Here is a 55723-nt window from a genome sequence, read left to right on the forward strand (position 1 = left end):
CGGCGGGCATGGTCGACATCGCCCTCGGCACGCAGACGGGCGGCTCCATGATCCGGCCGGCGGCATTCTGCGGGGTCGTGGGATTCAAGCCCACGTTCGGCCGCGTCCACCGGCAGGGCATGAGCGTGCTGTGCGACTCCCTGGACACCATCGGCTGGTTCAGCCGCACGGTGTCTCAGTCCCAGGCGGTGGCATCGGTGCTGCTGCCCCGGGGCGAACCGCAGCCTGAACCGGCGCGCGCGCCGCGCGTCGCGCTGCTGGGCTGCGAAACGATCGGCCAGCTCGACGCCGCCTCGCGGCAGGCGCTGGACGATTGCGTGGCGCGGCTGCAGGAACAGGGCGCCACCGTCGCCGCGCCCGTCCTGGACGCCGATCTGCAATCCCTGCTGCACATCCACACGCAGACGATGCTCGCCGAGCTTGCGCGCGGCCTGCAGCCGCTCGCGCGCAGCGCGCAGGCCGGCCTGATGTCGCCCGTGCTGCGGGAAGCGGTCAAGCGCGGCCTGGACATCCCGCACGCCGACTACGCGCGGCTGCAGCGCGCGCGCGAACGCCTGTCGCGCGAATGGCGGCTACGCTTCGGCGAGGTCGACTTCATCGTCACTCCCAGCGCCCCCGGCCCTGCGCCCGCAGGCCTGCAGTCCACCGGCTCCTCCGTTTTCAACCGTGTCTGGTCGCTGCTGGGCTGGCCGGCGCTGCACCTGCCCACCGCCGTCACGGACATGGGTTTGCCGGTAGGCGTCCAATGGGTAGCGCTGCCGGACCAGGACCATTCCTTGCTCGGGTGGGCGGCGCGCAACGCTGGCCAGTCAATGCATACCGGTACGAATTAAGGGGGGAATCCTTTCGGATAGTGGCGGCCCGGCCTGGCTCCGCCTATATATCCCTGCAACGGCCGTTGCCCGGCACGGTTGCCGTATCGTCCTGCCGGCAGCACAGACCCCGACCCGGCCGACGACTAGGGAGGCCGCCATGGCTGCCAGGAAGCAAGCGGAACGCTCTGTCCGGAAACCGGCCGCCAAGGCCTCCGCACGCAAGACGCCGCGCGCCCGCAAGGCCCGCAAGCTTCCACCGGAGCTGCCCTTCCGCCGCGCGGCGAAGCCCGACGCCTTCGATGCGCGCGACATCGCCTTCCATCCCAACATCTCCGTCACGCCGAAGACGGAAATGATCCCCGCGATGGGGCTGACGGTAAAACACCAGGGCGACACCTCCGCCTGCACCGGATTCGCCCTGTCGACTGTCGTCGAGTATCTGCTGCGCCGCTCCGAACGCGAGCCGCGCCCCGCCATTTCCCCGTACATGCTGTACTCGATGGCCAGGCGCTACGACGAATTTCCGGGCTCGGTCGATGACAACGGGTCGAGCCTGCGCGGCGCGCTCAAGGGCTGGTTCAAGCACGGCGCCTGCGCCCAGGCCCTGTTCCCCGGCATCGAGATGCCCGCCGCGGCCAACGAAACGGAGGACGACTGGTGGCTGGACGCGGTGAAGCGGCCGTTGGGCGCCTACTACCGCGTCGATACGCGCAACATTGTCGAGATGCATGCCGCGCTCAACGAGGTCGGCATCCTCTACGCGAGCGCCGGTTGCCATGCCGGATGGGACGCCGGCCATGGCGTCACGCCGCGTGCGGCGTCGGCCACGCCGGTCGCCCAGCCCTTCTGGATCATTCCTGCGAACGACCAGGAGTCCGCGATGGACGGCCATGCCTTCGTCATCGTGGGCTATACGCAGGACGGCTTCCTGATCCAGAATTCCTGGGGCGAGGAATGGGGCACCCACGGCATGGCGGTGCTGACCTACGATGATTGGATGCGCAACGCCATGGACTGCTGGGTCGTCCAATTGGGCGTCGTCACCCATGAGCACGAAAAGATTTCCAACAGCATCAGCCTGCGCACGGACGGCAGGAAAGTCACGCTCGCGGCGGGCGCCGTCTTGCGCAACCGCGAACTCTCTCCGTTCATCGTCAACATCGGCAACAACGGCAAGCTCAGCAACAGCGGAACCTTCAGGACCACGCCGGACGACCTCCGCGCCATCGTGGACGTGCATATGAACGCCGCGCGCGACAAATGGGGGCTGAAGGACAAGCCGATGGACGTGTGCGTTTATGCCCATGGCGGACTGGTCGGGGAGGAAGATGCCGCGCAGGCCGCGGCCGAGTGGATACCCCTGCTTTACGAAAAGCAGATCTTTCCCGTCTTCCTGATGTGGGAAACCGATTTCATCACCACGGTGAAGAACATCATCCAGGACGCGGCCAACAGCGTCCCCAGGACCACGGGCGGTCTCGGCGAGCGTCTGGAACGCTGGTGGAATCAGCGCCTGGAACGCTGGCTGGCGCGACCTGGAACCGTGATCTGGGGCGAAATGAAACAGAATGCCCAGGCCATGAGCGAGCCCGTCCCCAAGGGCGGCGCCCAGGAAGAGGCGGCGATGATCATGCTGTACCGGCACTTCAAGTCGCAGGTCGGCCAAGGCCGCGTCCGCCTGCACGTCGTGGGCCATTCGGCCGGCGCCATCGTCGCCAGCCATTTCGTGCACCGGCTGGCGGCGGAAGGCGGCGAACTCGAATCCCTGAGCCTCATGGCGCCGGCGGTGACGATGGATACCTTCCGCCGGCTGGTCGTGCCGAACCTGAAGACCCGCGTGAAGCGGTACCAGCAATTCCACTTGTCGGACCGCGCCGAAGAGGACGATCCCACCTGCGGCCCGTACCGGCGGTCCCTGCTTTACCTGGTGAGCGAGTCCTTCGAGGGCGGCACCACCACGCCGCTGCTCGGCATGGAGCGGTATTTCCGCGACGCCGGCATCCCCTGCGACGCCGTGCATGTCTCGCCGGCGGGCGCCCATGCCACAGGCGGCGGGCTGCCGCCCGTCGCCTCCAGCACGCATGGCGGCTTCGATAACGACAAAGGCACCCAGCAACACGTCATCGCCTTCATCAAGCGGTGACCGGCGGGCCGATTCCGCTAGCGCAGCACCAGGGTCGCCCCGATGACGCGCATGGTCGGCATCAGCTGACGCCAGGCGTCCTTGGGGAGGGCGGCTGGCCGCCGGAGCGCCGCGGCGGCGGGGTCGTCCAGCAGGTCGCCCTTGCAGGCGAACACGATGCTGTTGGTCATGTCGTCGTCCACGACTTCGAACATCGACGCCCCGAATGCGGCGCGCACCCGGTCCATGTACTCGTGATGCTGCGGATGATTCACGTGGAAATTGATCACGAGGATGCCGTCCTCCCGCAGGGCGCGGAAGCAATCGGCGTAGAAGCCGGCCGAGCAAAGGGCATCGGGAATGCCGCCCACGCCGAAGCCGTCCAGGAAGATCACATCCGCGTGGTCTTCGGCATTGCGCAGGTATTCGGCGGCGTCCGCCTGGATGACCCGGAACCGGGCGTCGTCCGCCGGCACCATGAAGGCGTCCCGCAGGGCGATCACGTCCGGGTCGATCTCGATCACCTCGATCTCGGTCCGGGCCAGATAGCGGTGGCAGAACTTGGGCAGCGACCCGCCCCCCAGCCCGACCATCAGGATGCGGGCGGGTTCCGGCTTGAACAGCACGAAGCCCATCATCATCCGCGTGTACTCGAGGTCCAGCGCGTCCGGATTGAGCAGCGACATGCTGCTCTGGATTTCCTTCTCGGTGAAATGCAGCGTCCGCCGGGTGCCCGAATCCTGGACGAAGGGCCTCGGATTGCCGGTAGGCGCGTCAGGCGGCGGGGAATCGGCGGAAATACGGACGTCGGACATGGGGCGTAGCGGATTGCACGGAAACGTCCAGAAGATACCACTCCGCGCGGAACGGGTTCAGGCCCGTCCCGCCATGCAATCCGCCCGAGCAGGGGGCCCCATCGGCCCGCGCGGCCCTAGATCAGCAGGACCGGGCAGGGCGCGCTCGCGACGATCCGCCCGCACACCGACCGCAAAATGGCATCGACGAACTGACCCCGGTGGTGCGACCCCATCACGATCGCGGCCGCTTCGATCCTGGCCGCGTATTCGACGATTTTCTCCGCCGCGTGGCCCGTCAATTCGTGGCATTCGAACGCCACGCCGCCTTCGGTCAGTATGTCGACCACCGACTTCATCGCCCGGCCGCTCTCTTCGTGGTGCCAGGCGTCGATGCCTGCCTTGCCGATGAAGGCCTGCACATCTCCCGTCACGTCGGGCTCGCAGTGCACCACGTGCACGATGAAATCCCGGTTGAGCAGGGAACTTCCGACCAGGTAGCGCGCTGCGGCATCGCTGTAGCTCGACCCATCGGTGGCAAGAATGATCGTGTTCATGGCGGATCTCCGGTTTTTGACGCTTTGGCCTTGGGACGCGCGGCGTTTGCCGCAAGCCGCCCGGGCAGAATCAGGCTGGCGCCAACGGACGCCAACAGGATAAGGCCAACTGCCCCGAGCGACCAATGCACGGGAACGTGGAGCCATGGCGCGGCCAGCATCTTGCCGCCGATGACGATGAGCACGGCGGCAAGGCCATGCTTGAGGTAGCGGAAACGCTCCCGCATGTCGGCCAGCAGGAAGTACATCGCGCGCAGGCCCATGATGGCGAAGATATTGGAGGTAAACACCAGGAAGGGGTCGGTGGTGACCGCGAAGATCGCCGGAATGCTGTCCACCGCGAACACCGCATCGCTGGCCTCGATCATCAACAGCACGACGAACATCGGCGTGGCGTAGCGCAAGCCGCCGATACGCACGAAAAAGGACTCTCCGTGATAGTCCTTGGTGATCCGCATGGATGACCGCAGAAGGCGGACCAGCGGATTGCGGGCGATGTCCGGCGGGTGGTCCGCCTTGGCCAGCATCCTGGCCCCGGTGACGACCAGGAGCGCGCCGAATACATAGAACAACCAGGCGAACTGGGAAAGCAGCCACACGCCGGCGAGGATCATGGACACGCGCATCACGATGGCGCCCAGCACGCCGTACAGCAATACCCGGCGCTGCAGATCGAGCGGCACGGCGAAGTACCCGAAGATCAGCGAGAACACGAACATATTGTCCACCGACAGGGACAGTTCGATCAGGTAGCCGGTAAAGAACTCCAGCGCCTTCCGGTTCGCGATGGCGCGGCCCAGGTCAGCGTCCAGGAACCACCACAGCAGGGCGCCGAACAGTGTGGCGAGGACCACCCACGCGAACACCCAGCATAGCGCCTCCCGCGACGAGACGCGGTGCGCGTGCCTGCCGCCCAGCACATACAGATCCAGCGCCAGCACGACCAGCACGAACCCGACGAAGCCCGCCCACATCGGCAAGGTGGCAAAGGTCTCGACCTGGTCCATCAGGGTCTCCCGCCATCGCCGCGCCCCCCCGCTCATGATGGCCGGCGGCGCGCGGCGAATACACGAATCCAGTCTAGAGCCGGGCGATCCCCGGAACAATCCGCATATGACGAACTGATAGTCCGTAAATTCCGAAATCCGCGGGCGGGAGCCACGCCGCGGCGCTGGCGGAGTAGAATTTTTGCATCGCAGCGCGCCGCGGGCGCCGCGGCGCACCTTGCACACAATGGGAGACTGGCTCATGGCAGAGATATCCCCGGCGTCACAGCAGGTCCGGCCATTGGAGATCGGCGACATCACCGTCATCGACAACACCAAGCTCAAGAAGGCCGTCACGGCCGCCGCTCTAGGCAATGCGATGGAGTGGTTCGATTTCGGCGTCTACGGCTTCGTCGCCTTCGCGCTCGGCAAGGTGTTCTTCCCCGACGCCTCGCCCGCGGTCCAGACCATCGCCGCGCTGGGCACCTTCTCGGTTCCCTTTCTCGTGCGTCCCCTGGGCGGCGTCTTCTTCGGCGTGATGGGCGACCGCTTCGGCCGCCAGAAGGTGCTCTCGCTGACCATCATCATCATGGCGATCAGCACCTTCTGCATCGGCCTGATTCCCTCCTACGAGTCCATCGGCCTGTGGGCGCCGGTGCTGCTATTGCTGTGCAAGCTCGCCCAGGGCTTCTCGGTGGGCGGCGAGTACACGGGAGCCGCCGTGTTCGTGGCGGAGTACGCGCCCGACCGCCGGCGCGGCTTCCTCGGCAGCTGGCTGGATTTCGGCTCCATCGCGGGCTTCGTGCTGGGCGCGGGCCTGGTGGTGCTGCTGCAGGCGACGCTCGGGGAGCGGACCTTCCTGGACTGGGGATGGCGCGCGCCTTTCTTCGTCGCCGGCCCGCTAGGGCTGCTGGGCCTGTATCTGCGCCATGCCGCCGAGGAAACGCCGGCATTCACCCAGCAGCTGGAGAAAATGGAGCAGGAGGATCGCGACGCCGTGCAGGAACGGCCCGCCGTGTCCTTCCGCGAAATCTTCTCCAAGTACCGCAAGGCGCTGCTGGTCTGCATCGGCATGGTGCTGGTAACGAACATCACTTACTACATGCTGCTGACCTACATGCCCACCTACCTGTCGAGCAGCCTCGGCTATTCCGAGGAGCACGGGGTGCTCATCATCGTGGTGGTCATGATCGGCATGCTGTTCGTGCAACCGGTCGTCGGCTTCTTCAGCGACAAGATCGGCCGCAAGCCTTTTCTGCGGGTCGGCAGCATCGGCCTGCTGGTGATCGCGGTGCCGGCCTTCTCGTTCGTGGGCAGCGACAACACCGGCCTGATTTTCCTGGGGCTGCTGTTCATCGCCGTGTTCCTGAACTGCCTGACGGGCGTCATGGCGTCCACGCTGCCCGCGCTGTTTCCCACCCGGATCCGGTACAGCGCGCTGGCCAGCTCCTTCAACGTGGCGATCATCGCCGCCGGCCTCACGCCCACCGTGGCCGCGTGGCTGGTCGAGGAAACCGGCAATCTGATGATGCCCGCCTACTACCTGATGGCGGCATCGCTGATCGGCATCGTCACGTCCTTCTTCCTGCCCGAAACCGCCAACCGTCCGCTGCGAGGCGACACCCCGACCGCCTCGAACCGGCGCGAGGCGCGCGCCCTGCTGCAGCAGGCCCACGAACACATCGAGCAAAGCGTGCTCGATGTGGAGGCGGAGATCGCGGAACTGGAAGGCAAGCTGGAGGCGCTGCGGCAACGCCGCCAGCGCCTGGCGGACCGCCATCCCGATCTGGAATGAAGCGGCGCGCCGCCGCTCCTTTACAATCCGCGCGGGCCGGTGCCCCGTCGACACCCCAAAGGGCGACTTATCGAGTCGCCCTTTGTTCGTTCGGCGCATTGGCGCAATCCGCTATTCACAAGGAAATCATACTTACCATGCAGCACCCTCAGTCTTATTCCACGGGCGAACTGATCCAGACCTTTCGCCATGGCAAGTTCCTCGTCTATTTTCTTGTGATATTGGGAGTCGTGTGCCTGGGCACGGCGGGGTTCGTGCTGTACCTCAGCACCATCGCGCCGCAGAAAAATCCCGTTCTCTTCTTCGGCACCAGCGGCTTCCTGCTGTTCTGCGCGCTCTGCGCCTTCGCGGCTTCCGTGTGGCAGAAGAAGCTGCGCCGCGCCAGCTACGATGTCTACGAAAAGGGCATTGCCCAGGTCATCGGCGGGCAGGCGCAGTACACGCCCTATGCCGAAATCCAGGACCTCTACCTGTTCAGTTCCGGGCAGACCATTCTTAGCGGCATGGCGACCAACCTGGCCTATCGCCGCAATGCAAGCGAACCTTTCCGCTGGATCAGCGAGCACCTCTGGAAATTCATGGATTTCCAGCAACTGGTCCGCGAACGGTATCTGCGCGAGCGCCAGCCCGCCGTACTCGACACCCTGGCGTCCGGCGGCGCGGTCACGTTCAACTACATCAGCAGCGGCCAGGTCTGGCGCAAGCGCATCAGCGGCAAGTTCCTGAACATCTCCACCCAGCCCATCGTGCTGACCCGCGATGCGCTCGAAGTACAGGGACGGAAGATTCCGCTGTCCAGCCTGCGCAGCGTCGATCTGAACGCCTGGACCGAAAAGGTCGTCATCAAGGACGAATCCGGCAAGACGGTGCTCTCCACGATAGGCCTGGGCATCCTGAGCCTGGACCTGTTCCTGAATACGTTGAGCCTGATTCGTGAGCAGGACCACGACATGGCTGGCGCGACGCCCGCCTGACCGGGAGAAGCCGCCGCATCATTCGTGCCGCGCCCGGCGAGAACCTGGGCGCGTACCGGGCCATCAGCATGCGCCACCGCCAGTTCGGGCGTCGGCTTGCATGCCACCCGCGCGTCCCGGAGTGCCGCCGGCGCTCCACCGGCGGAGTCGCGAACTGGGGAAGGCCTTCCGCGACTTATCTCCAAGCGGCTGAAAAACCATGCCGCTTGGCATGCCAGACCACGGCCAGCATTGCTGTCAGGAGCACCAAAAGCGCTGGAGAAAATGCCGCAACACCAAAGGTGTCCAATAGCATTCCACCAATGATGCCTCCACCGGCGATTGCCATATTCCAGGCCGTCACCAGCATGGACTGAGCGACATCGGCCGCGTCCTTGGCCGTCTTGGCGAGAGCGGTCTGGAATAGCGTCGCCGCACCACCGAATGCCAATCCCCAGGCACCCACCGCCGCATAGACCACGGTAGAAGCATCGCTCGCCATGCCGAGCGCCAGGGCGGCCAGGCCGAACAAGACCGTGCTGGCGAGCGTCAACATGCGCAGATGGCGGTCGATCAGCACTCCGATGATCCAAATCCCCAGCAGCGAGGTGACGCCAAATACTAGCAGCACCAAGTCCGTCCGGTCGGACATGCGCACTGCGGCCAGGAACGGCGCGATATAGGTATAGAGGATATTGTGCGCGAGAACGAAGGCCAGCACCGCGAACAGCACCGAGCGCACACCGGGCATGGTGAACACATGGCTTGGCGGCAGCCGCTTGGCCGCGGGCTGTCCAGCATAGTCCGGCACCTTGACGCTCACCCATATCAAGAGCACCAGCGCCAGTCCGCTCATGATGCCAAAACAGATCCGCCAACCGACCAGATTCCCGAGGAACGTGCCGGCAGGCACACCCAGCGACAACGCCAAAGGCGTGCCCACCATCGCAATGGCGATGGCGCGCCCCTTCTGATGCTCGGGCACCATGCGCGCGGCATAGCCCGCGAGCAATGCCCAAAGCAGGCCGGCTGATACGCCCGCGAGGAAGCGAGCCACCATCGTCAAGACATAGTTGTCAGAAAACGTCGTGACCGTATTGGCGACCACGAAGCCCGCGATTGCTGCCAATAGCAGCGGGCGCCGCCGCACGCCCTGGGTGGCAGCAGTCAGTGGAATGGCGGCCACCATCGAACCGATGGCGTAGACGGTAACAAGCTGTCCGGCCAACGCTTCGGAAATCCTCAGGCCGGCACTGATCTGGGGGAGCAGACCCGCAGGCAAAGCTTCGGTCAGGATCGTGACGAAACCGGCCAGCGCCAAGGCCAGAAGTGATGCAATGGGAAAAGAGGCGGAGTTGGCACCGGGTCCGGGTGGCGTTGTCGAAATTTCCATGGTTCCTGCCTTTTGGGGTACCGAGGACGGGCACAAGGAACCCGGAATCGGCACGAATTGATGTAGGCAGTCATGGTGATGGCGTCTTCAATATAAGACAATAATGCTAATGTTCTGAACATTTACGACAAATTGTCTTAAATAAGGGCAGCCATGGAATCCCTGACCGGTATCGCATTCTTTGTCCAGGCCGCGGAAACAAGAAGCTTCTCTGAAGCGGGGCGTCACCTCGGTGTGTCATCGTCGGCCATCGGCAAGAGCGTGTCCCGACTTGAAGAACGGCTGGGCGTGCGCCTTTTCCACCGCAGCACGCGCAACATGACGCTGACGCCGGAAGGGGCGCTATTTCTTGAACGCTGCCGGCGCATCCTGTGCGAAGTCGAAGCGGCGGAACTAGAACTCGCTGAAACGCGGCGAGCGCCGCGCGGGCGGCTGCGTATCAGCCTGCCTCTGGTCGGAATGCTAGTTATGCCCGCTCTGACCGCTTTCATGCACCGCCATCCGGCCATTGAATTGGACGTGGATTTCTCGGATCGCCTGGTGGATGTGATCGAGGAAGGCTTTGACGTGGTCATACGTACGGGCCAACTGGCAGACTCGCGCCTCATGTCGCGCCCGCTTGGCAACTACCGGCTGCAACTTGTCGCGTCGCCCGATTACCTGGCGGGCCGCGGAATGCCCGAGACTCCCGCGGATCTTAGGCATCACGCCTGCTTGCAACACAAATTTCCCAGTACCGGCAAGCTCGAGCCGTGGCCCCTGAAACGTGCGCAAGGTTCCTCGGAATGGACGCTTCCCGCCTCGATGGTGTGCAACACATCGGCAGCGCTGATGGATGTGGCTCTAGCCGGCCTGGGCATCGCCTGCCTGCCAGACTACATGGTGCGGAAAGCCATTGGGCAGGGCGCACTGGTGACGCTTCTTGATGCATACGTCGAGCATCAAGGTACCTTCTGGCTACTGTGGCCGTCGAGCAAACACCTGGCGCCGAAGCTGCGAGCATTCATCGACTTCATGGTCGATGAATTATTGAAGAATTGACAGGGAAGAACGCCTGGGCCCCTTAAGGCCTTTGCCCTCGATTGCGCGACAAGCGCCGCTCCACCGGCTTGCCCTGCGGTCCGGGCTGAGCACACCACAGCCGACGCGATTGAACATTCGCGTGGACGCCCGGCCCTGACACAAAAGTGACGTTGAAATACATCGGCAAACGTTCGACGAGAAGCTAGGCGTTCAGGTCGCGACGGACTTTACTCCGCGCGACCGACCTTATTTCTCGTTTTCACGCGGACAGCCCGCCGCTCGCGCTTATTCCACCGTCACGCTCTTGGCGAGGTTGCGCGGCTTGTCCACGTCGGTGCCGCGGGCGCATGCCGTGTGGTACGACAGCAGCTGCAGCGGGATCGTGTGCAGGATCGGCGACAGCTTGCCGTAGTTCTCGGGCATGCGGATCACGTGCATGCCTTCGGCGCTCTGGATCTTGCTGTCGGCGTCGGCGAACACGTAGAGTTCGCCGCCGCGGGCGCGCACTTCCTGCATGTTGGACTTCAGCTTTTCCAGCAGCTCGTCCTTCGGCGCGATGGTGACGACGGGCATGTGCTCCGTCACCAGGGCCAGCGGGCCGTGCTTGAGTTCGCCGGCCGGGTAGGCTTCGGCGTGGATGTAGCTGATTTCCTTGAGCTTGAGCGCGCCTTCCAGGGCGATCGGGTAGTGCATGCCGCGGCCCAGGAACAGGGCGTTTTCCTTCGAGGCGAAGCGATCGGCCCACGCCATGATCTGGGGTTCCAGCGCCAGCACCGAGCCGATGGCGGACGGCAGGTGGCGCAGCGCCTTCAGGTGCTCGGCTTCCTGCTCTTCCGTGAGCTTGCCGCGCGTTTGCGCCAGCGCCAGGGTCAGGAGGAACAGCGCGGTGAGCTGGGTGGTGAAGGCCTTGGTCGAGGCCACGCCGATTTCGACGCCGGCGCGCGTGATGTACGACAGCTTGCACTCGCGCACCATGGCGCTGGTGGACACGTTGCAGATGGTCAGCGTGTTTTCCATGCCCAGCGAACGGGCATGCTTCAGCGCGGCCAGCGTGTCGGCGGTTTCGCCCGATTGCGAGATGGTGACCACCAGCGAGCGCGGGTTAGGCACGCTGTCGCGATAGCGGTATTCGCTGGCGATCTCCACGGCCACCGGGATCTTGGCGATCGATTCGATCCAGTACTTGGCGGTCAGACCCGCGTAGTAGCTGGTGCCGCAAGCCAGGATCAGCAGGGAATCGATGTCCTTGAAAATCCTGTAGGCGTCGTCGCCGAACAGTTCGGGCGTGATGGACTCGATGTCCTGCAGCGTATCGCCGACCGCGCGGGGTTGTTCGAAGATTTCCTTCTGCATGTAGTGGCGGTAGGGGCCGAGCTCGGCCGCGCCGGTGTGCACGTGCACGGTGTGCACTTCGCGATCCACGTTCTTGCCGCTGGCGTCGACGATCCAGACGCGCGACAGTTGCAGGTCGACGACGTCGCCGTCTTCCAGATAGATGATCTGGTCGGTCGTGCCGGCCAGGGCCAGCGCATCGGAAGCCAGGAAGTTCTCGTTCTGGCCCACGCCCACGACCAGCGGCGAACCCTGGCGCGCGCCCACGACACGGTGCGGTTCGTCGCGGCAGAACACGGCGATGGCATAGGCGCCATGCAGGCGGCGCACGGCGTTCTGCACCGCTTCGAACAGATCGCCGGCATACAGGTGGTTGACCAGGTGCGCGATCACTTCGGTGTCGGTCTGGCTTTCGAACACATAGCCGACGGCCTGGAGCTCGGCGCGCAATTCATCGTGGTTTTCGATGATGCCGTTGTGGACCAGCGCGATGCGCGGCTCGTCGTTGCCCAGGTGCGAAAAATGCGGATGGGCGTTGTGGGTGGCGGGCACGCCATGGGTGGCCCAGCGGGTGTGGGCGATGCCGGTGAAGCCCTGCAGCTTGTCTTGCGAAACCTGCTCGGCCAGTTCGGCCACGCGCTGCGTGCTGCGCGTGCGGCGCAGGTGGCCGTCGGCATAGACGGCGACGCCGCAGGAATCGTAGCCGCGGTATTCCAGGCGCTTGAGGCCTTCAACGAGAATCGGGGTGATGTCGCGCTGGGCGACGGCGCCAACAATGCCGCACATAGGGAGTGCTCCGGGAAGTTCGTGTACCGACGCATTGTGCTTGTCCCGGCAAGAAATTAGATTTCTTTATCTAGCCACTTATGTAAATTAATTCCCTTACATAATTGTGATTAAATAATCTTTCGTTAAGTACTAACTTTTGAAATTAATAATGCAGAATCCACCGATTCCATTGCCGGAACTGGATGATCTGGACCGGCGCATTCTTGAACAGTTACAAGAAGACAGTTCGCTGACCAATCAAGACCTCGCCCAGCGCGTGCATGCATCGCCCCCTACCTGCCTGCGGCGGGTCCGCCGGCTGGTGGACGAGGGCGTGATCGACCGCCAGGTGGCCATTCTGTCGGCCGGAAAACTGGGCAGCACGCTGACCGCGATCGTGGAGATCACGCTGGACGTGCAGGCCGCGGAGCGCCTGGACGAGTTCGAACGGAGCATGCTTGCCGAACGCGCGGTGCTGCAGTGCTACCGGGTGTCGCCGGGACCGGATTTCGTGGTGATCGCGCAGGTGAAGGACATGCCGGCCTATCACGCGCTGGTGCATCGGGCGTTCACCGCCCAGGCCAACGTGCGCAACGTGCGCACCTTCTTCTCGGTGCATCGCGCCAAGTTCGAGACCCGGATCGACGTACGGGCCTGAGCCCATGCGCCGGCGCAAGCTCCCGGGTTCAGCGCCGGGCGAGCAGGCGCTCGAACTGCGCCAGATAGCGGTTGCCCATTTTCTGCACGTCGTGCTCGTTGCGGACGTACTCATAGGCGCGCTCGGTGACTTCCTGGCGGAACGCCGCGTCGTCCAGGCAACGCGCCATGCCTTGCGCCATGGCCTGGAAATCGCCCACCGCGCACAGCACGCCGCGCCCGTCGGCCAGGCTTTCCTTGAGCCCGCCGGCATCGGTGGACACTACCGGCACGCGTTGCAGGAAGGCATCCAGCACGCTGCTGCCCAGGGCCTCTTCCTCGGAACTCATGACGAACACGTCGAGAACGCTGTAGAAATCTTCGACGCCCTTGCGGAAGCCGGCAAACCGGTAGACGTCCTCGATGCCGAGCCTGCGCGCCTCGTCCCTGGCCTGCGCTTCGCGGTCGCCGCCCGCGCCAAAGTGCAGGAACACGAAGTCGCGACGCGTCCTGGCCAGTTCGCCGACGGCGCGCACCAGCGTCACCGGGTCCTTGTCGCGGATCAGCGCGGCGGAGGTGGCCATGACTTTTTTGCCGGCCAGGCCGAATTCACGGACCAGATTGGCGACGTTCTCGGCGTTGATCTCGTGCGGCTCGACCGCGCTGCGGATGATGACGGGTTCGATACCCAGGCGGCGCGGCTCGCCGGCCGCCATCTCGCTGATCGCCACGAACAGGTCCGCGTGGCGCCACTTGAAGCCGGTCTTCCATTCGTCGCCCGGCTTCACGACGAAGGAGGTGCGGCGCGAGAAGACCACCGGCCGGCGGTGCAGCCATTTGGTCAGGACCGCCCACGTGATGGTGTTGGCGGTCTGCGCGTGAACGATGTCGTAGCGGCTGGCGCCGGCCAGGAAGGCCAGCTGCCCGGGCACATTGCGGCAGGTATGGGCCACGAAGCCCTCCTGGCGGGCGCGCTCGGCCAGCGGCGCTCCTTCGCGGCACATCACTTCGACGTCGTGGCCGGCCTTGCGGAACGCGCGCATGCAGTAGAGGGTCTGCCGTTCGCCCCCGCGCCAGCCTTTCTCGAAGTTCAGTTGCAGGATCTTCATGCGCGCCCGATGCCCGAATACTCGAAGCCCAGGGCGCGCACGTCGGCCGGCGTGTAGAGATTGCGGCCGTCGATGATCAGCGGCGTCTTGAGCAGGGCTTTGACGCGGTCGAAGTCGGGCGCGCGGAACACCTTCCACTCGGTTGCGATCAAGAGCGCATCCGCGCCGTCCAGCGCGTCGTACATGTCGGCGGCGAAGCTGATGCCGGGCTTGCCGGCCAGCACGCGGCCGGCCTCGTGCATGGCGACGGGGTCATAGGCGCGCACCTCTGCGCCGCGGCGCGTCAGCTCGGAGATGGCCGTCAGGCTGGGCGCTTCGCGCATATCGTCCGTGTTGGGCTTGAAGGACAGGCCCCACAGGGCGACCTTGCGGCCGTGCAGGTCTTCGCCGAAGCGCTCGACCAGTTTTTCGGACAGGCGGAATTTCTGGGCGTGGTTGGCGGCTTCCGCGGCTTCGATGACGCGCATCGGCAGGGAATTCTCCGCCGCGGTGTTGACCAGCGCCTGCACGTCCTTGGGGAAGCAGGAGCCGCCGTAACCCGCGCCGGGATACAGGAAGTGGTATCCGATGCGCGGATCGGCGCCGATGCCGCGGCGCACCTGCTCGATGTCCGCGCCCAGCGCCTCGGCCAGGTTCGCCATTTCGTTCATGAACGAAATGCGCGTGGCCAGCATGGCGTTGGCGGCGTATTTGGTCAGTTCGGCCGAGCGCACGTCCATCACCATCAGGCGGTCATGCGTGCGCTGGAAGGGTTCGTAGATGCGGCGCATGACACCGATGGTGTATTCGTCGTCGGCGCCGACCACGACCCGGTCCGGGCTCATGAAATCGTTGATCGCGGCCCCTTCCTTCAGAAACTCGGGGTTGGACGCCACGCTGAACGGAATCTCCACGCCCCGCTCGGCCAGTTCGCGAGCGACGACCTCGCGCACCTTGTCGGCCGTGCCCACCGGTACGGTGGACTTGTCCACGATCAGCTTGCGCGCCGTCATGTGGCGAGCGATGTTCCGGGCGGCGGCCAGCACGTACTTCAGGTCGGCGGAGCCATCTTCGCCGGGCGGGGTGCCCACGGCGATGAACTGCACGTCGCCGAAGGCGACGCTTTGCGCGATATCGTCGGTGAAATGCAGGCGGCCGGCCTGCACGTTGCGCCGCACCAGGTCTTCCAGGCCGGGCTCGTAGATGGGGATGCCCCCCTGGCGCAACAGGGCGATCTTCGCCGCGTCCACGTCCAGGCACATGACGTCGTTGCCCATGTCGGCCAGGCATGCCCCCGACACCAACCCCACGTAACCGGTACCCACGACCGTGATCTTCATGCCTGAACGCCTCAAAAATTGGTAAGCCTTGCCCCCGGTATCCAGAACCGGGCGCCGGCCGCCATTATAGAAGCGGCCGGAGGCCGGAACCGGCGCCGGGCTGTCCGGCCCCGCCCCGAGAGCCCGCCTCGGGCCGAAGCGCGGTTTCCAGGCCCGCCGGGCGCGCGGCCGCTAGGGCTTCAGCTTGGTGAAGCGGACGGTGTTGACCACCACGGCCAGGGCAGCGCAAACCGTCCCCAGGACCAGGGCCAGGCCAGGGCCGTGGGCCACGCTGAGACTGAACGCGATGGCGACCAGCGCCGTGCCGAAACTCTGGCCGAACACACGGGTCGTGGCCTGCAGGCCGCCCGCCGCGCCGCTGCGCGAACGGGGCGCGGCCGACAACAGGGCCCGGTTGTTCGGCGTCTGGAAGAACCCGAACCCCGTGCCCGCCACGAACATGCCCGCGAGGACGGGCCAGTTGGACACCGAGGCCGGCAGCGCCGCCAGCCACAGCATGCCGGCCACCATCGTGGCCGCCCCGGCCCCGCTCAGGGTTGCGGCCGAATAGCGGTCGGACAGCCTTCCCGCCAGCGGGGCGATGATCGCGGTGCCCACGGGCCAGGCGCCCATCAGCATGCCCACCTCGAGATAGGGCCGGCCGAGGACCTGCTGGAAGTAGAACGGCAGGGACACATAGGACGCCATCTGCGCGGCGAACGTGCAGGCCGAGGCGCCCACGGCGAAGGCCAGCGGACGGATGCGCAACAGGTCGACGGGCACCAGCGGCATCGGCTGCCGGCTGGCCCGGCGCACAAGCACCAGGCCGACCATCGTCGCGATCGCGACCAGGCCGATGCCGCGCAGCAGGTCCATGCCCATCATGTCCACGCCGGAGATGAACACGCCCAGGGTGATCATGCACAGCAGGGCGCTGATCCAATCGAGCTTCACGTTGTTGCGCGGCACCTCCGGCAGGTGGCGCAGGCCCAGCATCGCCAGCATGCAGATGGGAAGGTTGACCGCGAAGATCCAGGGCCAGGGCGCCACCGACAGGATGGCGGACCCGATGGTCGGCCCCAGCACCGACATGACGGCCACCGTGGTGGCGTTGATGCTGATCCCGCGGCCCAGCAGTTTCAGCGGGTAGATATTGCGCACCAGCCCGCCGAACATGCACATCAGCGTGGCGGCGCCGATGCCCTGGAACACCCGCGCCGCCGTCAGCTGCCAGAGCGTGGCGGCCAGGGCGCACCCCAGCGAAGCCAGCGTGAACAGCATCAGACCGAAGGTGAACATGCGGCGAAAGCCGATGCGTTCCGCCAGCGCGGACAGCGGCAGCAGCATCGTCACCACCGCCAGGTTGTAGGCGTTGACGATCCAGACCGCCTGGGCCGGCGAAGCGTTGAGGTCGACCGCGATGGTGGGCAGCGCGACGTTGGCGATGGTGGTGTCCAGCACCGACAGGCTGATGCCCGTCATCACGGTTGCCGCCGCCCAATAGCGCCGGGGCGTCGGCAGGCCGTCGGGCGGGGCGGGCTTGGGCGTCCCGCCTGGGGCCGGGTCTTTCTCGACGGTCACGATTTCTTGACCGGGCGTTGCCAACCCTCGACGGTGAGTTGCTTGGGGCGCGATACGGTCAGCTTCTCGGCGGGCGCGTCCCGGGTCAGGGTGGTGCCGGCGCCCAGCGTGGCGCCGCGGCCCACGCGCACCGGCGCGACCAGCTGCGTGTCGGAACCGATGAAGGCATCGTCCTCGATGACGGTGCGGTGCTTGTTCACGCCGTCGTAGTTGCAGGTGATGGTGCCCGCCCCCACGTTCACGCGCGCGCCGATGTCGGCATCGCCGATGTAGGCCAGATGATTGGCCTTGCTGTCCTCGCCCAGCACGCTCTTCTTGATCTCGACGAAGTTGCCCACATGGCTGCGGTCGCCGAGCTCGGCGCCCGGACGCAGCCGCGCATACGGACCCACGCGCGCGTCGCGCCCGACCTGGGCCTGCTGCAGATGGCTGAATGCCTCGATGTGAGTGCCCGGGCCGACGCTGACGTCGCGCAACACGCAATGCGGGCCCACGCGCACCCCGTCGGCCAGCGTCACCTTGCCTTCGAACACGCAACCCACGTCGATGAAGACGTCGCGTCCGCAGGTGAGCGAACCGCGCACATCGAAGCGCGCCGGGTCGGCCAGCGTCACGCCGGCTTCCAGCTGGCGACGGGCCTGCTCGCTCTGCCAGCGGCGCTCCAGTTCGGCCTGCTGCACGCGGCTGTTCACGCCCAGCGTTTCCCAATTGGCGCCGGGCTGCGCCGCGCCCACCGGCACGCCGTCGGCCACGGCGAGGCCGACGGTGTCGGTCAGGTAGTACTCGCCCTGGGCGTTGTTGTTGTCGATGCGGGACAGCCAGTCCTTCAGCTTCGCCGTGGGCGCGCTGAGGATGCCGGTGTTCACTTCCTTGATGCCGCGCTCGGCGTCCGAGGCGTCCTTGTGTTCGACGATGCGGCAGACGTTGCCGCGCTCGTCGCGCACGATGCGGCCGTAACCGGTGGAATCGTCCAGCACCTCGGTCAGCACGGCGGCGCCGGCGCCGCGGGCCTCCAGCAGGCGCTTGAGCGTTTCGGGCTGCACCAGCGGCACGTCGCCATACAGCACCAGCGTCACGTCATCCTTGCCATCGCCCTCCAGCAGCAGCGGCACGGCCTGCTGCACCGCGTGGCCCGTGCCGTGCTGGGGCTGCTGCAGCGCGAAGTGCAGGTCGGCCTGGCCCTCGAATGCCTGCTTGACGCGGTCCGCGCCGTGCCCCACGACGACGATGATGCGCGCCGGATCGAGTTGGCGCGCGCTGTCCAGCACATGGGACAGCATGGGTTTGCCCGCGAGCGTGTGCAGCACTTTGGGAAGGTCGGACTGCATGCGTTTACCCAGTCCGGCGGCAAGAATCACTACGTTAAGCATAAGTTCCACAATGTTGAAGACGGCCCGGCGGCCTCGCGGCCGTCAGGGCATCGATTGAAAGAGGAGGGCTAGCTCGCGGCCGGCCCCGTTTTCTTGGCGGTCTTGGCGGCGCTTCGGGTAGCGGCGGGCTTGCGGGCCGCCGGCTTGGAGGCCCCCGCCTGCGCCGCGGGCTTGGAATCGTCCGCCTTTGCCTTGGCCGCGGCGGCGCCGGGCGCGGCCGGCATGGAAGCGGCCGTGGCGGCGGCGATCTGGTTGAACTGCTGCTGCAGCAGGTCCCACCATGCCTTGGATGCGGATTGCGCCGCGGCGCCCATCTGCTCGCTCATCCCAGGGGCGGCCGAGGGCTGCTCGTCCGCCGCGCCGCCCGCCTCCCGACCCTTGGCGTTGCCATTTTCCGCCGCCTTGGGAGCGGCCGCCGCGGGCTTTGGCGCGGGCTTCAGCCCCAGCACGACTTCCAGCGGCGAGGCCGCCCCGCTTTCGCGCACGGCGGCCATGTCCATATTGGCCGCGCTGTCCACGAATGCGCGCAGCGTGCTGATGGTGGAGCGCTGCACTTCCATGCCCTGGATGGTGCTGGACAGCATGCTCAGGTTCATGCGCAGCCAGTTTTCCACCGACCGCAGTTCGGCGATGCGGCGGTCCAGGTCTTCCAGGTTCATCGGGGGAGCCATGGGCAGGCTGCTGGCCAGGCCTCCCGGCCCGGTCAGCCCCGCCCAGGCCTGGCGCATCATTTCCATGCTGGCCAGGAGCGGGTTGCCCGACAGGTCGGAATGCTGACCCATGCCGGGTAGGACGAACGGGTTCGATTGTTGGTCGCTCATTCCTGGTCTCCCCAAAACAGATAATTGCCTGCCGCGCCGGGCCTACCCCGGCAGCAGCTGGTTGTTCTCCACGCGCACGTGGTCGCCGGATGCAAACGCGAACGGTTGCGCGCTACGGAACTGGCGCGCGCTGCCGTCGCTCATGCGCACGGTGAGCTCATAGTGCGTCACCGTTTGTTGCTGTCTGATATTACGCTCAACTTCACGGCCTGCCAAAGCGCCGCCGACGGCGCCCAGCACCGTCAGGGCGGTCTTGCCGCTGCCGCCGCCGAACTGGTTGCCCACGACGCCGCCCGCCACGCCGCCGGCAATGGTGCCGACCAGATGATCGCTGTTGTCCTTCACTGGCACCTGGACCTGGCGGATGGATTCGACGACGCCGCAGGTGGCGCAAGCCTGCTTTGCCGGCGCCGGGGCGGGCGCCGGAGCGGGACGAGACGCCTGCGGGGGCTCGGAGCGGGCCTGCTGGGCAGGGGCGCCCTGGGCAGGTTGCGCGGGCACGGGCGCCAGGTTGGCGCCTTCCGGGCCCGCCTCGGCCACGGGCTCATCGGCATGCGGATTGGCGGAAGGAGTGGGCAGCCATCCCAGCACGGCGGCCACGCCCACCGAGCACATGACGATGACGGCGACCGCGGCGGCCGCGACCAGCGGATGCAGGGCGCGCCGCGGGGCTTCGGTTCGGGTAGGGGTACTCATAACGATGCTCCATCGTAACTAACCGGCAGTGGTATAGCACCCGCCCGCGGTTTCGGCATGTTGCGATGGTGACGCTTCTTTGCTGGCGGGGCCCGGTGGACAGCGGTGGCCAATCGTGGACAATAGGCGCATGGATTCCGTCACCCTGCCCCTGCTCGAACAGGCGATCAACTACTGGCGCAATGTCTCGCCGTCCGTGGGCGACGAATGCCGCCTGTGCCCCGAGGCGGCCGCGCTGGCGACCCCGTACGCGCTCATGATCATGGCGCATCGCCGCGAGATTCCCGCCACGGAACTCGGCGACAAGGCGCGCGCCGCGCTGGACGGCTGGGCCGCCGCAGCGGGCAGATAGCGCCCCTTATTGCTTCAGCAGGGCCTGGATGTCGTGCGTCAGCGCATCGACGCCGATATTGTTGTTGGCCAGCACGCGCGATTCGCCCTTGCCGTCGAGCAGGTAGAAGGCGGCCGTGTGATCCATGGTGTAGCTGCCGTCCTTGGTGGGCGCCTTGGCGTAATAGGCCTTGAACGACGCGGCGGCCTTCTTGACCTGGTCCGGCGTGCCCGTCAAACCCAGGAAACGCGGGTCGAAGGCGGTAACGTATTGTTTGAGAACCTCGGGCGTGTCGCGCTCGGGATCCACCGTGATCAGCAGCACCTGCACGCGGTCGGCGTCCGGCCCCAGCTTCTTCATGACCTCGGTCAGTTCGGCCAGCGACGTGGGGCACACGTCCGGGCACTGCGTGAAACCGAAGAACACCACCACCACCTTGCCGGCGAAGTCGGACAATTGGCGCGTCTTGCCGTTGTAGTCGGACAGTTCCATGCCGCGGCCCAGCTGGGTTCCGCTGATATCGCTGCCCTTGAACACCGGCGCGCTCTCGCCGCAGGCAGCCAGGGCGGCGGTCAAGGCGGCGGCGGCGCCCAAGCGCAAGGCCAGCCTGCGGCGGGTGGAAAACACGGACATCGACAACCTCCAGGACATCAGCGCAACAGGCCGACCCAGTGGTCCGCCAGCAGGGCGCCGAAGAGCAGCGCCAGGTAAAGAATCGAAAACCGGAACATGCTGCGCGCCAGTTCGTCGCTGTAGGCGCGGTACAGCCGCCATGCGTACGAAACGAACATGCCGCCCAGCACCAGCGCGGACGCCAGATAGAGTTCGCCGCTCATGCGGATGGCATAGGGCAGCAGCGTGGTGGCGACCAGCGCCACGCTGTAGAGCAGGATGTGCAGGCGCGTGAACTGGTTGCCGTGCGTCACGGGCAGCATGGGCAGCCCGGCCTTGGCGTAGTCGTGATTGCGATACAGCGCCAGCGCCCAGAAATGCGGCGGCGTCCAGATGAAGATGATCAGGACCAGGACCCAGGCTTCGGCCGGCACCGAGTCCGCCACCGTAGCCCAGCCCAGCGCCGGCGGCATGGCGCCGGACAGGCCGCCGATGACGATGTTCTGCGGCGTACGGGGTTTGAGGATGACCGTATAGATGACCGCATAGCCCACGAAGGTGGCGAAGGTCAGCCACATCGTCAGGGGATTGACCAGGTGGTAGAGCACGAACATGCCCGCTCCGCCCAGCAGCCCCGAGAGGGTCAGCACCTGGAAGGCCGAGATCGTGCCGCGCGCCGTGGCGCGGCGCGCGGTGCGCAGCATGCGCGCGTCCACTTCCTGCTCGATCAGGCAATTGATGGCGAAGGCGGCCGCCGCCAGCAGCCAAATGCCGATGGTGCCGAACACCACCCGCCGCATGTCCGGCATCCCGGGCGCGGCCAGGAACATGCCGATCACGGCGCAAAACACCGCCAATTGCGTCACGCGCGGCTTGGTGAGGACGAAATACTGGCGGAGCAATCCGGTTTGGGGAGCGGCAATACTGGTCATAATGAGCCCTATTTTAAACGCGCACCGAATTGGGGCCGTATTCACCCGCGGGCGAACGCCGTGCCGTGGACAAACGCACCATCAAGACCACCGCGGCCAGCGTCAGGCCGGCGGCGCCTCCATTGTGCAACACCGCGATCAGCAGCGGCCACTGGAAGAAGATCGTCGTCAGGCCGGTCACGAGCTGCGCCGCCAGGAGCGCCAGCATCAGCGTGGCGGGGCCGCGCAGCCCGGGCTCGGCCCGTAGCCGCCAGGCCAGCGTGCCCAGGTACAGGAACACGACGAACGCGAAATTGCGGTGCACCCAATGGATCGCCGTGAGCGCGGGCTGGGAAATCATCTCGCCCGAGGGCAGCTCGCCCAGGCCGCGGATGATCGAGTACCCGCCGTGGAAGTCCATTTCGGGCACCCACTGGCCGTGGCACATGGGAAAGTCCATGCAGGCCAGCGCGGCATAGTTGGTGCTGACCCAGCCTCCGAGGGTGACCTGCACCAGCAGCAGCCCGAAGCCCACGGCCACCCATGGTTTCCAGCGCGCGGCCGCCTCGGGCACGGGCAGATGCGGACGCTCGCGCGCGGACAGCCAGGTCATCAGTGCGAGCACGGACAGGCCGAACACCAGGTGCGCGGTCACGACGGCGGGCATGAGCCTGTGCGTCACGGTCCAGGCGCCGAACGCACCCTGCACGCAAACGGCCACCAGCGTGGTCACGGCCAGGGCCGGCGAGCGGCCCAGTTCACGGCGATAGCGCCACGCCATGTACACGATGCCGATGATCAGCATGCCCAGAATGGAGCCGACATAGCGGTGGATCATTTCGATCCAGGCCTTGGAAAGCGTAACGGGGCCGAAAGGCATGGCCTGGGACGCTTCGTGGATATCCCCCATGGCGCCCAGCGGCGTCACGCTGCCGTAGCAGCCCGGCCAGTCTGGACACCCCAGGCCGGAATCCGTCAAGCGCACGAATGCGCCGAACATGATCAGGTCCAGCGTCAGGAACCAGGTGAAGAAAACCAGTTTGCGATACCGCGCTTTGATACGTTCCATTTCCATAAACCATTACTGTGTCGCGCCGCGCCTTCCCCGCGACACGTAAAACCGCCAGCCCCCCGCCGCTGACAAGCCATCCCGCTATTTCCTTCGCAACATGCCCCCCGCATGCACACGTCATCCGCAATCGGGGCCGCGCAGATCCGGCGCCGCAGGCGCTCCGGGGATCACCCAATCCTGGAGTTGTAGACCAGCTTGCTGATGTCCTTGCGCACCTTCACCCCATCGGCCTCGGCAGGGTACTGCATCATGAGGTTGCCCAGGGGATCGATCACCCAGATCGGATCCTGCAGGCCGGGCTGCCCGGCCGCGGTATCGCGCGCCATCAGGAAGCGCGCCAGCTGGTCCGGGTTTGCGCGCACCATGACCGTGCCCTTGTAGGCCTCCAGCACCTTGTCCGGCACCGGCGCATCGTCCGTGATGAACCAGACACGGGCCAGCCGGTCCACGTTCTTGCCCTGGCTGGCGTGGCTATTGCGGGTGATGAAGAGCTTGCGGGCGCAGCTTTCCGGGCAGGCCCCGCCGTCGGCGGCGACCAGCAGCCACTTGCCTTTCAGGCTCTGCAGGTCGAAGGGCTTGCCGTCCAGCGTGGTCAGCTGGAGATCGGCGGCCGCGGGCATGGGCCGCTGCGGGCTCACCAGCGCGCCATAGTTGCTGGATTCGTCGGGCCACCACTGCGGGTTCATGTAGACCACCACGGCGGCGACGATGGGCGCCAGCGTGCACAGAAACACCAGCAGCATGGGCATCAGGGAACGCTTGCCGGCGGGCCGGGTAGGAGAAATGTCGCGAGCCACTTTGTATCCTGTTGTCTTGCGGTTGATGATGGGCGCCGGCTCAGGCCTGGGGCCCGCCGGACTCGCGGCGCCGCATGCGCCGGACGGCGCCCCCCAGCACCACCAGCCACGCCACGGCCGCGATCGAGGCGAAAGCGAACCACTGTACGGCATACGAGGTGTTCTGCTGGAAGTCCACGGACGGCTGCGGCCAATCGCGCACCAGCCCGTCGTCCGCGCCGCCGTCCGATTGCAGCAGCACGGTGGGCAGCAGGGCAAGCCCGGTGGCCTTGGCATAGGCATCCAGCGGCAGGTTCTGCACCTGCGGCACGCCGCCAGCAGCCGGCAGCGTGGCCGGCAGGACGGATTGGTCCGCTCCGCCGAGCGACCAGAGCTCGAATAGCCGCGGCACCCGCGGCGAAAGCTCTCCGCTCACGGTCTGCGTGCCCTCGGGCGTGCCCGGCAAGGACGGCTGCGCAGGCCCCGGGCCCGGGGCTTGCCCCGACGCCGGCAGGGCCCGCGGCAGCCAGCCTCGCAGCACCAGCACGGCACGCTTCGCGTCGGCGTCCAGCAACAAGGGCATGGCCAGCCAGTAGCCGGGCCTGCCCTCATGGTTGCGGTTGTCCAGCAGTACACTGAATTGCGGCTGCCACACGCCCGTGGCCTGCGCGGCCCGCCATGCGGTCATGCCCGCGGGATCGGTGTCGGGCGTCAATTTCAGCGGCGCTTGCTTGCGGCCCGCCTCGATAGCGGCCAGAATGGCGCGTCGCTCGTCGCCGCGGCGCAATTGCCATTGCCCCAGCGACGCCAGGATGATCACGGCGACGCCAAGCAGCAGCAGGGCGGCTACCGTGTAGCGGGTTGAATGCGGTCGGGCCATCTTTCTTCAATAACTCTGATTTGTCCGGAGACCAACATGCGCGTTTTTGTCGTCCTGGCCTTTATCGGTATTCTGGCCAGCCTGGCATCCGCCCTGGTCTACCTGATGCGAGACAAGGGCACCACCAGCCGCACAGTCAACGCGCTGACGGTACGCATCGGACTATCGGTGGCCCTGTTTCTGTTCGTGCTGTTCGCCCACCACATGGGCTGGATCGAGAGCACAGGCCTTAGATAGGCATCCGGGACACGGGTTCCCGCCATACTCGGCGGGAATGTAAAAGCGCGATGGACGCCGGGCTTGGCGCCCAGCCTCCTATCGCGCTTTGCTCTCCGCGCAAGCGGGTGCGGGGAGAGCGCCTTCCACCTCAGAACCAGTACACGAACAGGTACAGGCCCAGCCACACCACGTCCACGAAGTGCCAGTACCAGGCGGCGCCTTCGAAGCCGAAGTGGTGATCGGCCGTAAAATGCCCGCGGATCAGGCGGATCAGGATGACCGTCAGCATGGTGGCGCCCAGCAGCACGTGGAAGCCGTGGAAGCCGGTCAGCATGTAGAACAGCGAGCCGTAAGCGCCCGAATTGAACTTCAGGTTCAGTTCGGTGTAGGCGTGGTGGTATTCGTATGCCTGGCAGGCCACGAAGACGAAGCCCAGGACAACCGTGGCCAGCAGCCAGAAGATGGTCTTGCCGCGATGGTTTTCACGCAGCGCGTGGTGGGCGATGGTGAGGGTGACGCCGGAGCTCAGCAGCAGCGCGGTGTTGATCGTCGGCAGCCAGAAGGGGCCGACGGTCTGGAAGTGCTCGACCACGCCCGCGGGCCCGAAGTTGGGCCACACGGCCTGGAAGTCGGGCCACAGCATCAGCCGGTGGTCCATGTCGCCCAGCCACGGCGTGGTGACGGTGCGCGTGTACCAGAGGGCGCCGAAGAATGCCGCGAAGAACATGACTTCGGAGAAGATGAACCAGCTCATGCCCCAGCGGTAGGAGCCGTCGATGCGCTTGCTGTTCAGGCCGGCCTCGGATTCCTGGATGGCGTCGCCGAACCAGAAGTACAGCACCACGATCAAGCCGATGAAGCCCGCCAGCAGGGACCACTTGGCCCAGCTGACGCCGTTGATCCAGCCGGCGGCGCCCAGGCCCATGAACAGCAACGCCACAGCCGTACGCACGGGATGACCCGAGTCGGCGGGCACAAAGTAGTACGGTGCCTCTTTACCTTGAACCGAGTGGCTTGCACTCATGGCTTTCTCCCTGGTACAGATTTATAGATTAAGTGATTCAAGTCAGGCTGGAAACGGCCCAACGCACAATTAATACCAGCACAGTAACGAAGAGCGCCGCTGCCAGCAGCCCGGCCACGATCACGTGGACCGGATTCAGCTTGGCGATGTCTTCCCGGTGGCCCGCTCCCTTGCGGACGCCGAAAAACCCCCATGCCACCGCTTTCATCGTCTGAAGAAAGCTCAGCTTGCGCTGGGAGGTCTGGCGCAGGTCGTCGCTCATGGCCGCCGCCTAGTTGACGGCAACGCCGGACAGCAACGCCGATCCGCGCAGCACGGTCCAGGCGAACACGGCGATGACGAAAGCCAGAAGGACCAGTCCTGCGATCTTGTTGCGGCGGCGCTGCTCGGGTGTCATTGCTGTGCTACCTGGATCATGAAAGCGTGTTTACTTCACTTCGGGCGGAGTTTCGAAGGTATGGAAGGGAGCCGGCGACGGCACCGTCCATTCCAGGCCCTCGGCGCCTTCCCACGGCTTGGCCGAGGCCGGCTCGCCCTTGCCCGCGTAGCAGCGCAGCATCGCCCACAGGAAGATCAGCTGCGACAGGCCGAACCAGAACGCGCCGATGGTGGCCATCTGGTGGAAGGTCGTGAACTGCCCGGCGTAGTCGGCGTAGCGGCGCGGCATGCCGGCCAGGCCCAGGAAGTGCATCGGGAAAAAGGTCACGTTGAACGAAATCAGCGTGGACCAGAAGTGCAGCTTGCCCAGCTTTTCGCTGTACATGCGGCCCGTCCACTTGGGCACCCAGTAGTAGGCGCCGGCGAACAGGGCGAACAGGGAGCCCGCCACCAGCACGTAGTGGAAGTGGGCGACCACGTAGTACGTGTCGTGTACCTGGATGTCGATGGGCGCCACCGACAGGATCAGCCCGGTGAAGCCGCCCATGGTGAACACGAAGATGAAGCCGATCGAGAACAGCATCGGGGTTTCGAACGTCATGGAGCCGCGCCACATGGTGGCGACCCAGTTGAACACCTTCACCCCGGTGGGGATGGAGATGAGCATGGTGGCGTACATGAAGTAGAGCTGGCCCGTCACCGGCATGCCCGTCGTGAACATGTGGTGCGCCCACACGATGAAGGACAGCACGGCGATGGAAGCGGTGGCATAGACCATGGAGGCGTAGCCGAACAGCTTCTTGCGGGCGAAGGCGGGAACGATGGCCGACACGATGCCGAAAGCCGGCAGGATCATGATGTAGACCTCGGGGTGCCCGAAGAACCAGAACACGTGCTGGTACAGGACCGGATCGCCGCCCGCGGCGGCATTGAAGAAGCCCGTGCCGAAATGGCGGTCGGTCAGCACCATGGTGATGGCGGCGGCCAGCACCGGCATCACGGCCAGCAGCAGGAAGGCGGTGATCAGCCAGGTCCAGCAGAACAGCGGCATCTTCATCAGCGTCAGGCCGGGCGCGCGCATGTTCAGCACGGTCACGATGATGTTGATCGCGCCCATGATGGAAGACGCGCCCATGATGTGCAGCGCGAAGATCGCCAGGTCCATGCCGGGGCCCATCTGCAGCGACAGCGGCGCGTACAGGGTCCAGCCGGCGGCGGTGGCGCCGCCGGGCACGAAGAACGACACCGTCAGCATGATGGCGGCCACGGGCAGCAGCCAGAAGCTGAAGTTGTTCATGCGCGCGAAGGCCATGTCGGACGCGCCGATCTGCATCGGGATCATCCAGTTCGCGAAGCCCACGAATGCCGGCATGACCGCGCCGAACACCATCACCAGGCCGTGCATGGTGGTGAACTGGTTGAAAAGCTCGGGGCGGAAGAACTGCAGGCCCGGCTCGAACAGCTCGGTGCGCAGCAGCAAGGCCAGCGTGCCGCCCTCCAGCAGCATGACGAACGAGAAGATGAGGTACATCGTCCCGATGTCTTTGTGGTTCGTGGCAAAAAGCCAGCGGCGCCAGCCGGTGGGGATGGCGTGGTGGTGGTCATCGTGACCGTGGCCGTGGCCCGGCGACACGTGGTCTACAGTGACGCTGCTCATGATGGACTCCTTCCTGCTGAGTGCCGGCCCCGATCCACGGGACCGGCAGGGTATCTCTAACTAAACGGAACCGGTTCTATCGGTGTAGGAACGTGGGTGCGCGATCAGCGCGCAGCCGCGACGTCCTTCGGTAGAACCGTCGGGTCCTGCCCCTTGCCTGCATTGCTCCAGGCATGGCGCGTATAGCTGATGACCGCTGCGATCTCGACATCGTTGAGCTGCCCGCCGAATGCCGCCATCGCGGTGCCGGGCTTGCCCTTCAGCACGGTGTTGATCTGTTCCGCCTTCGGGCCCAGAACAACCTTGTCTCCGTCAAGCGCAGGGAAACTGCCCGGGATGCCCTTGCCGTTGGCCTGGTGACAGGCAACGCAATTCGCCGCGAAAACCTTCTCGCCGCGGGCAACCAGTTCGGCTTCCGTCCACTCTTTATTGGGATCGTCGGCGTTCGCCGCCATCTTCTTCTTTTGGTCTTCAACCCACTTATCGTAGTCGGCTTGCGCCAGAACTTCCACGACGATGGGCATGAATGCGTGATCCTTCCCGCAAAGTTCCGCGCACTGGCCGCGGTAAATGCCGGGTTTGTCGGCATTGAACCAGGCATCGCGCAGGAAACCGGGGATGGCGTCCTGTTTCACGCCGAAATCGGGAATCATCCAGGAATGGATGACGTCGGCGGCCGTCAGGACGACGCGGACCTTCTTGTTCACCGGGACGACCAGGTGATTGTCCACTTCCATCAGGTAGAACTCGCCCTTGGGCTCGCGATTCTCGATCTGCGCGCGCGGGGTCGACAGCGTGGAAAGGAACTTGATGCCTGCCGCCGGGCCGTCGAGGTATTCGTAGCCCCACTTCCATTGGTAGCCCGTGACCTTCACGGTGAGGTCGGCGCTGGAGGTGTCTTTCATGGCGACCACGGTCTTGGTGGCCGGCAGCGCCATGGCGATGACGATGATGAACGGGATCACCGTCCATGCGACTTCGACGCCCAGGTGCTCGTGGAAAGTCGCGGCCTTGTGCCCGCGGGATTTGCGGTGCGCCCAGATGGAGTAGAACATCACCCCGAAGACGCCGATGAAGATCACGATACAGATCGTGAGCAGCATCCAATGCAACCACATGATGTCGCGCGAAATCGCCGTGACGCCCTCATGCAGGTTGAGCTGATTGACCTTCGGGCCGCCGGGCATGTCTTGCACCTGAGCACCCGCCACGCTGCCAATCAGCATCGCACAAGCCCCCAGTATCCCTCTCCACTTCTTCATGCTTACCTCGAAACACGGCGCGTAGGTCCGTTCTCTAGTGGCGGAAGTCACCGGAAACGGGCAACGCGCAATTATTAGATGGCAGGGCGAGGCAGGGAGATAGAGCGGCCCCTGTCGTTCCCACTCGAAATCACAAAGAAACTGCCGGATTATAGCGGACGCGCAAACAAACGTAATTTTGTGCTCTTGACTTTGTCGAATCCGCCCTCGGCTTGCGCGCGCCCACTTGACCGTGCGGCCGAAATCGGCTGGCATAAAATCGTCCTGAACTTCACCACGCCGAACCCACGATGCCCCAGCAGTTGTCCGACTTGTACGCCGCCCTCTGCGCGCGCGCCCAAGAGCCCGCCCCCGACGGCGCACGCGCGCTATATATAGCGGGGCGCCGCTGCGGCTGGGCCACGCACGCGGCTTGCGATGCCTTGCGCGGCGCCACGAACATCGACTCGGACGGCGTGGACCTGCGCATCGGCACGGGCATCGAGCCGGGCGCGGACCTGGACCGCGTGCTCGAACAGGCGGCGGAACTGTTGCGCCAAGCCAACTGCCTGCGCGGCTGGCGCGACGAATTGCTGGACGTCATGGACGGCGACGAGCCCCTGGGCGTGATCGAACGCGCGGCGGTCCGCCCCCTGGGCCTGCTCACCAAGGCCGTCCACTTGAACGCCTGGACGCCGGACGGCCGCCTGTGGGTCGCGCGCCGCGCGCTCAGCAAGTCCACCGATCCCGGTATGTGGGACACGTTGGTGGGCGGGCTGGCCGGCAGCCGCGAAGACCTGGAATTGGCGCTGGTGCGCGAATGCGGGGAAGAGGCAGGGCTGGACGAACCCGACTTGGCGCGGCGCTCGCCCCTGCGCACCATCCTGCGCATCCATCGCCGCCTGCCCGAGGGCTACCAGGTCGAAGACGTACTGACCAGCACCTGCGTGCTGGCGGCCGACGCCCGTCCCGCCAACCGGGACGGCGAGGTCATGGAAATCGCCACGGTCGACGCGGCCACGGCCGTGCGCCGGATCGCGGACGGCGAATTCACGCTGGAAGCGGCGCTGGTGATCATCGAGGACATCATGCATCGCCGCGCGGGCGGCGAAATCCCCGCCTAGCGGGGCACCACGCCCGGCTCGCCCAGCACTTCGCCCGTCTGCGCATCCTCGCGCGGCGGACCGGCAACGGGCGTTTCCTGGACGGCAGGGGCGGCCTGCGCCTCGGCGCCCGACGGCGCGCTCACGCCCACCGCCTCCGCGGCTTCCGCCGCCTGGGCCGGGCTGGGCGCCGACGCCGGCGCAGGGGCCGGGGCGGGCGTGGCGTTGGCCTGCGAGAACTGCTTCCACACCTCGATCGCGCGCAGGCGCTGCTTGGCCACCAGCTGGATGCGTTCGCGCAGATGCTCGTCGCGCGCCAGCAAGGCGTGGAAATCCCGCGAAGACAGCATCAACAGCTTGCTGTAGCCCAGCGAGGTGACGTCGGGCGCGATCTGCTGTTCGCCCAGCAGCCCGAGCTCGCCGAAGAACTCCCCGCTGCCCAGCTCGATCATTGTGTTGTCGGGCAGGTGCACGGCCACGGCCCCGGACGCCACGAAACACATTTCTTCGCCGTGCCGGCCCTTGGTGAGCACACGCTGGTCCGGCAGCGACAGCCGCGGCTTGAGCAGCTTGCTGATAGCCCGCAGCGAGTCCGCCGACAGGCCCTCGAACAGGGGCACGCGCTTGATCAGCTCCGCCGCGCTCATTTCGATGTCCAGCGGCGGATGCGTGTCGATATGGGCCCAGCGGCTCTTCAATTGCGCCATCAGGTCCGCGTACACCTCGCCGCTGATCAGGAATTGCTCGAGCATGTCGCGGTAGCGGATGCGTTCCATTTCGCGCGCCACCCGGCCCAGGTAGCTTTCCTGCAGCCACTGCGCGTAGGACGGGTATTGCAGGTTGAGGGCCTGCATGGCGTTCTCGATCAGGTCCAGGCGGCGCTGGTGCAGCGACACGATGCGCTGCGTCGCCTCTTCGCCCAGCAGGGGCGTGATCTGTTCGCGCGCGAAGACGATCAGGCGCTGCGCGACCGAACGCTTGCTCATCAGATTGGCGAAGCGCTGGCCCAGCTCGCGCGCCAGCCAGCCCTGGAATCCGAACAGGTAGTGCAGGCGCAGGGCGAGGCGAAAACCGGTGGAATAGCGCACGTCGGCGACAATGGCGCGCTCGAAGCCCGGGATGCCGCCCAGCCGGATCGCGTCTTCAAGCCGCTCCGCCCGCGCCAGCAGGGCCTCGGCCATGCGCCAGTCCACGATCTGCGCCTTGAGAATGTCGAAGAACATTTCCTCTTCGCGCTGCGCCACGATGGCCAGCCCCACCGCGACGCGCTGGTCGTCGGTCATCTGGCCGACCTGGCCGTCATGCACGCTGGTCAGGCTGGCGTCGAACACGGCGCGGATGCGGTCGCGGACCTCGGTGCCGATGTGCTCGGTCCTGGCGACCTCGTCCGTCTTGCCCTGCAGGTCTTCGAGCGCCACGGCCAGCGCCTGGTTGCGGATCGTGCGCTCCACCGGCGACAACTGGTTCAGGCCCAGCATGCGGATCAGCGGACGCAGGCTGATCCCGTTGACGAACAGCGTGATCAGCACGAAGCCCGTGGTGGCCACGGCGACGAACTGGCGCGCCTCTTCGGGCACGCCAGTCTGCTCCGTGACGGCCAGCGCCAGCGCCAGCGACACGGCGCCGCGCAATCCGCCCCACAGCATCACCACTTTGTACGGATTGCTGACCTTGGTGCCCAGCCGGGTCAGGCCCAGCAGCGGCAACAGGCCGAAGACCACGATGGCGCGGGCCGCCAACGTCGTCACGAACAGCACCGCGACCAGCACCAGTTCCTGCCAGTCGGCCGCCGCCATCAGCTTCGGGATCAGCATGGCCGCGAACAGGAAGATCAGGGAATTGGCCCAGAACCCGAACTGCTCCCAGGCGCTGGACAGGTATTCGAAGGTGGTGGGCGACATGCGCGTGCGGCCGGTGGACCCGACCACCAGGCCGGCGATCACGGTGGCGACGACGCCCGAAACATTCAGGTAGTGCTCGGAAATGAAGAAGGACAGATAGGCCAGCGTCAGCGTCAGCGTGATTTCCGCCGTGGGGAAGCCGCGCAGCCACGCGAACAGGAAGCAGGCCAGGCGCCCCATCGCGAAGCCGGCCACGCCGCCGCCGACGAAGTGCACGATGAAATCGTTGAAGATGCCGCTTGCGGTCAGTTCGCCATGGCCGCCCAGCACGGCCAGCAGCACCGAGTACAGGGCGATGGACGCGGCATCGTTGAACAGGCTTTCGCCTTCGACCAGGGTGGTCAGGCGCTTGGGCGCGCCCACTTCACGGAAAATGCCCACCACCGCCACCGGGTCCGTGGTCGCCACGATGGCGCCCAGCAGCAGGCATACCACCAGGCCGTAGGACGAGATGGCGTCCAGGGTCACGCCAACCACCACGGTGCACACCACCACCGCCACGATGGCCATCATGAGGATGGGGCCGATGTCGTCCATCAGGCGCCGCACGTTCATGGACAGGGCGGTTTCGAACAGCAGCACCGGCAGGAACACCATCAGGAAGGTTTCGGACGAAATCTCGAAGCGTTCCAGGGAGTCCAGGAAGTCCCCAATCCAGCTGGGCGCCCAGCCATGGACGTGCACGATGATGCCGAGCAGGCAGCCGACGATGGCCAGCAGGACCGAGTACGGCAGCTTGAGGCGGCCGGCAAGGGGCGGCATGAAACAGACCAGCGTGAGCAAACCGGCCAGGCCGAATACGAGAAAACCGACATCCATGGGTAGCGCCGCGTCCGATCTTGAAGCTTGTGTAAAGTTTCACAAGAATAGCGGCTTTTTTCCCTAGGTTTCGCCCGGAAACGGTAGAGAATCGTAGAGAATGCACGTTTCGTTACCCCAATACAGGCGCGCGAAACGCGTCGCGCGGCATTTTTGGGTAATGTGGAATCGCACCAACTTTTCAGGAGCGGCACTTGGCCCGCATCCATTCCCTGGGCCGGCGCGACGACGCGCCCGCCATGCTGGTCCAAGTGACCGATAGCCATCTGTTCGGCGCGGCCGGCACCGCGATGCTGGGCGTCGACACCGACGCCAGCCTGCGCGCCGTGCTGCGCCAGGTCGAGGCCGACGGCCGCCACCCCGACCTGCTGCTGGCCACGGGCGACCTGTCGCAGGACGGCGAGGCAGCGGCCTACCGGCGCTTTGCCTCCATTCTGTCGGAGGCGCCGGCGCTGGACCGCGCGTGCGTGCGCTGCCTGCCCGGCAACCATGACCTGCCGGCCGTCATGCGCCAGGAGCTGCCGGAATGGTCGGCGCCGGTGACTGACGTCGGCGCCTGGCGCGTCGTCGCGCTGGACACCACGGTGCCGGGGTCGAACGCGGGCCACCTTCCCGACAGCGAACTGGACATGCTGGAGGCCGCGCTGGCCGAGGCGCCCAGCCGCCACACGCTGGTGGCCATGCACCACAACCCCATGCAGATCGACAGCCACTGGCACGACACGATGATGATCGACAACCCCCAGGCGTTGTTCAAGATGCTGGCGCGCTGGCCTCAGGTGCGCGTGCTGCTGTGGGGGCACGTGCATCATGAATTCGACCGCCGCCGCCACAACCTGCGCATGCTGGCCACGCCATCGACCTGCTTCCAATTCAGCATCCGGGACGGCAAGCACGTGGTGGACAACATGGCGCCCGGCTATCGCTGGATCAAGCTGTACCAGGACGGATCGATGGCCACCGGCGTGCGGCGCGTGCAGGACGCGCTATGGCATCCCGCCCTGGCGCCGGCCGACAAGGCGCGCGCAGCGTAAGGGACCCCACGGAAGAATAGCCGCGCCGCCGCCGAGCCGCCCCAAGGCGGCGCAGCCCCCTCGGGGAGCAGCAAGCACGCAACGCGCGCGCAGCGTAAGGGGACCCACGGAAGAAGAATGGCCGGGCCACCGCCGGGCCGCCCCAAGGCGGCGCAGCCCCCTCGGGGGGCAGCAAGCACGCAACGCGTGCGCAGCGTAAGGGGACCCACGGAAGAAGAATGGCCGCGCCGCCGCCGGGCCGCCCCAAGGCGGCGCAGCCCCCTCGGGGGGCAGCAAGCACGCAACGCGTGCGCAGCGTGGGGGCATAAAAAACGGGGCACCGATATGCATGGTGCCCCGCAAACATCCGTCTCATAGGGGAGGGGAAAGAGGAGAAGCCGAGACGGACGACTAGACGGCCAACCGAAGTTCGCGGTCTACATGAAGTTAGGCGACGCTATCTTCATTAAGTTTCTGGCGCGGTGCAAAAATTTCGGGCGAATTTGTATCAAATTATGCGCAGCGCGCGGCGCGAAAAAAACAAAGGCCGCGAAAGCGGCCCTTTTGGAGGCTCGGCGCGCCGATCAGGCCGCGACGAGGTTGCCCCGCATCTTCTTGAGGGCGGCGGCCTCGATCTGGCGGATGCGCTCGGCCGACACGCCGAATTCCTGCGCGAGTTCGTGCAGCGTGGCGCCGCCGTCATCCTGCAGCCAGCGTGCCTCGACAATGCGGCGCGAACGGGGATCCAGCGCTTCCAGCGCATCGCTCAGGCCGCTGCCCTGCAACTGGTCGCGCGCCGCGCGCTCCAGCACCCGCGTGGGTTCCTGGCGGCCATCGTCGGACAGGTAGGCGATGGGCGCGTAGCTATCGTCGTCGTCATCCTGGTTTTCAAGCGACATGTCGCGGCCGGACAGGCGGACTTCCATTTCGCTGACGTCTTCGCGGCGCACGTTCAGTTCGCGCGCGATGTGGTCGACCTGATCGGGATCCAGCGTCTGGCCGTCGGGGCGCATGCTGCGCAGGTTGAAGAACAGCTTGCGCTGGGCCTTGGTGGTTGCGACCTTCACGAGGCGCCAGTTGCGGATGATGTACTCGTGGATTTCCGCCTTGATCCAATGCACGGCGAACGACACCAGGCGCACGCCGCGCTCGGGGTCGAAGCGCTTGACGGCCTTCATCAGGCCGACATTGCCCTCCTGGATGAGATCAGCGTGGGGCAAGCCATAACCCAGGTACTGCCGGGCCACCGACACCACCAGGCGCAGGTGCGACAGGATCAGCTCGCGCGCGGCGCCCAGGTCTTCCTGGTCGCGCAGGCGGCGGCCCAGTTCGGTTTCACGTTCCGCGGACAGGACCGGCAGGCGGTTCACCGCGGAAATGTATGCGTCGATCGTGCCAAGTGCGCCCGGATTGGCAATGGCCAACGCCAGGGCGTTGCCGGAAGTGGCCAACGAGGTACTGGGTTGTTTCATAGCGGGAGTCTCCGGAAGGCGAAGGGGTAACGACATGGATTCGATGTTAGCACTCTAGTAATGGGAGTGCTAATTCGACTATTGCGGCGCGTCAAAGTTTCCTTGCAAACGTTGCATCCCCTATTATTTTTTGGCGTAGGGCTCATGCCCCCTCGTGACACCCAACCGTTCCCGGGAATGGCCCGCGCCGCCGCCGGGCCGCTCCAAGGCGGCGCAGCGTGGGGCCTCCCCCTACCAGCCCAGGCGCTTCAACCCTTCGGCGGTGGCTTCCCCGTCCGGGCGGATGAAAAGGGCGCCGCGCGGGTCCAGGAAGACCTGATAGCGGGCCCCGTCGAACAGGGGCATATAGGCGCCGCTGCCGAATTGGACATCCACGAAAGGGAACCAGTTCGGGAAATTCTTCTTCAGGGATCCGAGATCCGGCGCGGGCCAGTCGTCCAGGGTGTGGACCGAGCGCGTGGCCGACGCCTCGCGGGACGCGTCGCTGTAGCGGCCGGACAGCCGCTCCAGGCGGTACAGGGGCGGCACGCCCGCCATCAGCGCCGGCACCCGCCAGCGGACGACCCGGGCATCGATCTGCCACTGGTCGCCGTACAGCACGTATTGCCGGGTCCCGGTGCCGGGCGCGCTGGCGGTAAGCTGGAACTGGCCCTCGCCCTGCTGCCGGATTTCAACGCGCGCGACGGGCTCGTCGGCGGTCAGCCGGAAAAACTGCACCAACGACAACGCCAGCAGGCCCGACACGCAGCCCAGCAGAACCAGCATCAGGCCGAACAGCCGGCGCACCGGCCGGAACTGGAACATCTTGCGGCCGCGCTCGTCGCGCGGGCCGCCCCGGCCCAGCAACATGACGATCCCGGGCAACAGGACGACGACGGCGCCCAGCAGTATCCAGACGAAGGGAGCGATTCCGTTGATCAAGTCAGGCGTTCCTTGTTAAGAACACGCCGCGGGCGGCGGCCCGCCAGTATAGAAGCGGCCTCAGCCCCCCGGTTTTCCAAGCCGCTCGACGTGAAACCGGATGTGATCCTCGATGAAGGTCGAGATGAAATAGTAGCCATGGTCGTAGCCCTCATGGCGCCGCAGGGCCAGCGGCTGGCCCGCCTCGGCGCAGGCCGCCTCGAATACCTCGGGATACAACTGCTCTGCCAGGAATTGGTCCGACTCACCCTGGTCGATCAGGATGCCGTCCGGGAAAGGCTGCCGGGCCTGGCGCATCAGCGCGGAGGCGTCGTAGGCGGCCCACTCCCGCTCGTCGGCGCCCAGGTAGGCGCCGAACGCTTTTTTACCCCAGGGGCATAGGCTGGGCGCGGCGATGGGCGCGAACGCCGATACCGAACGGAACTTGCCCGGGTTGCGCAGGGCCAGCACCAGCGCGCCGTGCCCGCCCATGGAATGGCCGAAAATCCCGGCGCGCGACGCGTCGCCCGGCAAGGCATCGCCCGTTACGATCCCGTGCAATTCCGCCGTCACGTAGCTGTACATGCGGTAATGCGTGCGCCAGTCCGGGGCGGTGGCGTCGACGTAGAACCCCGCGCCAGTGCCCAGGTCCCAGCTTTCGTCTTCACCGGGAACATTGGCGCCGCGGGGGCTGGTGTCCGGAGCGACCAGCATGACGCCAAGCTCGGCGGCCAGGCGCTGGGCGCCCGCCTTGATCATGAAGGTTTCCTCGGTGCAGGTCAGCCCCGCCAGGTAGAACAGCACGGGAACCGGCCCCTGTTCGGCTTGCGGCGGAACGTAGACCGAAAACCGCATGGGCAGGCCGATCTCCGTGGACTCGTGGCGGTAGTAACGCTGCCAGCCACCGAAGCAGCGATGCTGCGAAATGAGTTCCAGGGCCACGGCCATAGGTATTCTCCAGTCGTGAGGATCAAAAAAGCGTCGCCGGGTTAGGGTATATCCACGGTACGACGTTCCGTCGCCGAATGTTAACCTGCGCGATATCGGGTACGGACGACGAAAAAAAAAGCGATTCCTTGCCCATATCGTGATCACGGGACTTGACCAGCGCCTACCGTGGCACTATTTATATACCGTGAGAGAAGACCAACCGTTCTTCCGGATACGCAAGTCCTGACACTATGGCCCGTCTGCCCCGTCTGTACGCCCCTGGGCTGCCCCAATTGGTGCAGGCCAACTTCATCCAGCCGCTGGCGGCGCCGTCGCAACCCGCGCCTGCCGACATCCTGAACCAACTGGCCACCTGGCTGGGCGAATCCGCCCAACGCCACCGTGTCTCGGTTCACGGCTGGGTGCTCGCCAACGACCGCATCCTCCTGCTGGCCACGCCGGCAGACGAAGAGGGCCTGCCGCGGCTGATGCAAACGCTGGGCCGCAACCTGGCGGCACGGCTGCGCGGCGGCCGCGTCTTCGCGGGCCGTTACCGTTCCGCCCTGCTGGAGCCAGGCGCCTGGGTGCTGCCCGCGCTGGTCTGGCTCGAAACCTACCCGGTGCGCAGCGGCGCCTCGCAGGATCCCGACTCCTGGCCCTGGTCGTCCGCCGCCAGCCATACCGGCAACACCAGCGCGGCCCCCGCGCAATGGCAATCCGACCACGCCGACTACTGGGCTTGCGGCAACACGCCGTTCGACCGCCAGGCCAACTACCGCAAGCGGCTGCAGGACGGCCTGTCGCGCGAGGAAAGCCAGCGCATCGACCAGGCCGTTTCCGGCCAATGGGCGCTGGGCGGTCCCAGCTTCATCGCCAGCCTGGCCCACACCGCCAGCCGGCGGGTCGCTCCCGGCCAGCGCGGACGTCCTCGCAAGAAGCCGGCCGCTCCGGCCCCGGCCGACGCCGACACCGACCCGACGCCCACCCCCTCCGCCTCGAACACCTGATCCTGGATCCGCCCAGGCGGCGGGTCGCCTCGCTTCCTTTCCTGCAATGCTGCGCGCCGCTGCGGACCGCGGCATTGGCGTGTGCGCAACGCCCGGCCCCGCCAACCACTGGCCGGGACGAGAAAAATAGGGACGCATAAAGTAGAAAATGGGCTTCCAAGCCTTCGGAATGCACCGTCCCGGTGCACACCCCCTTGCGAGCCCGCTGCTGGCGCGGCTCTAGATGCGTCCCCTTAATACTCTCCCATGCGAGATATTAAATTATATTAGGGACAAACCCCTTTTATTTCTATTGCACCCTACTGTCCCAGGGGGTATTGTCCGTCTCCTGCACTGCAACATTACGACGCAGGCCCACTGCGGAGCGCGCCATGCCCCAAAACACCCCGATCGAATCCTGTCCCCCGCCCAAGGCGACCCCCATCGACGCCAGCCGCATCGGCCTGCCACCGGTCCAGGGTCTGTACCACCCCAAGAACGAACATGACGCCTGTGGCGTGGGCTTCGTTGCGCACATCAAGGGCAAGAAAAGCCACGCCATCATCCAGCAGGGCCTGAAGATCCTGGAAAACCTGGACCACCGCGGCGCGGTCGGCGCGGACAAGCTGATGGGCGACGGCGCCGGCATCCTGATCCAGATCCCCGACGCGCTCTATCGCGACGAACTGGGCCAGCAGGGCATCGTCCTGCCGCCGCCCGGCGAATATGGCGTGGCCATGGTGTTCCTGCCGAAGGAAACCGCGTCGCGCCTGGCCTGCGAGCAGGAACTGGAGCGCTCGGTGCGCGCCGAAGGCCAGGTCGTGCTGGGCTGGCGCAATGTGCCGGTGGACGTCGACATGCCCATGTCGCCCGCCGTGCGCGCCTGCGAACCCGTGATCCGCCAGCTGTTCATCGGCCGCGGCGCCGACGTGATGGTGCCGGACGCGCTGGAGCGCAAGCTGTACGTGATCCGCAAGACCGCCAGCCACGCCATCCAGAACATGCACCTTGCTCACGGCAAGGAATATTTCGTGCCCTCGGCCTCCGTGCGCACCGTCGTCTACAAGGGCCTGCTGCTGGCCGACCAGGTCGGCCGCTACTACCGCGACCTGGCCGATCCGCGCACGGTGTCCGCGCTGGCGCTGGTGCACCAGCGCTTCTCGACCAACACCTTCCCGGCCTGGCCGCTCGCCCACCCGTACCGCATGATTGCCCACAACGGCGAAATCAACACGGTCAAGGGCAACTTCAACTGGCTGCGCGCCCGCGAAGGCATGATGCAGTCGGCCGTGCTGGGCGACGACCTGAAGAAGCTGTACCCCATCGTCTATGAAGGCCAGTCGGACACCGCCACGTTCGACAACTGCCTGGAACTGCTGGTGAACTCGGGCTACTCGCTGGCCCACGCCATGATGATGATGATCCCGGAAGCCTGGGAACAGCATACGCAGATGGACGAAAGCCGCCGCGCTTTCTACGAATACCACGCCGCCATGATGGAGCCCTGGGACGGCCCCGCCGCCGTCGCGTTCACCGACGGCCGCCAGATCGGCGCCACGCTGGACCGCAACGGCCTGCGCCCGGCCCGCTATCTGGTCACCGATGACGACATGGTCATCCTGGCCTCCGAAGCCGGCACGCTGTCGATCCCCGAAAACCGCATCATCAAGAAGTGGCGGCTGCAGCCGGGCAAGATGTTCCTGATCGACCTGGAACAGGGCCGCATCATCGACGACGCCGAGATCAAGCTGCAGCTGGCCAACAGCCGGCCCTACCGCCAGTGGATCGAACGCCTGCAGATCAAGCTGGAATCGCTGCCGGCCCCGCGCCAGGCCGCCGTCGCCACGCAGTCGTCCGTCTCGCTGCTGGATCGCCAGCAGGCCTTCGGCTGGACCCAGGAAGACTACAAGTTCATCCTCGAACCCATGGCCGCAAGCGGCGAGGAAGTGATCGGCTCGATGGGCAACGACGCCCCGCTGGCCGTGCTGTCCGACCGCGCCAAGCCCTTCTACAACTACTTCCGCCAGCTGTTCGCGCAAGTCACGAACCCGCCGATCGACCCCATCCGCGAACAGCTCGTGATGTCGCTGGTGTCCTTCATCGGCCCCAAGCCGAACCTGCTGGACATCAATAACGTCAACCCGCCGCTGCGCCTGGAGGTGTCCCAGCCGGTGCTGGACTTCGCCGCCATGGCGCAGATCCGAGACATCGAGCAGGTCACCGGCAAGAAATTCCGCAGCTTCGAACTCGACATCACCTATCCCGCCGCCTGGGGCCCCGAGGGCATCGAGGCCCGCGTGGCCGCGCTGTGCGCGCGCGCCGTGGATGCGGTGCGCAGCGGCTACAACATCCTCATCGTTTCCGACCGCCTGGTCGATAGCGAGCGCGTGGCCATCCCCGCGCTGCTGGCGACGTCCGCCGTCCACCAGCACCTGATCCGCGCCGGCCTGCGCACCAATACCGGCCTCGTCGTGGAAACCGGCTCGGCGCGCGAAGTCCACCACTTCGCGCTCTTGGGCGGCTACGGCGCCGAAGCCATCCACCCCTATCTGGCGCTGGAATCGCTGGGCAAGATGAACGACCCCGAAAAGGCGGTCAAGAACTTCATCAAGGCGATCGGCAAGGGCCTGAACAAGGTCATGTCCAAGATGGGCATTTCCACGTACATGTCCTATACCGGCGCGCAGATCTTCGAAGCCGTGGGCCTGCAAAGCGCCCTGGTGAACAAGTATTTCACCGGCACCTCGTCCAACATCGAAGGCATCGGCATCTTCCAGGTCGCCGAGGAAGCGCTGCGCCAGCACCGCGCCGCCTTCGGCACCGACCCGGTCCTGGCCAACGACCTGGACGCGGGCGGCGAATACGCCTACCGCGTGCGCGGCGAAGAGCACATGTGGACCCCGGATTCCATCGCCAAGCTGCAGCACGCTTCGCGCGCCAACAACTACCGCACGTACAAGGAGTACGCGCAGATCATCAACGACCAGAGCCGCCGCCACATGACCCTGCGCGGCCTGTTCGAGTTCCGCTTCGATCCGTCGCGCGCCATTCCGCTGGACGACGTCGAACCCGCCAAGGAAATCGTCAAGCGCTTCGCCACCGGCGCCATGTCGCTGGGCTCGATCTCCACCGAGGCGCACTCGGTGCTGGCCGTGGCCATGAACCGCATCGGCGGCAAATCCAACACCGGCGAAGGCGGCGAGGACGAACTGCGCTACCGCGCCGAAATGCGCGACGGCAAGAGCACCATCAAGGATGGCGACACGCTGGCCTCCGTGCTGGGCTCGGACCGCATCGAGGCGGACGTACAGCTCAAGAAGGGCGATTCCCTGCGCTCGAAGATCAAGCAGGTGGCCTCGGGCCGTTTCGGCGTGACCGCCGAATACCTATCCTCGGCCGACCAGATCCAGATCAAGATGGCCCAGGGCGCCAAGCCCGGCGAGGGCGGCCAGCTGCCCGGCCACAAGGTGTCGGAGTACATCGCCAAGCTGCGCTACTCGGTGCCCGGCGTGGGCCTGATCTCGCCCCCGCCGCACCACGACATCTACTCGATCGAAGACCTGGCCCAGCTGATCCACGACCTGAAGAACGTGAACGCCAAGGCCTCGGTGTCGGTCAAGCTGGTGTCCGAAGTGGGCGTGGGCACGGTGGCCGCGGGCGTGGCCAAGGCCAAGGCCGACCACGTCGTGATCGCCGGCCATGACGGCGGCACGGGCGCCTCGCCGGTGTCCTCCATCAAGCACGTCGGCACCCCCTGGGAACTGGGCCTGGCCGAAACGCAGCAGACGCTGGTGCTGAACCGCCTGCGCAGCCGCATCCGCGTGCAGGCCGACGGCCAGATGAAGACCGGCCGCGACGTCGTCATCGGCGCGCTGCTGGGCGCCGACGAATTCGGCTTCGCGACCGCGCCGCTGGTCGTCGAAGGCTGCATCATGATGCGCAAGTGCCACCTGAACACCTGCCCGGTGGGCGTGGCCACGCAGGATCCGGCGCTGCGCAAGAAATTCCAGGGCAAGCCCGAGCACGTCGTGAACTTCTTCTTCTTCATCGCCGAGGAAGTGCGCGAAATCATGGCCCAGCTGGGCATCCGCAAGTTCGACGACCTGATCGGCCGCGCCGACCTGCTGGACATGCGTTCGGGCGTGGAGCACTGGAAGGCGCAAGGCCTGGACTTCGCCCGCGTGTTCCACCAGACCCCGTCCGATGCCGACGTGCGCCAGACGGAAGAGCAGGACCACGGCCTGGCCGGCGCGCTCGATCACCAGCTGATCGAACGCAGCAAGCCCGCGCTGGAGCGCGGCGAGAAGGTCTCGTTCATCGTTCCGGTGCGCAACCGCAACCGCACGATCGGCGCCATGCTGTCGGGCGCCGTCGCTTCGCGCTACGGCCATGAGGGCCTGCCGGACGACACCATCCACATCCAGTGCAACGGCACCGCAGGCCAGAGCTTCGGCGCCTTCCTGGCGCACGGCATCACGATGGACCTGGTGGGCGAAGGCAACGACTACGTGGGCAAGGGCCTGTCGGGCGGCCGCATCATCGTGCGCTCGCCCAACGACTTCCGCGGCTTCGGCCCCGACCACATCATCGCCGGCAACACCGTGCTGTACGGCGCGCTGGCGGGCGAAGCCTTCTTCAACGGCGTGGCCGGCGAACGCTTCGCGGTGCGCAACTCGGGCGCCGCCACGGTGGTGGAAGGCACGGGCGACCACGGCTGCGAGTACATGACCGGCGGCACCGTCGTGGTGCTGGGCGCCACCGGGCGCAACTTCGCGGCCGGCATGTCCGGCGGCGTGGCCTATGTGTGGGATCCGGAGCGCACGCTCAAGCACCGCGCCAACCTGTCCATGGTCGAACTGGAGCCCGTCGTCTCGCATGCCGAGCAGGTCGCCCAGAACGGCATGGACACCTGGCACAGCGCGCAGCGCGGCGGCGAACGCGAAACGGACGAAACCATCCTGCGCCGCCTGGTGGAAGACCACTTCCGCTACACCGGCAGCTTCCGCGCACGCGAGATCCTGGGCGACTGGGAAGCCTCGCGCGGCAAATTCGTAAAGATCATGCCGACGGACTACCGCCGCGCATTGGGTGAAATGTGGCGTGCAGCCAACCCGCAACAACTGGCTGCGTGAGGGAAATCATGGGAAAGATCACCGGATTCATGGAATACCAGCGCCTGCAGGAGGCCTCGGAGGCCCCGCAGAAGCGCCTGAAGAACTGGCGCGAGTTCGTGCTGCACCTGAACGACGACCAGGCCAAGCAGCAGGCGGCGCGCTGCATGGATTGCGGCATTCCGTTCTGCAACAACGGCTGCCCCGTCAACAACATCATCCCGGACTGGAATGACCTGGTGTACAAGCAGGACTGGCGCCGGGCGCTGGACGTGCTGCACTCCACCAACAACTTCCCCGAGTTCACCGGCCGCATCTGCCCGGCCCCGTGCGAAGCCGCCTGTACCTTGAACATCAACAGCGACGCGGTGGGCATCAAGTCCATCGAGCACGCGATCATCGACAAGGGCTGGGCCGAAGGCTGGGTCGCGCCGCAGGTGCCGGCGCGCAAGACGGGCAAGAAGGTCGCGGTCGTGGGCTCGGGCCCCGCCGGCCTGGCATGCTCGCAGCAGCTGGCCCGCGCGGGCCATTCGGTGACGCTGTTCGAAAAGAGCGACCGCATCGGCGGCCTGCTGCGCTACGGCATCCCCGATTTCAAGCTGGAAAAGCACCAGATCGACCGCCGCATCTCGCAAATGGAAGCCGAAGGCGTGGAGTTCGCGCCCTCGACCTACATCGGCAATCCCAGCGATCCCGTGGCCGACGGCCTCACGGTGCGCACGCCGGAATCGCTGCTGGCCGAATTCGACGCGGTGGTGATGAGCGGCGGCTCGGAAACCCCGCGCGACCTGCCGGTGCCTGGCCGCGAGCTGTCGGGCGTGTATTTCGCAATGGACTTCCTGCGCCAGCAGAACAAGGCCGTCGCCGGCGACCGCCTCACCCATCAGACGCTGGCCAAGGGCAAGCACGTGGTCGTGATCGGCGGCGGCGATACGGGATCCGACTGCGTGGGCACCAGCAACCGCCATGGCGCGGCCTCGGTCACGCAGTTCGAACTGATGCCCCAGCCGCCCGAGTCCGAGAACAAGTCCATGACGTGGCCCTACTGGCCGCTGAAGTTGCGGACGTCCTCCTCGCACGAGGAAGGCTGCGAGCGCGACTGGTCCGTGACCACCAAGCTGCTCAAGGGCAGCAACGGCAAGGTCGAAAAGCTGGTCGGCGCCCGCGTCGAATGGTTCAAGGACGAAGCCACCGGCCAGATGAAGATGCGCGAGGCCGAAGGCTCGGAATTCGAGATCAAGGCCGACCTGGTGCTGCTGGCCATGGGCTTCGTGTCGCCGGTGCAGACGGTGCTCGACGCCTTCGGCGTGGATCGCGACGCGCGCGGCAACGTGCGCGCCAATACCGACGACTACCGCACCAACGTGGAAAAGGTGTTCACCGCCGGCGACATGCGCCGCGGCCAGTCCCTGGTGGTCTGGGCCATCCGCGAAGGCCGCCAGTGCGCGCGCGCCGTCGACGCCTACCTGATGGGCAGCAGCGAACTGCCGCGCTGATCCCCGGCATGGCCTGCAACGCCGCCGGGCGCTTTTTGCGCCGGCGGCGTTCTCGTTGGCGGGCCGATGTTGTGACATAACCACTTTCTGATCACGGTCTTTTCACGATTTGACACACGTCAATCGGGCTGCCCGGCAGGTCTGCGAACCTGTTGGCTCAACCCACGGAAAGATCGGAGAAAGGAAATGTTTTCGCTGAACGGGCGTATTCGCGCCACCGCCATCGCCGGCCTGATCGCCGCCGCCTCGCTCGCCGCTCCCGCGCACGCACACGAAGCCGGGGACGTGCTGCTCAAGGTCGGCGTCACGCAGGTGCGCCCGGCCTCCAACAATGGCAGCGTGCTCGACGGCAGCGTCAAGCTGGACGTCAACAACAACGTGCGTCCCAGCTTCACGCTGACCTACATGGCGACGCGCAACATCGGCGTCGAACTGCTGGGCGCCTGGCCCTTCCAGCACGACATCCGCGGCAGCGGCCTGGGCAAGATCGGCTCGACCAAGCACCTTCCGCCCACGCTGAGCCTGCAATGGCACATCCTGCCGGATAGCATGATCCAGCCCTACATCGGCGTCGGCATCAACTACACCCACTTCTTCGACACCAAGGCCGAAGGCGCGCTGAGCGGCTCCGATCTGAAGCTGAAGGATTCGTGGGGCGTGGCCGCGCAGCTGGGCGCGGACATCAAGATCAATGACCGCTGGTTCATGAACGCGGACATCCGCTACATCGACATCTCGTCCAAGGTCAAACTGGACGGCCAGCACGTCGGCACCGCGCGGATCAATCCCTGGGTGGCCACGCTGGGCGTCGGCTACCGCTTCTGAGCGGCCTCCAGTTCCTGCCGCAAGGCCTGTAGCGCCGGCGTATCGTCGTCGGCGCGCCAGACCAGCTGGGTCAGGGCCCGGCCATGGGAGCCGGGCAGCGCGCCAATGCGCACGGCATGCGCCGTTCCCAGCACATCGAGCACCGAACGCGGCACGATGGCCACGCCCGACCCCGCGGCGACGCACGCCACGATGGCGTGATACGACGCGAACTCCATCACATTGCCCGGCGTAACCCCCTCCTGGTTCAGCCAGGACTCCAGGATGCGCCGATAAGAGCAGCCCGCCGCGAACGCGATGACGCTGCGGTCGCCCAATTCCCTGGCGCTCTCGATCGGATCCCACGCCATGGGCGAGATCAGCGCAAGCTCCTCCTGGAACGCATCCACCACGGCCAGTCCTTCCGCCGGGAACGGCCGGGCGACGAAGGCGGCTTCGATATCGTAGTTGCGCACCTTGGCCGCCAGCGCCGCCGAGGTGCCGGTCACCAGTTCGATGCGCACCTGCGGCCAGGACGCGTGATACGCCGCCAGAATGGGCGGCAGCCGCGCGGCGGCCGTGCTTTCCATGGTGCCGATGCGCAGCACGCCCCGCGGCGAGCCTTCGCGCACCGCCGCCTGCGCCTCGTCCGACAGGCGCAGCAGCCGGTCCGCGTACGAGAGCAGCACCCGGCCCTGGTCGGACAGCACCAGGCGGCGGTTCTGCCGCCGGAAGAGCGGCGCGTCCAGCGAGGCCTCAAGCTGCTTCAGGCGGGTCGACACGTTGGACTGCACGCGGTTCAGGTGCAGGGCGGCCCGCGCCACGCCGCCCTGGTCGGCCACCGCCTTGAATATCTGCAACGCGTCCAGATCCAAATTTCTCATTTCAAGAACTCAGGTTCTTAATAATTCACTATTAAAGATATTAGTACAGCCGTAGAGTAGGGGGCATGTCAACGTCCGTTACGTCTCCCGCTCCCGATTCCCGCAGCGCGGCCGCCCTGGCCTGGCCCGCGGCGCTGGCCCTGGCGGCCGCCATGGGCATCGGCCGCTTCGCTTTCACGCCAGTCTGGCCGTCCATGGCGGAGGAGGCCGGCCTGTCCCTGGCGCAAGGGGGCTGGCTGGCCTCGGCGAACTACGCCGGGTACCTGCTCGGGGCCCTGGCCGCCATCGCCTGGCCCATCCGGCGGCTGCGCGGGACGCTGGCCGCCAGCCTGCTTGCCGTGGCCCTGTTGACGCTGGCCATGCCGCTCTGGCACGGAATGGCGGCCTGGTGCGCGCTGCGGCTGGCGGCGGGATACGCGAGCGCCAGCGCCTTCATCTGCGTGGCGGCCTGGCGGCCCGTGCCCGCGGGCGACCCGCGCGAGGCGGGCGCGTCCGCCGTGACCTACGCCGGCGTGGGGGCCGGCATCGCGCTGACGGGGCTGGCCTGCCTGGCGCTTGCGGCGCGGGGCGCGCCGGCAGACACCCTCTGGATCGGCCTGGGCGGCCTGGCGCTCGCGCTGTCCGCCGCCGCCTGGACCGGATTGCGCCGCCAGGCGGCGCCCGTCCCGGCGCGCGCCGCGGCGGCGCCGGCCGCCGGCCTGCCCCCCGCCCTGCCGCGGCTGGCCCTGCACTACGGCGTCTTCGGCGTGGGCTACATCGTTCCCGCCACCTTCCTGCCCGCGATGGCCAAGGAAACCATTCCCGACCCTGCAGTCTTCGGCTGGGCCTGGCCGCTGTTCGGACTGGCCGCGGCGATCTCCTGCCTGCTGGTCCCGCGCCTGGGACGCGGCCGCGACGACCGCCAGGTCTGGCGCAGCGCGCAGGCCCTGATGGCCCTGGGCATGCTGGCCGTGGCCCTATGGCACCATATCGCCGCGGTGATCCTGGCCGCGTTGCTGGTGGGCGGCACCTTCATGGTGATCACCCAGGCGGGCATGCTGGCCGCGCGCCGGGGAGCCGGCGCGGCGGCCCCCAGGGCGGCCGCCATCATGACGGCGGCTTTCGCGGCGGGCCAGATATTGGGGCCGCTTCTGGCTTCCTGGGCGGCCGGTTGGGGCGCGGGCCTGCCGCAAGTGCTGGGGGGCAGCGCGGCGCTGCTGGCGCTTTCGGCATGGCGCTTGGGAAAAATCACGACAGACGGCGCAGGCGCTGGGCATAATGCGATCGGCCCACAGGGCTGTTCCACTAGAAAGCAGAAAGAGGAGTCCCCAGCATGAAACCGTTGCGCCCCCTGATCGCCGCTCTCGCGGCCGTTGCCGCCTTCAGCGGCGCCGCCCAGGCCCAGACCGCGGACTGGCCGGCCAAGCCCATCACCATGATCGTGCCCTACGCGCCGGGCGGCTTCGCCGATACCCGCGTGCGCCTGCTGGCGCGCAAGCTGGGCGACACGCTGGGCCAACCCATCGTGGTCGAGAACAAGGCAGGCGCGGGCGGCGTGGTCGGCACCAACCTGATCGCCCGCGCCGCCCCCGACGGCTACACCATCGGCACGGGCAACCTCGCGCCCATGGCGGTCAACCCGTCGCTGATGAAGGACATGCCCTACGATCCGCAAAAGGATCTGGCGCCCATCGTCCTGATCGAAAACAGCCCGCTGGTGCTGAGCGTGAACAATGAAATGCCCGTGAAGACGTTGGCGGACCTGATTGCGCTGGCCAAGAAAGAGCCCGGCAAGCTGTCGTTCGGCTCGTCCGGCGTGGGCGGCGCCCACCATCTCTCCGGCGAGATGTTCCGCGAGCAGGCCAAGATCGACATCGTGCACGTCCCGTACAAGGGCGGCAGCCTGGCCGCGACCGACCTCATGGGCGGCCATATCTCGATGATGTTCGAAATGGGCTATTCCGCGCTGCCGGCCATCCAGGGCAAGAAGATCCACCCCATCGCCGTCACGTCCGCCAAGCGCCTGGCCGTGCTGCCCGACGTGCCCACCATGGCCGAATCGGGCCTGCCCGGCTTCGAGTCGTACAACTGGCAGGGCATCGTGGCGCCCGCCGGCACGCCCGCGCCGATCATCGCCAAGCTCAATGCCGAGTTCAACCGCATCCTGAAGGAGCCCGACGTGCAGAAGGCCATTGCGGACACCGGCAGCCAGGCCGGCGGCGGCACGCCCGAGGAATTCGCGGCCTTCATCAAGAGCGAAACCGAAAAGTGGGCGCACGTCATCAAGGCTGGGAACATCCAGCTTCAATAACCTTCCAGGAGTAACCCCATGGCTTCCCGTCTGATTGATCTGCTCAAGCTGCTCCATCCCATCGTCCAGGCCCCCATGGCCGGCGGCGCCACGACGGTGGAACTGGTCTCCGAGGCGTCGAAGGCGGGAGCCCTGGGTTCGCTCGGGGCCGCCTACATGAGCCCCGAACAGATCGAGGCCGCGGCGCAGGCGATCCGCGCGCGCACCCAGCGGCCGTTCGCCATCAACCTGTTCGCGTCGGTACCGCAGGAGGCCATGCGCGGCGACCCCGCCCGCATGCTGGCTCTGATGGCGCGCTATCACCAGCAACTGGGCCTGCCGGCGCCCGCCGAGCCCGGCCCCCAGGCGGATCCGCTGGACGGGCAGATCGAGGCGATCCTGCGCGCGCGCCCCGCGGTTTTCAGCTTCACCTTCGGCCGCATGCCCGCGGAAGCGCTCGCGCGCTGCCGCGCGGCGGGCATCCTGACCGTGGGCACCGCGACCACGGTGCGGGAAGCGGTGGCGCTCGAGCAGGACGGCGTGGACGCCGTCGTCGCGCAAGGGGCGGAGGCCGGCGGGCACCGGGGCACGTTCCTGGGCGGTTTCGAGGAATCGCTGATCGGCACGATGGCGCTGGTGCCGCAGGTGGCGGACGCCGTATCCGTGCCGGTCATCGCCTCGGGCGGCATCATGGATGGCCGCGGCATCGCCGCCGCGCTGGCCCTGGGCGCCGATCTCGCACAAATGGGGACGGCCTTTCTCACCACGGAAGAGTCTGGCATCAACGAAGCCTACAAGGCGCTTCTGCCCGCCTCCCGCGCCGAGCAATCGCGCGTGACCCGGGCTTTTTCCGGCCGTCCCGCCCGCGGCATCGAAAACGCATTCATGCGGGACGCCGACGCTCTCGCCGCCGACATCCTGCCGTACCCCCTGCAGAACGCCCTGACGCGGCCCATGCGCACGGCGGGCGGCAAGGCGGGCGATATCGACGTGCTTTCCCTGTGGGCCGGCCAGGGCGCCCCCCTCGCCAGGCGCGAGACCACCGCGGACCTGGTGCAGCGGCTGGCCAGCGAAACGGCTGCGGCGCAGGCGCGCCGCTGATCCGGGATTGTTCCCTGGCTCGAAAACACTGTTCCACGGACGGCCCCTCGCGTTGTGATTACAAAGCGTCGGGCTACAATGGCGCCTCGCCGCCGGGAGCCATGGCCCGACCTTGCCCCCGGCATATGAGTAACAGGGCGCTTCCCGACGCCGCCTGTCTTGTCCGCGCCGGCCCCATGCTACGCCAGGCACCTCGACCAGACAGCAGGGCAAGCTCCGCCGCCGAAACACCCTTTCGTTGCCCATGCCCGCTCAAACAAGCAGCACCCCGGAATTCGCCCTGCGCCTGGAAGGCGTGGCGCTCGGCTACGGCGATTTCACCGTTCTGCGTGATATCTCCATGGACGTGCGCGCGGGCCAGGTGGTCGCCATCATGGGCGGCTCGGGCTCGGGCAAGACCACCCTGCTGCGTGCCGCCACCGGCCAGCTCACCGCGCAGCAGGGGCGCGTGCTGGCCTTCGGCCAGGACATGGCGCACGTCACGCAGGCCGAACTGCAGACGCTGCGCACGCGCATGGGCGTGCTGTTCCAGCAGGGCGCGCTTTTCACCGACCTGAACGTCTTCGAGAACGTGGCCTTTCCGCTGCGCGAGCACACCCGCCTCGAAGAGGCGGAAGTCACCGAGCGCGTGCTGGACAAGCTCGACGCCGTCGGCCTGCGCGCCGCCGCGCACCTGAAGGTCTCCGAAATCTCGGGCGGCATGGCCCGGCGCGTGGCGCTGGCGCGCGCCGTGGTGCTGGAGCCCGAACTCATTCTGTACGACGAGCCCTTCGCCGGCCTGGACCCGATCTCGCTGGGCATCACCGCCCGCCTGATCCGCAGCCTGGCCGACCGCCTGGGCTGCGCGTCGGTGCTGATCACGCACGACGTCCAGGAATCTTTCTCCATCGCGGACCAGGTCTACCTGGTGGGCCAGGGCAAGATCGCCGCCGCGGGGTCGCCCGAAACGCTGTCGGCCTCGCAGGACCCTTACGTGCAGCAATTCCTCAAGGGAGAGCCCGACGGCCCGGTCGCGTTCCAGTATCCCGAAACGCCCGCTTTCCAGAAGTGGCTTTCGCAACAGAAGGGGCGCCGCGCATGAGCGTATCCCGCAATCCTATCGGCTCGCTGGGCGGCTGGGTGCGCACCCGGGTATCGGGCCTCGGCTACTTCACCCGGTTCTTCGGCACCATGCTGGCGCGCAGCGGCATCGCGCTGTCGCGTCCCCGCCTGGTATCGCAGCAGGTCCATTTCATCGGCAACTATTCGCTGCTGATCATCGCGGTGTCCGGCATGTTCGTGGGCTTCGTGCTGGGCCTGCAAGGCTATTACACCCTGAACCGCTACGGCTCGGAAGAGGCCCTGGGCCTGCTGGTCGCCTTGTCGCTGGTGCGCGAACTGGGGCCCGTCGTCACGGCGCTGCTGTTCGCCGGCCGCGCCGGCACCTCGCTCACGGCGGAAATCGGCCTCATGAAGGCCGGCGAGCAACTCGCGGCGATGGAAGTCATGGCCGTGGACCCGATACGCCGCGTGCTCGTGCCGCGCCTGTGGGGCGGCATCATCGCCATGCCCATCCTGGCGGCGGTGTTTTCCATGGTGGGCATCCTGGGCGGCTGGGTGGTGGGCGTGGTGATGATCGGCGTGGACGCCGGCGCCTTCTGGTCGCAGATGCAAAATGGGGTGGACGTCTGGAAGGACGTCGCCAACGGCGTCATCAAGAGCCTGGTGTTCGGCGTCTCGGTGACGCTGGTCGCGCTTTACGAAGGCTGGCAGGCCAAGCCCACCCCCGAGGGCGTCGCCCGGGCCACCACGCGCACCGTGGTCGTGGGTTCCCTGGCGGTGCTTGGGCTGGACTTCCTGCTGACCGCCTTGATGTTTGGAAATTGATACGGATCGATCATGTCACGCGAAAAAACCGATTTCTGGGTAGGCCTGTTCGTATTGCTGGGCGCGGTCGCTCTGGCGTTCCTGGCGTTGCGCGCCGGCAACTTGAGCACCTTTTCTTTCGCGCCGACCTATACGGTAACGGCCAACTTCGATAACGTAGGCGGCCTCAAGGTGCGCGCGCCCGTCAAGAGCGCCGGGGTCGTGGTCGGCCGGGTCGACGGCATTTCGTTCGACGACAAGACCTTCCAGGCGATCGTATCGGTCAAGCTGGAAACGGCCTACCAGTTCCCCAAGGACACGTCGGCGTCCATCCTGACGTCCGGCCTGCTGGGCGAACAATACCTGGGCCTGACCGCGGGCAGCGAAGAGGAAAACTTTGCCGACGGCGGAAAGATCCGCTACACGCAAAGCGCCGTCGTCCTTGAGCAGCTGATCAGCCAGTTCCTGTACGGATCGGCGGAAAAGCAGGGCACGAATTCGCCGGAGCCCGCCGCGAAGACGCCTGATTGATTGAAGAGAATGCGAAAGACGCGGTAACAGGCGAGGCCCGCGTACGCAATATCATAAGAATTATGGATAGGGATGCCCTGATCATGAATAAGAAAGCGATTTCCCGGATTGCCACCGTCGCAGCGGCCGGCGCGCTGATGGCCGGCTGCGCCGCACCGCAGAACCCGGATCCCCGCGACCCCTGGGAAGGCTTCAACCGGGGCATCTACAAATTCAACGACACGGTCGACCGCGCCGTGTTCAAGCCCGTGGCCCAGGCGTATACCTTCGTCACGCCGGAGCCGGTGCGCAGCTGCGTGCACAATATCTTCAGCAACGTCGGCGACCTCTGGTCCGGCACCAACAGCTTCCTGCAGGGCCGGGGCCATGACTTCGTCAATACGCTCGGCCGCTTCCTGTTCAACACCACCATGGGCGTGGGCGGCTGCTTCGACGTCGCCTCGGCCAATGGCGCGCGCCGCATCCCGAACGACTTCGGCACGACGCTGGGCGTATGGGGCTTCAGCCAGGGTCCGTACCTGGTGCTGCCGTTCTTCGGCTCGTCCACCGTGCGCGACGGGGCCGGCCTGATCGGCGACTACGCAGGCACCACCTACGGATACATGGGCGTGGACGCGATCGACAACGTGCGCCTGCGCAATTCGCTGTGGGGCCTGCGCATCGTCGACACGCGCGCCAGCCTGCTGGACGCCACCGACACGGTCGACCGCGTGGCGCTCGACCCGTACAGCTTCGTCCGCGACGCCTACCTGCAGCGCCGCGCCGCCATGGTGCTCGGCCAGAAGGTGGATGACGAGGCCTCGCTGCCCAACTACGAAGACGACGAGGACGACGCCGCGCCCGCAGCGCCTGCCACCCCCGCCGCCCCCGCCGCGCAACCCGCGGCCAACTAAGCGGCGGGATCGCGCCATCAGTACCAGTAAGGAGTTTTGATGCGAGTTTCCTTTGTTTCCCTGCTGCAGCGGCTGGTTTTCGCAAGCCTCCTGGGGCTGGCCGCCAGCGCCGCGCAGGCCAAGCCCGATCCCAACGGCCCCCCCGACCAGTTCGTGCTGGCCGCGGCCAATGAAACCCTCGATGTGCTCAAGGCCGACGGCGCCGTCAAGGCCGGAAACACCGCCCGCATCAACGAGGTCGTCAACGAGCACATCCTGCCCTACGTCGATTTCCAGAAAACGACGCGGCTGGCGGCAGGCCGCTACTGGCGCCAGGCCAGCGACCAGCAGAAGACGGCCCTGGCCGAAGCCTTCCGCGGCACGCTGGTGCGCACCTACAGCGGCGCGCTGACCCGCGTCACGTCCAGCACCACCATCCGCACGCTGCCGTTCCGCGGCGACCCCAAGGCCGACGACGTGGTCGTCCGCACGCTCATCAGCCAATCCAACGGCCAGCCGACGGGCGTCGACTACCGCCTCGAAAAGACCCCCCAGGGCTGGAAGATCTACGACATGAACGTCGAAGGCATCTGGCTGATCGAGAACTACCGCAACCAGTTCGCCCAGCAGATCAACCAGAACGGCATCGACGGGCTCATCGACGCGCTGAACCAGCGCAACAAGTGATTTTCTTCCAGGCTGCCCCGGCCCGGCGCGCCTCTTGAGGCCCGCCGGGCCGATTATTTCGGGGACGGATAAAGCGCCCATCCGCACGGGCGCCAGGGGCATCGCCGTTTCCCGCTCCGGCGCGCTTATATAATGAGCGATTCGCTCTTTTCGGGCCACTTCCCCCCGTCATGTCCGCTGTCAGTCTAGAAAACGTCTCCAAGATCTACTCCCCGCGCCAAAGCGGCTGGCGGAAGCTGCTCGGGCGCGCGCCCGGATCCGGCTTCCAGGCCCTGGACAACGTCAGCCTGAACATCGAGCACGGCGAGTTCTTCGGCCTGCTCGGCCCCAATGGCGCCGGCAAGACCACCCTGATCTCGATCCTGGCCGGCCTGGCGCATGCGTCCTCGGGCCGGGCCACGGTCTGTGGATACGATGTCGTGGCCGACTACAAGTCGGCGCGGCGCGCCCTGGGCGTCGTGCCGCAAGAACTGGTCTACGACCCGTTCTTCACGGTGCGCGAAACCTTGCGCATCCAGTCGGGCTATTTCGGCCTGCGCAAGAACGACGACTGGATCGATGAAATCCTCTTCAACCTGGGGCTGGCGGACAAGGCCAACGCCAACATGCGGGCGCTGTCCGGCGGCATGAAACGCCGCGTGCTCGTGGCCCAGGCGCTGGTGCACCGCCCCCCCGTGATCGTGCTGGACGAGCCCACCGCGGGCGTGGACGTGGATCTGCGCCGCACGCTGTGGGAATTCATCTCGCGCCTGAACAAGGCCGGCCACACCATCATGCTCACCACCCACTACCTGGAAGAAGCGGAAGCGCTGTGCGGCCGCATCGCCATGCTCAAGCGCGGGCGCATCGTGGCGCTCGACACCACCCAGGCCCTGATGGCCCGCGTGGGCGGCGTCGACCTGGAAGATGCATTCGTCCGCATCATGCACCAGGGCGACGAGCCCGCCACGCCCGCCCTGCAACCCGAAGAGATCTCGTCATGACCCAGCCCGCAGCGACCGCCAGCCAGCCGCTGGTGCAGCCCCGCCTGGACGCGGGTTCCGGCTTTCCCACCCTGCTGCGCAAGGAATTGATGCGCTTCTGGAAGGTCAGCTTCCAGACGATCGCCGCGCCGGTGATCACGGCGTTGCTGTACCTGCTGGTCTTCGCGCACGTGCTGGAAGGGCGTGTCATGGTGTATGGCAGCGTGCCCTACACGGCCTTCCTGATCCCCGGGCTCATGATGATGAGCATGCTGCAGAACGCGTTCGCCAACCCCTCGTCGTCGCTCATCCAGAGCCGCATCACGGGCAACCTGGTGTTCATGCTGTTGCCGCCGCTGTCGCACCGCGACATCTTCGCCGCCTACGTGCTGGCGGCGATCGTGCGCGGCCTCGCGGTCGGCCTGTGCGTCTGGGTGGTGGCGCTGTTCTTCGTGTCGCTGGTGCCGTCGCACCCGCTGTGGCTGGCCGTGTTCGCCGTGCTGGCCTGCGGCATCATGGGCGTGCTGGGCCTGATCGCTGGCCTCTGGTCCGAGAAATTCGACCAGCTTGCCGCCTTCCAGAACTTCCTGATCATGCCGGCGACCTTCCTGTCCGGCGTGTTCTATTCCATCCACACGCTTCCCGCCTTCTGGCAAAGCGTGTCCCACTGGAACCCCATCTTCTACACCATCGACGGTTTCCGCTATGGATTCTTCTCGGTGTCGGACGTCTCCCCGTGGCGCAGCCTGGCGGTGGTGACGGGGGTGTTCCTCGCGCTATCGCTCTATGCGCTGCGGCTCCTGGCCAGCGGCTACAAACTCAGGAATTGACGTCCATGCTTCCCACTCCCGCGCAAGTCCGCCAATACATCGCGGACGGCCTGCCCT

General features: G+C 66.4%; 51 protein-coding genes (2 of these 51 cut by a window edge). 25 read left to right on the top strand and 26 right to left on the bottom strand.

What is annotated here, in order from left to right; translation table 11 throughout:
• Both ACN6PJ_RS09630 and ACN6PJ_RS09635 read left to right on the top strand, forming a co-directional pair.
• Positions 1 to 833: the 3' portion of an amidase gene (locus ACN6PJ_RS09630; RefSeq protein WP_427995644.1), read on the top strand. 376 nt of this gene lie to the left of the window's left edge; only the last 833 of its 1209 coding nucleotides appear in the window; its start codon lies beyond the left edge, outside the window; it ends in the stop codon at positions 831 to 833.
• 139 nt (positions 834 to 972) lie between these two features.
• A complete protein-coding gene (locus ACN6PJ_RS09635; RefSeq protein ID WP_427995645.1) occupies positions 973 to 2958 on the top strand; it encodes a hypothetical protein in 1986 nt (661 codons plus the stop codon).
• 17 nt (positions 2959 to 2975) lie between these two features.
• Here the strand turns inward: ACN6PJ_RS09635 and ACN6PJ_RS09640 are convergent, their stop codons facing one another.
• The 3 genes from ACN6PJ_RS09640 to ACN6PJ_RS09650 all read right to left on the bottom strand — a co-directional run bounded on the left by ACN6PJ_RS09640 (position 2976) and on the right by ACN6PJ_RS09650 (position 5295).
• Positions 2976 to 3752 (bottom strand): fused MFS/spermidine synthase, encoded by a 777-nt coding sequence (locus tag ACN6PJ_RS09640; protein ID WP_427995646.1) that lies wholly within the window; start codon positions 3750 to 3752, stop codon positions 2976 to 2978.
• Positions 3753 to 3868: 116 nt separating this feature from the next.
• Positions 3869 to 4288: a universal stress protein gene (locus ACN6PJ_RS09645; RefSeq protein WP_427995647.1), complete on the bottom strand. Its 420-nt coding sequence runs from the start codon at positions 4286 to 4288 to the stop codon at positions 3869 to 3871.
• Positions 4285 to 5295, bottom strand: coding sequence for a TerC family protein (locus ACN6PJ_RS09650; RefSeq protein WP_427995648.1), 1011 nt, complete (start codon positions 5293 to 5295; stop codon positions 4285 to 4287). The genes ACN6PJ_RS09645 and ACN6PJ_RS09650 overlap by 4 nt, the downstream gene beginning before the upstream one ends.
• A gap of 241 nt (positions 5296 to 5536) precedes the next feature.
• Between ACN6PJ_RS09650 and proP the strand changes: the two genes are divergently transcribed.
• Both proP and ACN6PJ_RS09660 read left to right on the top strand, forming a co-directional pair.
• Positions 5537 to 7069 carry a glycine betaine/L-proline transporter ProP gene (gene proP, locus ACN6PJ_RS09655; RefSeq protein WP_427995649.1) on the top strand — a complete coding sequence of 511 codons (1533 nt, stop codon included), beginning with the start codon at positions 5537 to 5539 and terminating at the stop codon, positions 7067 to 7069.
• A 137-nt stretch (positions 7070 to 7206) separates the two neighbouring features.
• Positions 7207 to 8043 (top strand): hypothetical protein, encoded by an 837-nt coding sequence (locus ACN6PJ_RS09660; protein ID WP_427995650.1) that lies wholly within the window; start codon positions 7207 to 7209, stop codon positions 8041 to 8043.
• Positions 8044 to 8218: 175 nt separating this feature from the next.
• On the opposite strand, the gene ACN6PJ_RS09665 is transcribed toward ACN6PJ_RS09660, so the two are convergent.
• The gene (locus ACN6PJ_RS09665) at positions 8219 to 9415 is read right to left on the bottom strand and encodes an MFS transporter (protein ID WP_427995651.1); all 1197 of its coding nucleotides are present in this window, start codon (positions 9413 to 9415) and stop codon (positions 8219 to 8221) included.
• 153 nt (positions 9416 to 9568) lie between these two features.
• On the opposite strand from ACN6PJ_RS09665, the gene ACN6PJ_RS09670 reads away from it, so the two are divergent.
• The gene (locus ACN6PJ_RS09670; protein ID WP_427995652.1) at positions 9569 to 10456 is read left to right on the top strand and encodes a LysR family transcriptional regulator; all 888 of its coding nucleotides are present in this window, start codon (positions 9569 to 9571) and stop codon (positions 10454 to 10456) included.
• Positions 10457 to 10723: 267 nt separating this feature from the next.
• Here ACN6PJ_RS09670 and glmS read toward each other — a convergent pair whose 3' ends face one another.
• Entirely contained in the window at positions 10724 to 12556 is a 1833-nt protein-coding gene (gene glmS / locus ACN6PJ_RS09675; protein ID WP_427995653.1) for a glutamine--fructose-6-phosphate transaminase (isomerizing), read from the bottom strand.
• A gap of 151 nt (positions 12557 to 12707) precedes the next feature.
• Between glmS and ACN6PJ_RS09680 the strand changes: the two genes are divergently transcribed.
• Positions 12708 to 13196 (top strand): Lrp/AsnC family transcriptional regulator, encoded by a 489-nt coding sequence (locus tag ACN6PJ_RS09680; protein ID WP_427995654.1) that lies wholly within the window; start codon positions 12708 to 12710, stop codon positions 13194 to 13196.
• A gap of 28 nt (positions 13197 to 13224) precedes the next feature.
• Here ACN6PJ_RS09680 and ACN6PJ_RS09685 read toward each other — a convergent pair whose 3' ends face one another.
• The 6 genes from ACN6PJ_RS09685 to ACN6PJ_RS09710 form a co-directional block, all read right to left on the bottom strand.
• On the bottom strand, positions 13225 to 14283 hold the full coding sequence (locus ACN6PJ_RS09685) for a glycosyltransferase family 4 protein (RefSeq protein WP_427995655.1): 1059 nt from the start codon (positions 14281 to 14283) through the stop codon (positions 13225 to 13227).
• Complete coding sequence (locus ACN6PJ_RS09690; RefSeq protein ID WP_427995656.1) at positions 14280 to 15602, bottom strand: UDP-glucose dehydrogenase family protein; 1323 nt, start codon at positions 15600 to 15602, stop codon at positions 14280 to 14282. Before ACN6PJ_RS09690 ends, ACN6PJ_RS09685 begins: the two co-directional genes overlap by 4 nt.
• A gap of 171 nt (positions 15603 to 15773) precedes the next feature.
• Positions 15774 to 17162: an MFS transporter gene (locus tag ACN6PJ_RS09695; protein WP_427995657.1), complete on the bottom strand. Its 1389-nt coding sequence runs from the start codon at positions 17160 to 17162 to the stop codon at positions 15774 to 15776.
• Complete coding sequence (gene glmU / locus ACN6PJ_RS09700; RefSeq protein WP_427995658.1) at positions 17159 to 18532, bottom strand: bifunctional UDP-N-acetylglucosamine diphosphorylase/glucosamine-1-phosphate N-acetyltransferase GlmU; 1374 nt, start codon at positions 18530 to 18532, stop codon at positions 17159 to 17161. The genes ACN6PJ_RS09695 and glmU overlap by 4 nt, the downstream gene beginning before the upstream one ends.
• Before the next feature lie 68 nt (positions 18533 to 18600).
• Complete coding sequence (locus ACN6PJ_RS09705) at positions 18601 to 19353, bottom strand: PhaM family polyhydroxyalkanoate granule multifunctional regulatory protein (protein WP_427995659.1); 753 nt, start codon at positions 19351 to 19353, stop codon at positions 18601 to 18603.
• A 42-nt stretch (positions 19354 to 19395) separates the two neighbouring features.
• Positions 19396 to 20049, bottom strand: a complete 654-nt coding sequence (locus ACN6PJ_RS09710; RefSeq protein WP_427995660.1) for a glycine zipper 2TM domain-containing protein — start codon at positions 20047 to 20049, stop codon at positions 19396 to 19398.
• Between the two features lie 130 nt (positions 20050 to 20179).
• Between ACN6PJ_RS09710 and ACN6PJ_RS09715 the strand changes: the two genes are divergently transcribed.
• Positions 20180 to 20401: a DUF3717 domain-containing protein gene (locus ACN6PJ_RS09715; RefSeq protein WP_427995661.1), complete on the top strand. Its 222-nt coding sequence runs from the start codon at positions 20180 to 20182 to the stop codon at positions 20399 to 20401.
• A 6-nt stretch (positions 20402 to 20407) separates the two neighbouring features.
• On the opposite strand, the gene ACN6PJ_RS09720 is transcribed toward ACN6PJ_RS09715, so the two are convergent.
• The 5 genes from ACN6PJ_RS09720 to ACN6PJ_RS09740 all read right to left on the bottom strand — a co-directional run bounded on the left by ACN6PJ_RS09720 (position 20408) and on the right by ACN6PJ_RS09740 (position 24631).
• Positions 20408 to 21013: an SCO family protein gene (locus tag ACN6PJ_RS09720; protein WP_427995662.1), complete on the bottom strand. Its 606-nt coding sequence runs from the start codon at positions 21011 to 21013 to the stop codon at positions 20408 to 20410.
• A 17-nt stretch (positions 21014 to 21030) separates the two neighbouring features.
• Complete coding sequence (gene cyoE, locus ACN6PJ_RS09725; RefSeq protein WP_427995663.1) at positions 21031 to 21924, bottom strand: heme o synthase; 894 nt, start codon at positions 21922 to 21924, stop codon at positions 21031 to 21033.
• Between the two features lie 13 nt (positions 21925 to 21937).
• Positions 21938 to 22972: a COX15/CtaA family protein gene (locus tag ACN6PJ_RS09730; RefSeq protein WP_427995664.1), complete on the bottom strand. Its 1035-nt coding sequence runs from the start codon at positions 22970 to 22972 to the stop codon at positions 21938 to 21940.
• Between the two features lie 170 nt (positions 22973 to 23142).
• On the bottom strand, positions 23143 to 23772 hold the full coding sequence (locus ACN6PJ_RS09735) for an SCO family protein (RefSeq protein ID WP_427995665.1): 630 nt from the start codon (positions 23770 to 23772) through the stop codon (positions 23143 to 23145).
• Positions 23773 to 23812: 40 nt separating this feature from the next.
• Positions 23813 to 24631, bottom strand: coding sequence for an SURF1 family protein (locus ACN6PJ_RS09740; RefSeq protein WP_427995666.1), 819 nt, complete (start codon positions 24629 to 24631; stop codon positions 23813 to 23815).
• A 36-nt stretch (positions 24632 to 24667) separates the two neighbouring features.
• Here ACN6PJ_RS09740 and ACN6PJ_RS09745 point away from each other — a divergent pair, with 36 nt between their 5' ends.
• On the top strand, positions 24668 to 24868 hold the full coding sequence (locus ACN6PJ_RS09745) for a twin transmembrane helix small protein (RefSeq protein WP_006224570.1): 201 nt from the start codon (positions 24668 to 24670) through the stop codon (positions 24866 to 24868).
• Positions 24869 to 24998: 130 nt separating this feature from the next.
• Here ACN6PJ_RS09745 and ACN6PJ_RS09750 read toward each other — a convergent pair whose 3' ends face one another.
• The 5 genes from ACN6PJ_RS09750 to coxB all read right to left on the bottom strand — a co-directional run bounded on the left by ACN6PJ_RS09750 (position 24999) and on the right by coxB (position 29171).
• Positions 24999 to 25874 carry a cytochrome c oxidase subunit 3 gene (locus ACN6PJ_RS09750; protein ID WP_427995667.1) on the bottom strand — a complete coding sequence of 292 codons (876 nt, stop codon included), beginning with the start codon at positions 25872 to 25874 and terminating at the stop codon, positions 24999 to 25001.
• 37 nt (positions 25875 to 25911) lie between these two features.
• On the bottom strand, positions 25912 to 26136 hold the full coding sequence (locus tag ACN6PJ_RS09755) for a DUF2970 domain-containing protein (protein WP_427995668.1): 225 nt from the start codon (positions 26134 to 26136) through the stop codon (positions 25912 to 25914).
• A 9-nt stretch (positions 26137 to 26145) separates the two neighbouring features.
• Positions 26146 to 26271 (bottom strand): cytochrome oxidase small assembly protein, encoded by a 126-nt coding sequence (locus tag ACN6PJ_RS09760; protein WP_042795689.1) that lies wholly within the window; start codon positions 26269 to 26271, stop codon positions 26146 to 26148.
• A 30-nt stretch (positions 26272 to 26301) separates the two neighbouring features.
• Complete coding sequence (gene ctaD / locus ACN6PJ_RS09765) at positions 26302 to 27909, bottom strand: cytochrome c oxidase subunit I (RefSeq protein WP_129529274.1); 1608 nt, start codon at positions 27907 to 27909, stop codon at positions 26302 to 26304.
• A 104-nt stretch (positions 27910 to 28013) separates the two neighbouring features.
• Positions 28014 to 29171: a cytochrome c oxidase subunit II gene (gene coxB / locus ACN6PJ_RS09770; RefSeq protein WP_427995669.1), complete on the bottom strand. Its 1158-nt coding sequence runs from the start codon at positions 29169 to 29171 to the stop codon at positions 28014 to 28016.
• 290 nt (positions 29172 to 29461) lie between these two features.
• On the opposite strand from coxB, the gene ACN6PJ_RS09775 reads away from it, so the two are divergent.
• Positions 29462 to 30274 (top strand): NUDIX domain-containing protein, encoded by an 813-nt coding sequence (locus tag ACN6PJ_RS09775; protein ID WP_427995670.1) that lies wholly within the window; start codon positions 29462 to 29464, stop codon positions 30272 to 30274.
• On the opposite strand, the gene ACN6PJ_RS09780 is transcribed toward ACN6PJ_RS09775, so the two are convergent.
• Positions 30271 to 32973 carry a cation:proton antiporter gene (locus ACN6PJ_RS09780; RefSeq protein WP_427995671.1) on the bottom strand — a complete coding sequence of 901 codons (2703 nt, stop codon included), beginning with the start codon at positions 32971 to 32973 and terminating at the stop codon, positions 30271 to 30273. The genes ACN6PJ_RS09775 and ACN6PJ_RS09780 overlap by 4 nt on opposite strands.
• A gap of 194 nt (positions 32974 to 33167) precedes the next feature.
• Between ACN6PJ_RS09780 and cpdA the strand changes: the two genes are divergently transcribed.
• Positions 33168 to 34007, top strand: a complete 840-nt coding sequence (gene cpdA / locus ACN6PJ_RS09785; protein WP_427995672.1) for a 3',5'-cyclic-AMP phosphodiesterase — start codon at positions 33168 to 33170, stop codon at positions 34005 to 34007.
• A 563-nt stretch (positions 34008 to 34570) separates the two neighbouring features.
• On the opposite strand, the gene rpoH is transcribed toward cpdA, so the two are convergent.
• The 3 genes from rpoH to fghA form a co-directional block, all read right to left on the bottom strand.
• Positions 34571 to 35458 (bottom strand): RNA polymerase sigma factor RpoH, encoded by an 888-nt coding sequence (gene rpoH / locus ACN6PJ_RS09790; protein ID WP_427995673.1) that lies wholly within the window; start codon positions 35456 to 35458, stop codon positions 34571 to 34573.
• 231 nt (positions 35459 to 35689) lie between these two features.
• The gene (locus tag ACN6PJ_RS09795) at positions 35690 to 36379 is read right to left on the bottom strand and encodes a hypothetical protein (protein WP_427995674.1); all 690 of its coding nucleotides are present in this window, start codon (positions 36377 to 36379) and stop codon (positions 35690 to 35692) included.
• A gap of 60 nt (positions 36380 to 36439) precedes the next feature.
• Positions 36440 to 37306 carry an S-formylglutathione hydrolase gene (gene fghA / locus ACN6PJ_RS09800; protein ID WP_427995675.1) on the bottom strand — a complete coding sequence of 289 codons (867 nt, stop codon included), beginning with the start codon at positions 37304 to 37306 and terminating at the stop codon, positions 36440 to 36442.
• A gap of 233 nt (positions 37307 to 37539) precedes the next feature.
• Here fghA and ACN6PJ_RS09805 point away from each other — a divergent pair, with 233 nt between their 5' ends.
• The 4 genes from ACN6PJ_RS09805 to ACN6PJ_RS09820 all read left to right on the top strand — a co-directional run bounded on the left by ACN6PJ_RS09805 (position 37540) and on the right by ACN6PJ_RS09820 (position 45706).
• Positions 37540 to 38295, top strand: coding sequence for a transposase (locus ACN6PJ_RS09805; protein ID WP_427995676.1), 756 nt, complete (start codon positions 37540 to 37542; stop codon positions 38293 to 38295).
• A gap of 371 nt (positions 38296 to 38666) precedes the next feature.
• A complete protein-coding gene (locus ACN6PJ_RS09810; RefSeq protein ID WP_427995677.1) occupies positions 38667 to 43406 on the top strand; it encodes a glutamate synthase-related protein in 4740 nt (1579 codons plus the stop codon).
• Between the two features lie 8 nt (positions 43407 to 43414).
• A complete protein-coding gene (locus ACN6PJ_RS09815; RefSeq protein WP_427995678.1) occupies positions 43415 to 44881 on the top strand; it encodes a glutamate synthase subunit beta in 1467 nt (488 codons plus the stop codon).
• Positions 44882 to 45067: 186 nt separating this feature from the next.
• Positions 45068 to 45706, top strand: coding sequence for an OmpW/AlkL family protein (locus ACN6PJ_RS09820; RefSeq protein ID WP_427995679.1), 639 nt, complete (start codon positions 45068 to 45070; stop codon positions 45704 to 45706).
• Here ACN6PJ_RS09820 and ACN6PJ_RS09825 read toward each other — a convergent pair.
• Positions 45694 to 46569, bottom strand: a complete 876-nt coding sequence (locus ACN6PJ_RS09825) for a LysR substrate-binding domain-containing protein (RefSeq protein ID WP_427995680.1) — start codon at positions 46567 to 46569, stop codon at positions 45694 to 45696. The genes ACN6PJ_RS09820 and ACN6PJ_RS09825 overlap by 13 nt on opposite strands.
• Positions 46570 to 46634: 65 nt before the next feature.
• Here ACN6PJ_RS09825 and ACN6PJ_RS09830 point away from each other — a divergent pair, with 65 nt between their 5' ends.
• The 11 genes from ACN6PJ_RS09830 to ACN6PJ_RS09880 all read left to right on the top strand — a co-directional run.
• A complete protein-coding gene (locus ACN6PJ_RS09830; protein ID WP_427995681.1) occupies positions 46635 to 47885 on the top strand; it encodes a YbfB/YjiJ family MFS transporter in 1251 nt (416 codons plus the stop codon).
• Positions 47882 to 48859 carry a Bug family tripartite tricarboxylate transporter substrate binding protein gene (locus tag ACN6PJ_RS09835; RefSeq protein WP_427995682.1) on the top strand — a complete coding sequence of 326 codons (978 nt, stop codon included), beginning with the start codon at positions 47882 to 47884 and terminating at the stop codon, positions 48857 to 48859. Before ACN6PJ_RS09830 ends, ACN6PJ_RS09835 begins: the two co-directional genes overlap by 4 nt.
• Positions 48860 to 48877: 18 nt before the next feature.
• Positions 48878 to 49939 (top strand): NAD(P)H-dependent flavin oxidoreductase, encoded by a 1062-nt coding sequence (locus ACN6PJ_RS09840; protein ID WP_427995683.1) that lies wholly within the window; start codon positions 48878 to 48880, stop codon positions 49937 to 49939.
• Positions 49940 to 50183: 244 nt separating this feature from the next.
• Positions 50184 to 51020 carry an ABC transporter ATP-binding protein gene (locus ACN6PJ_RS09845; RefSeq protein WP_427995684.1) on the top strand — a complete coding sequence of 279 codons (837 nt, stop codon included), beginning with the start codon at positions 50184 to 50186 and terminating at the stop codon, positions 51018 to 51020.
• Entirely contained in the window at positions 51017 to 51805 is a 789-nt protein-coding gene (gene mlaE / locus ACN6PJ_RS09850; RefSeq protein WP_427995685.1) for a lipid asymmetry maintenance ABC transporter permease subunit MlaE, read from the top strand. The genes ACN6PJ_RS09845 and mlaE overlap by 4 nt, the downstream gene beginning before the upstream one ends.
• A 12-nt stretch (positions 51806 to 51817) precedes the next feature.
• Complete coding sequence (gene mlaD / locus ACN6PJ_RS09855) at positions 51818 to 52315, top strand: outer membrane lipid asymmetry maintenance protein MlaD (protein ID WP_043545027.1); 498 nt, start codon at positions 51818 to 51820, stop codon at positions 52313 to 52315.
• Positions 52316 to 52398: 83 nt separating this feature from the next.
• Entirely contained in the window at positions 52399 to 53208 is an 810-nt protein-coding gene (locus tag ACN6PJ_RS09860; protein WP_427995686.1) for an MlaA family lipoprotein, read from the top strand.
• Between the two features lie 39 nt (positions 53209 to 53247).
• Positions 53248 to 53874, top strand: a complete 627-nt coding sequence (locus ACN6PJ_RS09865) for an ABC transporter substrate-binding protein (RefSeq protein WP_427995687.1) — start codon at positions 53248 to 53250, stop codon at positions 53872 to 53874.
• A gap of 170 nt (positions 53875 to 54044) precedes the next feature.
• Positions 54045 to 54857, top strand: coding sequence for an ABC transporter ATP-binding protein (locus tag ACN6PJ_RS09870; RefSeq protein WP_427995688.1), 813 nt, complete (start codon positions 54045 to 54047; stop codon positions 54855 to 54857).
• Positions 54854 to 55666, top strand: a complete 813-nt coding sequence (locus ACN6PJ_RS09875; RefSeq protein WP_427995689.1) for an ABC transporter permease — start codon at positions 54854 to 54856, stop codon at positions 55664 to 55666. Before ACN6PJ_RS09870 ends, ACN6PJ_RS09875 begins: the two co-directional genes overlap by 4 nt.
• A 5-nt stretch (positions 55667 to 55671) precedes the next feature.
• On the top strand, positions 55672 to 55723 hold the beginning of the coding sequence (locus tag ACN6PJ_RS09880; protein ID WP_043545032.1) for a BolA family protein. It continues 194 nt past the right edge of the window; only the first 52 of its 246 coding nucleotides appear in the window; the start codon lies at positions 55672 to 55674; the stop codon falls past the right edge of the window.

Origin of the sequence: Achromobacter sp. (genome assembly GCF_050285585.1) — a bacterium.
In the GTDB taxonomy this organism is placed as follows: Bacteria; Pseudomonadota; Gammaproteobacteria; order Burkholderiales; family Burkholderiaceae_B; genus Achromobacter.

Excerpts from the sequence above, each read along its gene's own strand:
- ACN6PJ_RS09635 (WP_427995645.1), top strand. The coding sequence starts at position 973 with ATGGCTGCCAGGAAGCAAGCGGAACGCTCTGTCCGGAAACCGGCCGCC.
- ACN6PJ_RS09640 (WP_427995646.1), bottom strand. The coding sequence starts at position 3,752 with ATGTCCGACGTCCGTATTTCCGCCGATTCCCCGCCGCCTGACGCGCCT.
- ACN6PJ_RS09645 (WP_427995647.1), bottom strand. The coding sequence starts at position 4,288 with ATGAACACGATCATTCTTGCCACCGATGGGTCGAGCTACAGCGATGCC.
- ACN6PJ_RS09650 (WP_427995648.1), bottom strand. The coding sequence starts at position 5,295 with ATGGACCAGGTCGAGACCTTTGCCACCTTGCCGATGTGGGCGGGCTTC.
- proP (WP_427995649.1), top strand. The coding sequence starts at position 5,537 with ATGGCAGAGATATCCCCGGCGTCACAGCAGGTCCGGCCATTGGAGATC.
- ACN6PJ_RS09660 (WP_427995650.1), top strand. The coding sequence starts at position 7,207 with ATGCAGCACCCTCAGTCTTATTCCACGGGCGAACTGATCCAGACCTTT.
- ACN6PJ_RS09665 (WP_427995651.1), bottom strand. The coding sequence starts at position 9,415 with ATGGAAATTTCGACAACGCCACCCGGACCCGGTGCCAACTCCGCCTCT.
- ACN6PJ_RS09670 (WP_427995652.1), top strand. The coding sequence starts at position 9,569 with ATGGAATCCCTGACCGGTATCGCATTCTTTGTCCAGGCCGCGGAAACA.
- glmS (WP_427995653.1), bottom strand. The coding sequence starts at position 12,556 with ATGTGCGGCATTGTTGGCGCCGTCGCCCAGCGCGACATCACCCCGATT.
- ACN6PJ_RS09680 (WP_427995654.1), top strand. The coding sequence starts at position 12,708 with ATGCAGAATCCACCGATTCCATTGCCGGAACTGGATGATCTGGACCGG.
- ACN6PJ_RS09685 (WP_427995655.1), bottom strand. The coding sequence starts at position 14,283 with ATGAAGATCCTGCAACTGAACTTCGAGAAAGGCTGGCGCGGGGGCGAA.
- ACN6PJ_RS09690 (WP_427995656.1), bottom strand. The coding sequence starts at position 15,602 with ATGAAGATCACGGTCGTGGGTACCGGTTACGTGGGGTTGGTGTCGGGG.
- glmU (WP_427995658.1), bottom strand. The coding sequence starts at position 18,532 with ATGCTTAACGTAGTGATTCTTGCCGCCGGACTGGGTAAACGCATGCAG.
- ACN6PJ_RS09705 (WP_427995659.1), bottom strand. The coding sequence starts at position 19,353 with ATGAGCGACCAACAATCGAACCCGTTCGTCCTACCCGGCATGGGTCAG.
- ACN6PJ_RS09710 (WP_427995660.1), bottom strand. The coding sequence starts at position 20,049 with ATGAGTACCCCTACCCGAACCGAAGCCCCGCGGCGCGCCCTGCATCCG.
- ACN6PJ_RS09715 (WP_427995661.1), top strand. The coding sequence starts at position 20,180 with ATGGATTCCGTCACCCTGCCCCTGCTCGAACAGGCGATCAACTACTGG.
- ACN6PJ_RS09720 (WP_427995662.1), bottom strand. The coding sequence starts at position 21,013 with ATGTCCGTGTTTTCCACCCGCCGCAGGCTGGCCTTGCGCTTGGGCGCC.
- cyoE (WP_427995663.1), bottom strand. The coding sequence starts at position 21,924 with ATGACCAGTATTGCCGCTCCCCAAACCGGATTGCTCCGCCAGTATTTC.
- ACN6PJ_RS09730 (WP_427995664.1), bottom strand. The coding sequence starts at position 22,972 with ATGGAACGTATCAAAGCGCGGTATCGCAAACTGGTTTTCTTCACCTGG.
- ACN6PJ_RS09740 (WP_427995666.1), bottom strand. The coding sequence starts at position 24,631 with ATGGCCCGACCGCATTCAACCCGCTACACGGTAGCCGCCCTGCTGCTG.
- ACN6PJ_RS09745 (WP_006224570.1), top strand. The coding sequence starts at position 24,668 with ATGCGCGTTTTTGTCGTCCTGGCCTTTATCGGTATTCTGGCCAGCCTG.
- ACN6PJ_RS09750 (WP_427995667.1), bottom strand. The coding sequence starts at position 25,874 with ATGAGTGCAAGCCACTCGGTTCAAGGTAAAGAGGCACCGTACTACTTT.
- ACN6PJ_RS09755 (WP_427995668.1), bottom strand. The coding sequence starts at position 26,136 with ATGAGCGACGACCTGCGCCAGACCTCCCAGCGCAAGCTGAGCTTTCTT.
- ACN6PJ_RS09760 (WP_042795689.1), bottom strand. The coding sequence starts at position 26,271 with ATGACACCCGAGCAGCGCCGCCGCAACAAGATCGCAGGACTGGTCCTT.
- ctaD (WP_129529274.1), bottom strand. The coding sequence starts at position 27,909 with ATGAGCAGCGTCACTGTAGACCACGTGTCGCCGGGCCACGGCCACGGT.
- coxB (WP_427995669.1), bottom strand. The coding sequence starts at position 29,171 with ATGAAGAAGTGGAGAGGGATACTGGGGGCTTGTGCGATGCTGATTGGC.
- ACN6PJ_RS09775 (WP_427995670.1), top strand. The coding sequence starts at position 29,462 with ATGCCCCAGCAGTTGTCCGACTTGTACGCCGCCCTCTGCGCGCGCGCC.
- ACN6PJ_RS09780 (WP_427995671.1), bottom strand. The coding sequence starts at position 32,973 with ATGGATGTCGGTTTTCTCGTATTCGGCCTGGCCGGTTTGCTCACGCTG.
- rpoH (WP_427995673.1), bottom strand. The coding sequence starts at position 35,458 with ATGAAACAACCCAGTACCTCGTTGGCCACTTCCGGCAACGCCCTGGCG.
- fghA (WP_427995675.1), bottom strand. The coding sequence starts at position 37,306 with ATGGCCGTGGCCCTGGAACTCATTTCGCAGCATCGCTGCTTCGGTGGC.
- ACN6PJ_RS09805 (WP_427995676.1), top strand. The coding sequence starts at position 37,540 with ATGGCCCGTCTGCCCCGTCTGTACGCCCCTGGGCTGCCCCAATTGGTG.
- ACN6PJ_RS09810 (WP_427995677.1), top strand. The coding sequence starts at position 38,667 with ATGCCCCAAAACACCCCGATCGAATCCTGTCCCCCGCCCAAGGCGACC.
- ACN6PJ_RS09815 (WP_427995678.1), top strand. The coding sequence starts at position 43,415 with ATGGGAAAGATCACCGGATTCATGGAATACCAGCGCCTGCAGGAGGCC.
- ACN6PJ_RS09820 (WP_427995679.1), top strand. The coding sequence starts at position 45,068 with ATGTTTTCGCTGAACGGGCGTATTCGCGCCACCGCCATCGCCGGCCTG.
- ACN6PJ_RS09825 (WP_427995680.1), bottom strand. The coding sequence starts at position 46,569 with ATGAGAAATTTGGATCTGGACGCGTTGCAGATATTCAAGGCGGTGGCC.
- ACN6PJ_RS09830 (WP_427995681.1), top strand. The coding sequence starts at position 46,635 with ATGTCAACGTCCGTTACGTCTCCCGCTCCCGATTCCCGCAGCGCGGCC.
- ACN6PJ_RS09835 (WP_427995682.1), top strand. The coding sequence starts at position 47,882 with ATGAAACCGTTGCGCCCCCTGATCGCCGCTCTCGCGGCCGTTGCCGCC.
- ACN6PJ_RS09840 (WP_427995683.1), top strand. The coding sequence starts at position 48,878 with ATGGCTTCCCGTCTGATTGATCTGCTCAAGCTGCTCCATCCCATCGTC.
- ACN6PJ_RS09845 (WP_427995684.1), top strand. The coding sequence starts at position 50,184 with ATGCCCGCTCAAACAAGCAGCACCCCGGAATTCGCCCTGCGCCTGGAA.
- mlaE (WP_427995685.1), top strand. The coding sequence starts at position 51,017 with ATGAGCGTATCCCGCAATCCTATCGGCTCGCTGGGCGGCTGGGTGCGC.
- mlaD (WP_043545027.1), top strand. The coding sequence starts at position 51,818 with ATGTCACGCGAAAAAACCGATTTCTGGGTAGGCCTGTTCGTATTGCTG.
- ACN6PJ_RS09860 (WP_427995686.1), top strand. The coding sequence starts at position 52,399 with ATGAATAAGAAAGCGATTTCCCGGATTGCCACCGTCGCAGCGGCCGGC.
- ACN6PJ_RS09865 (WP_427995687.1), top strand. The coding sequence starts at position 53,248 with ATGCGAGTTTCCTTTGTTTCCCTGCTGCAGCGGCTGGTTTTCGCAAGC.
- ACN6PJ_RS09870 (WP_427995688.1), top strand. The coding sequence starts at position 54,045 with ATGTCCGCTGTCAGTCTAGAAAACGTCTCCAAGATCTACTCCCCGCGC.
- ACN6PJ_RS09875 (WP_427995689.1), top strand. The coding sequence starts at position 54,854 with ATGACCCAGCCCGCAGCGACCGCCAGCCAGCCGCTGGTGCAGCCCCGC.